The following is a 52,088-nucleotide window of genomic DNA, read 5'->3' as shown; positions in this document are numbered from 1 at the left end:
AAATATCTCCGAAGCGGTGTAATGAACAAAGGTCTGTTCGAAGCGAGCGAGGAAGGAACTCCCCAAGGAGGACCACTAAGTCCTTTGTTGAGTAATATTATGCTTAATGAGTTGGACAAGGAACTCGAACGCAGAGGGCTTCCTTTTGTTCGCTATGCCGATGACTCGATGATATTCTGCAAGTCCAAGAGGGCGGCAAGAAGAGTCAAAGAGTCCATAACCCGATTTATAGAGGGAACTCTATATCTCAAAGTCAACAAGGAAAAGACTGTAGTGTCGTATGTCCAAGGAGTTAAGTATCTCGGCTACTCCTTTTATGTAATGAAAGGCAAATGCCGCCTCACAGTACATCCGAAGTCCAAATCCAAGATGAAATCAAGACTCAAAGAACTGACGAATCGTAGCAACGGATGGGGATAAGTCAAGAGGAAACAGAAACTGAAGGAGTACATCCGTGGATGGATTGGATACTATCACCTAGCCGATATGAAACGTTTTCTTCTTGATACTGATGAGTGGTTAAGACGGAGAATACGCATGTGTATATGGAAAGCTTGGAAGACCCCCAAGACCAAGGTGGCAAACCTCATTAAATGTGGTATTGGAAAATACAAGGCATGTGAATGGGGTAACACCCGCAAAGGTTATTGGCGTATTGCTGACAGTCCTATATTGAAGGTGGCGATAAATAAGGAGAGCCTACGAAAGGCAGGATATCCTACCTTAATGGGCTCGTATCTCGAATGGTACCCAAAATAGGAACCGCCGTATGCCGAACGGCACGTACGGTGGTGTGAGAGGTCGGTAAACATGAAAATAGGAGATAAACACCTATGATTAATGTTTACCTCCTACTCGATTGGACATAGAGGCACAGAGACGCTGAGAAATAAATAGAGACGAAGTTCTGGATGTATTAATATGTAGTAGAGGCGTCACAATGTGACGTTTTTACTGGAATAGATTAAATCGTACCTCGTAAATCGAATAATAGTAAATAAATAATGGATTTATTTGGCAGACTCAGATAAAAGCATTATATTTGTCATACAAAAATGGAGCCGTACTTGCAGAATCGGGAAACTCATCAAATAATATGAAATACCGAGACTACGCTTCATCCTCCAATGGCGGGCCACGCCTTCGGGTAGCATTTATGCCGGTGGATTACAAAGGAGGTGGGCACTCAAATCCTGTCTATCGGAGTTTCGTCACGCCTCGGGTACGGCTCTTCTTTTTTAGGAAAACGAAGAATCTTGTTAGTCACTGTAAACAAACAGGCAAGGTTCTTCGTTTTTTTGTTTATATCATGCCGCTCGCTGTATGGATTGTGTGGCATTTCGCAAGAAGTATAATTGTCAATTATTAATTGTTATGTTGCTTTATTTTTCAGGAACGGGCAATTCCCGTTGGGTTGCAAACTTATTAGGAAAGTTATTGGATGAACGTGTTTATGCTCTGTTGGATATATGGGGTGACGAACTGTTATTGGATTTAGAGGAAGAGGAGGCATTAGGATTTGTTTTTCCTGTGTATGCATGGGGACCTCCCGCACTGGTAAGTGGTTTCCTTTCGAAGGTGCGCGCCAATAAAATTCCTTCTTATGTGTATTTTGTCTGTACTTGTGGCGATGATACGGGTAAGACTGCCGATATTTTCGCACGTGCCGTGCAGGAGAAAGGTTGGACCAGCCCTGCTGGTTTTTCGGTGATTATGCCTGAAACGTATGTCTGTTTGCCGGGATTTGACGTAGACCCTAAAGATAAAGAACAGAAGAAACTTCGTGAGGCAGTGGGCAGGATAGAAGATATAGCCCGCTATGTTGCCGCGCGTGCGGATAAGGTAGATTGTAAGGAAGGCAGGTTTCCATGGATCAAGTCTTATTTGATTCGTCCTTTGTTCAATCGGTTCATGACTTCTGCCAAAAGTTTTCATGTGACAGATGCTTGCATATCATGTGGAAAATGTGTTACAGCCTGCCCCTTACACAATGTTCGGTTAGAAAAAAAACATCCGGTGTGGGGACAGAATTGTGCGATGTGTCTTTCCTGTTATCACCATTGTCCCAAGCATGCCATCGAGTACGGCCGTATGACAAAACATAAAGGGCAGTTTACATTGGAAAGGTAAGTGTAAATTCACTGCCTTTGTCAGGTTCCGAAGTAACGGCTATCTGGCCCCGATGTAATACGATGATTTGTTTGCACAATGCCAGCCCGATGCCAGAACCTCCCGGTTTGGTGGTAAAGAAAGGGACGAAGATGCGTTCTGTTACTTCGGGAAGCATACCTTCTCCATTGTCGGAAATGATGAACTTCCATTTTTCATCGTCTATGTGTGCATATATGTTGATGTGTGCTGACGGGTTGTCGCAGCAAGCCTCCTGCGCATTTTTGATAAGGTTGATGAATACTTGTTCCATTTGTCCGCGGTCGGCTTTCCAAGGTGTTTCGCAATCAGGGCAATGGAATGTGATGCGCGTGTCGGCAAACAGTTGTTTCAAGTCTTCAAAGAAATCATTTACCCGGATATTGTTTTTTACCGGCGGAGCGATTTTGGTCAGTTTCCGGTAGTTTTCTACAAATTCCAGTAAGCCTTTACTTCTTCGTTGGATAATTTGCAGTCCTTGTTGCATCAGGGTGTCTGTCGAGGTGGGTGAGTATGTCTGGCAGCGTTCGTTCAAGGTGTCAGCCAGTGAGATTATGGGAGTGATGGAGTTCATGATTTCATGGGTCAATACCCGGATAAGTTTTTGCCAGGCTTCCATTTCGGTATGTTCCAGTGCTGTATGTATATTCTTCAGGCTTACCAGCCAGTAGGCTTTTCCTTTCAGTTGGATGTGAGTGGCAGATACCGAAAGCTCTGTCGGTACAACAGAATGGGGCAGTTGGACCACGGCTTGTCTGCTACGGATAGCCGAAAGTATTTCTTGGGGTAGTTTGTTACGGTTGCCCAACAGTTGCTGTGCCGGTTTATTCATCCATTCAATTCTTCCGTCCGAATGGCAGACGATGACCGCTGTATCTACCTGGTTCAACAGATTTTCGTAGTACAGATGTTTGGTCTCTTCTTCGTTCAGGTGTGTGCGGATATTCTTAAGGGCGGTCGACATATCGGTTGCCAGTTGTTGCATCGTAGGATTGTTGAACGGTGCACACATCAGTTGAGACAAGTCATTGTTTTTCATACATTCTACAATCCGTTGCATCATGCGGATTTGTCGGTTTTGTGTTCGGTAGAGACTGATGCATATACCGGTGAGCAGAACTATACAGGCTGTGGCGCAGAACCACAGGTGCTGTGTTACAGCAAATGCGCCAGCTATGGCAAATAGGGTAATGCTGCCTACGTGTACGGCTAAAGAATAAGTATAGTTTTTCATAATCCGAGTTTTTCCAGTTTCCGGTAAAGGGTGAAGCGGGTAATGCCCAACAGTTCTGCCGCACGGCTCATATTTCCGCAGCTGGTTTTCAATGCTTGTTCGATGGCTTTGCGCTCCAGCTTTTCCAGATTCAGTTCCTGTATGTTTTCGTTATCGTTTCCTGCCGTAGTATGTGGAAAGAAGAAGTCATTGGGGCGTAACAGGTTGTTCTCGCTGAGGATGACAGCCCGTTCCAGTGTATGTTGCAGTTCGCGTACATTGCCGGGCCAATTGTATTTCAATAACTTGTTCTTGGCTTCCCGGGTCAGTCCTTTGGCTTCTTTGTGGTACTTCCGGTTGTATTTGGTCAGGAAGTGTTCTGCCAGCAGCAGGATGTCTTCTCCTCTTTCCCGCAGTGGGGGAATGCGCAGCTCGATGGTATTGATGCGATACAACAGGTCTTGGCGGAAACTGCCTTCTGTTACCCTTTTGTGCAGATCGGCATTGGTGGCGCAAATCAACCGTACATCTATCTGAATGGGTTCGATGGCACCCAGCCGTGTGATGCGTTTCTTTTCGATGGCGGTCAACAGCCGTGCCTGCATGGGGAGTGACAGATTACCGATTTCGTCCAAAAAGAGTGTGCCTCCCGAAGCTATCTCCATCCGCCCGGGTTTAGATTTCCGTGCATCGGTAAATGCACCTTTTTCGTAACCGAAGAGTTCGTTTTCGAACAGTTGTTCGGGGATGCTTCCTAAGTCAATAGTGACGAATGCTGCCTCTTGCCGGGGGGAAAAGTGTTTCAGCATTCGTGCTACCAGGTCTTTGCCCGTACCGTTTTCACCCAATATCAGGATGTTGGCATCGGTATCCGAGAGCTTGAAAATGGTTTCTTTTACCTTTTGCATGGCTGGTGAATTTCCGATTAGTTCCGGCAAATCATCATTTCCTTTCAGGGCAAGCACCTGTTCTTGCAACCTGCCTACTTCTTTGCGTGACTGGCTGAGCTTGAGAGCGGAAGAAAGCGTGGCAAGCAGCTTTTCCTTTTCCCATGGCTTTGAAATGAAATCGGTGGCTCCTGCCTTGATGGCTCTTACTGCTTTGTCGGTATCGGCATAGGCTGTCATAAAGACTACCACCGCTTGCGGGTCTATGCGCAAAATCTGTTCCAGGCAGTCGAATCCTTCTTGTCCGCTGATGGCATCGCGGCGGAAGTTCATATCCAGCAAGATAACATCCGGTTGGAAAGTGGTCATGAAATGCCCGATGCGTGCTGGCTGGGTGGTTACCTTTATTTTTTCTGTATAAGGTTCCAGGAGCAGGTTCAGTGCGAACAGCACGTCTTCGTTGTCATCGATAATCAGTATTTTACCTTTGGGTTCCATAGTCTTTAGTTTGCTTCTCTGCAAAGATACGCATTTTCAGCTTGTGCTGTATGTGCGCTTTCGCACAAAATATGTGTGCTTCCGCACAGGGTTTGCCGAGGTGATGATTGGTAAATGTGTTGATAGATAGATGCTTATGTTTGTGGCATGGATTTTGATTGTTATTTTCAGAATCATTTTGTGCAGTAATATGAAACGATTGATAGGAATATTTTGCTTATTGGTTATGGGATGGACAGGAGCAGAAGCCGAGCGTTTAAGTCTGGACGATGCTATCCGGATGGCGCAGGCACATTCGCCGGAAGCGCAGGCGGCACAGCATACTTATCGTGCTGCCTATTGGAGCTACCGTTCTTTCCGTGCCAATTATTTGCCGGAAGTCAGTCTTACTTCTACACCTTACCTCAACCGGCAAATCAACCGTGTGACCCAACCTGATGGTACGGAACAGTTTCTTCGGCAAAATCAGTTGAGCACAGATGTAAGCCTGTCGGTCAGTCAGAATATATGGTTTACGGGAGGTAATTTGTTTTTGCAGACGTCGGCACAGCGTATGGATGAATTCGGTGACCATACCGAAGCATACAATACTCAGCCTGTCACGATTGGTTATCAGCAGTCGCTTTTCGGATACAATTCACTGAAGTGGGACCGTCGTATCGAACCGGTACGTTTCCGTGAAGCCAGAAAGTCGTACGCTGAAACACTGGAGCTGATAGCTTCGAGGGCTTGCGAATTGTTTTTCGACCTTGCCACGGCACAGGCCAATCTGGATATCGCCCGTGCCAATTATGCTTCGGCAGACACACTTTACCGTTATGCACGCGGACGGTATAATATAGGTAATATTACTGAAAATGAGATGTTACAGCTGGAAGTGAACAAGTTGACCGAAGAGACTAATATGATGCAGGCTAGTATTGAAGTGGAAGATGCGATGTTGACTTTTCGCTCTTTTTTAGGTATCCGGGAAGACGAGCCGATAGAAGTATTCCCGGCAGATAGCGTGACGGCTTTCGAAGTACCACTTGACCAAGCCTTGGAAAAAGCTTTTGCCCATAGTCCCGACATCGAAATGTATCAGCGGCTGAAGCTGGAAAGCCGTAGCCGGTTGGCTTCTGCCCGTGCCAACCGCGGATTGAAAGCCGACCTGTATGTGCAATTCGGGCTTTCGCAGACAGCAGATAATTTGCGGGCGTCTTATCGTAATCCACTTGACCAGCAATATGTCAGTCTGTCGGTAGTGATTCCTATTCTTGACTGGGGACGTGGCAAAGGTCAGGTACGGGTAGCGAAATCGAATATCGAGCTGGTTGATACGCAAGTAGAGCAGGGATTGACCGATTTTGAACTGAACGTGAGGAAAATGGTGAGGCAGTTCAACCTGCAGGCGCGGCAGGTACAGGTGGCGGCACGTACCGATGAAACGGCACGCAGGCGTTACGAAGTGGCTCTTCGCTTGTATCTGATGGGAAAGTCTACCATCCTCGACCTGAATGCAGCGACCACCGAAAAAGATACGGCACGCCGCAATCACATTGAGGCATTGAAAACCTATTGGACGCTTTATTATGGTTTGCGCAGCATGACGCAATACGATTTCGAACGCAATTGTCCGCTTGCGGATAATTTGCCTGAAATATAGAAAATCTGTGGTAAGAACCCGACTATCTTAACTGTTATTATTAACTAAAGAAATGGATATAAAACTGGAAAAGAAACCTTGGTACGTGCGCTACCGTTACCGCATAGCGGCTGGTATCGCTTTGATGGCAGGATTGGTTTATGTAGCGGTGCTTGCCTCCGGTCCGCGCAAGTTGCGGATAGATACCGAATCGGTGCAACTGGCGGAAGTGAAAGACGATGAGTTCTTGGAGTACGTCGATGTGGAAGGCGTGGTGCATCCCATCCTTACCCTGATGGTCAATACCCGCGAGACGGGTAATGTAGACCGTATCGTAGCGGAAGAAGGAAGTCTGCTGAGGCGCGGCGATACCATCCTGACACTGGTCAACCCCGACTTGATACGCGATATCGAAGACCAACGGGATGAATGGGAAAAGCAACGCATCTCTTACGAAGAGAAGGCGTTGGAGATGGAGCAGAAGACCTTGATACTGAAGCAACAGGCACTGGAGGCAAGTTATGAGTTGAACAAAATCAGTAAAAGCTATGCCTTGGAAGAAGAAGAGTACAAGATGGGTATCCGCAGCAAGGCGCAACTGGAGGTGTCGGCAGATGAATACCGGTATAAGACCGAGTCGACCCGCTTGAAGCTGCAAAGCCTGCAAAGCGATTCGGCGATGACGGTTATCCGCAAGGAACTGCTCCGCAACGACCGTGAGCGGGAGCGGAAGAAATGGGAGCGTTCGTTACAGCGGAGGGATAACCTTGTAGTATGTGCGCCTGCCGATGGGCAGTTGAGTTTTGTGAAGGTCACGCCCGGACAGCAGGTGAGTTCGGGTGAGAATATCGCCGAAATGAAGGTAATGGACCAGTTCAAGATACGCACGGCATTAAGCGAGTATTACATCGACCGTGTCACCACCGGTCTGCCCGCTTCGGTCACTTATCAAGGTAAACGTTATCCGCTTCGGGTAACCAAGGTGGTGCCCGAGGTGAAAGAGCGTACCTTCGATGTGGATTTGGTATTTACCGGGGAGATGCCCGACAATGTGCGCCTTGGGAAGAGCTACCGGGTGCAAATCGAGCTGGGGCAACCCGAAAAGGCAATCGTGATTCCGCGTGGCAATTTCTACCAGCAGACGGGAGGCAACTGGATATTCAAGCTGAACGCCGACCGCACCAAGGCGGTGAAGGTGCCCATCACCATCAGTAGGCAGAATCCTCGCCAATATGAAATAACTGAAGGTTTGCAGCCCGGAGATTGGGTTATTACCACAGGATATGATAACTTTGGCGATGCGGAAGAATTAATACTGAGATGATGGTTTCACCACAGATAACACAGATTAAAAAATTAATTATTCATCATGAACTATACAGATAATAATTTATCTAATCTGTGTAATCTGTGGTGAAAAAAACAAACGAAATAGCTTATGATAACACTTTATTATTTGAAAATGTCGGTACGCTTTTTGACGCGTGCCCGTTCGTACACGATAATTAATTTGCTGGGGCTGGCGTTCAGCCTGGCTTGCAGCATTATTTTGATTCGTTACATCCACCGCGAACTGACGGTGGACGCTAATTGTATTCATCCCGAGACGGTGGTGCTGCCGATGGCAGACGTTTATAGCAATTGGTGTCCCAGTGCCAGAATGTATATGGACTCGGTTTATCTTGCCGACGAACAGGTGATAGAGCGTTGTCTGGTTGTTCCCAATGAGCGTACACATATTGTATATGAGAACCGCACTTACAATGCCGATATATTGGCAGTAGATTCTATTTTTTTCCGTTTCTTCACTTATCCGGTAGTGGTGGGAACTACTACGATGCAAGGCAATCAGGGGGCTGTCCTTACCCGCAAGTTTGCAGAACAACTGTTCGGACGGGAGAATCCTCTTGGGAAAGTGCTGGTTTATGATGGCATATCTGTAGTTGTGCAAGGAGTGGTGGACAGCCCTTCCAATAAAACTGTTTGGCGATTCGATGTGTTGGTTTCCCGTGGTTTGCAGGATTGGAACCGGATGAATATCGAAATGGTCCGTGTATTGCCGGGCATTGATTTGGATGCAATAAACAAAGTGAGTGGTGTTTATCGCGATACGAAATATTCCGGTCCTATGCGTTACCGGTTTATTCCTTGGAAACAGTTTTATTTCGACCCTTCCATTATTGCGGAAAAATCATTGATGAACCACGGCGACAAGTCTTACTTGCTGATTTTATCAGGAGTGATAGTCTTGTTGTTGGCGGTAGGCATCCTGAATTTTATCAACCTCTATATGGTGATGCTGATGAAGCGTTCACGCGAATATGGCATCAAGAAGGTGTTGGGACTGGGGCGTTCTTCACTATTTGTGGAAATCTGGCTGGAAAACTTCGTGCTGGTCTTTGCCTCGCTCTTCGTGGCATGGGTGCTGATAGAGGTTACGGCGGTTCCGGTAGAGCGTTTGTTGGGCGAGCAGATTGGTTATACACCGTTCGACGGCTGGTTGTCGTTAGGCATTCTGATAGTCTTGCCTTTGCTCACTTCGGTTTATCCTTATATCAAGTATGGTTATCGTTCGCCTGTCATTTCCATGCGCAATGTGTCGGTACGTTATTCCGTTGCTTCACGTGCGGTGTTGCTGGGTGTCCAGTATGTCTTTACGGTGGTACTTGTGGTCTTGTCGGTCTATTTCAGCCGTCATTTCGATTTCCTTATCAATACGCCTCCGGGTTTCTGTACGGAAAGGATATTAGAAGCTGATTTGCAGAAAGAAAACTGGAATAATAGATATACGGACGAGCAGAGGAAAACACGTAACGAACGTATCGAAAGGATTCGGAAAGCATTGGACGAATGTCCGTATATTGATTCGTGGATATGCAGTTCGTTCGATGAAATCACTTCCGAAATTCAAGTGAACTTTTTTAACGAAAAGGATAAAAAGGTATCGGTGAAGGCATTGTTTGTTCCTGTCGCCTTTTTTGAATTTTACGGATTGAAGGTACTCGATGGCACTTTGCCGGATGAGATACATGACGTAACCCATAGCGAGATAGCATTGAACGAGGAAGCCATGAAACTATTCGGCTATGCCGATAGGGAAGAAGCGTTTATCAGGGCTGAAGCTCCTATTTGGATGTTTTTTGGAGCTGATGGCAGTGTAAAGAAGGGTGGGTTGGAACTGATGCCCGTCGTTGCGGTAATAGCCGATTGCTATTTCGGTAAGTTGACCGGTGGCGTACAGCCCATTGTTTATGTCATAAGTGGAGGATACGAACGTGGCAAGATTTCTATCGCCGTACACCCGGGCAAGGAAAGAGAGCTGCTTGCCTACCTGCGCCGCACGGTGAAGGAAATTTATGGAACTGAAGAGTTCGACCATGCCTGGCTGGCGGATGTGGTGGAAGAGCAGTATGCCCACGACCGCAAGATAGCTACGGTCTATTCGGTATTCGCCTTTATCGCCATCGTGGTGTCGTGCATGGGGCTGTTCGGTATTTCGCTTTTTGATATCCGCAGGCGATATCGAGAAATTGCCATCCGCAAGGTGAACGGTGCAACTCTGCGCGACCTTTATTGGCTGCTGGGTGGCAGATACTTGAAAGTTTTGCTGGTATCGTTTGTTGTAGCTGTTCCATTAGCTTGGGTGATACTTTACAAATATACCGAAGATTTTGTATTGAAGGCTCCGCTAAGTCCGTGGATATTCATCGTTGCCTTGCTGTTGGTTGCAGTGATTTCTTTGGGCACACTTTGGTGGCAAGTAAACAAGGCAGCCCGTATCAATCCGGCGGATGTGATGAAGGCGGAGTGATTAAATTAAGAATTAAGAATGATGATTATACATTACTTGAAAATTGCTTGGCGTAACCTGTGGAAGTATAAGACGCAGAGCGCGATTTGCATCGTGGGGCTGGCGGTAGGCTTTGTCTGCTTCGCCCTGTCCGCTTTGTGGATACATTACGAAACGACGTATGATTCGTCCTACGAAGGGGCGGACCGGATGTATCTGGTTTATAAGAAAGATATATTGAGTAAATCGGGATATAGCATTGGCCTGCCTTATCCTGTATCAACTTGGCTGAAGCGCGATATGCCGGATGTAGAGGCTACGTGTGCGTTTTCTTGGGGAGCAAAAGGAATATTGGTTGGAGAAAATGGGCGTAAGATAGAAGGAGGCGATTTGCAGGCAGACTCCTGTTTTATGAACCTGTTCGGGCTTTCGGTATTGAAAGGAAATTACGATTTCCTGTCGGTAAAAGACAAGATAGCCTTGACCGAAGAGTGCGCCATGCAATTGTTCGGTTCTACAGATGTACTGGGCAGAAAAGTAAAGCTGAATGAGCGGATGGAGCTTTCGGTATGTGCCGTTGTGGAGGGATCGGGTGAGCATACCAGTTTCCCGTTTTCGTATTGGTACAATCATATAAACCCTGTTTGGCACGACCAGTGTGCATACAACGTTTGTATGGTTGTCATAAAATTGCGTGAGGGGGTAAGTCTGGAAGCATTCCAACAGAAGTTCGACCGTTATGTAGGGCGGCTTACGGAGAAGCAAGGGAAAGCCGTCTTGGAAGGGTGCCGTTTCATCCCTTTGAGTAGGTATCATTATGCTTCGTTCAATGAAGAACGTACTATCCGCTTCAATTATCTGGTGTTGTTTGCCGGGGTAGGGTTGCTGGTCATTCTGAGTTCGTTGTTCAATTACCTGATGTTGTTCGTGAGCCGTATGCGGATGCGTGAGCGTGAAATAGAACTTCGTAAGGCGTGCGGTTCTTCCCGTATGCGATTGTTTCTGTTGTTCATGACCGAATATTTGCTGGTAATCGTATTTGCCGGATTGGTCGGAATGGTGTTAATCGAACTTCTTCTTCCTCTTTTTCGGAATGTATCGGGAGTGACTGGAGGCGTTTACGCTTCTTCGTTGGCTTATTTTATGGGGATATTGTTGGTTTCGGCTTTATGTTTGTTCCCGTTTATCCGTTACAGGGAACGGGGATATATCCGCAGGTTGGACGTATTCCGCAAGGCAAGTGTCTTTTTCCAATTGCTGGTCAGCATGCTGTTTATATGTTGTGTAAGCGTGTTGCTCAAGCAAGTCATTCATTTGCGTCATGCCGATATAGGTTGGGAACGGAAAAATCTGGCTGTGTTCGATTATATGTATCCGCAAGATGATTTTGAGCAAATAGCCAAGCGTGTAGGGCAGTTGTCATATACGCAAGTTTTATTGAAGGGTCATTTGGGATTGTTTCATGCCCAGATGCGTATGGCTTCTTCAATAGATGATTGGGAAGGGAAACAGGATTCGGATGCTTCGGTAAATATAGAATTTATCCCCGAAGGCGAAACTTTCATGCGTTTTTATGGCTTGAAATTGCAGGAAGGTGATTATCCGAAAGCGGGTGCTAATGAAATAGTACTCAATGAAAGTGCAGTGAGAGCATTGGGCATACACAAGATAGTGGGAAAGTCTGTACATATGACAAATAAATGGTGTACGGTAACAGGAATTGTGAAAGATTTTCATACAACGGCTCCTACCGTTCCGGTCAATCCGATAGCTCTTACGGGAGAAGCCCATGAAGCGGAAATCGATGGGATCCGAGTGGTTTATAGTGGAGATTGTCTGGCGGTAAGATATCACGAAGGAAAGGGAGAGGAATTGCAAGCGTATGTTGACCGGATGATGGCAGAAGACTATCCCGATGTAAGGTATCGTTTAACCGATATTGAAGAAGCATACGACCGGTATCTTCAATCGGAATATTTGTTGCTGAAATTGCTGGTCTTCGTATCTGTGGTGTGCATGGTAGTTTCCTTGTTTGGCATTTACTCGTTGGTGACACTTGCTTGCCGGCAGCGGCGGAAAGAAATAGCCGTCCGCAAGATAAACGGAGCTACGGTAAGCGATATATTGCTTATTTTTGTGAAGGAATACTTTCTGTTGTTGACATCGGCGGCTCTTGTGGCTTTCCTCATCGGCTACATACTGATGAAGCATTGGCTGGAGCAGTATGTCGAGCAGACCGAAATCAGCGTATGGCTTTTCTTCCTTATTTATATAGGTATGGCGTTGGTGGTTTGCCTGAGCATCGGCTCGCGCGTATGGGAAGCCGTGCGGCAGAATCCGGCGGAAGTAATAAAGGAAATGAATTGATTTTTAAGGTAACGAGGAAACGAGTTGACAAGATAACGAGGTTTAGAATACCAAAGCTATCTAAAAACCTTGTCAACTTGTCAACTCGTCACCTTGTCAACTGAAACTAAAAAAAATATGATACAGCATTACTTGAAAATTGCTTGGCGTAACCTGTGGAAGTATAAGACGCAGAGCGCGATTGGCATCGTGGGGCTGGCGGTATGTTTGTTGTGCTTCAGCATTTGCCTGTATGTATGTCGGCTGATGTGGGCAACCGACCAATGCTTCCCTCAGAAAGAGCGTATTGGCGAGATTGCGATGAAGGAACCCCAAGGAGCGAAAGATTTGGCTGGAGTGCCTCCGGAACTGATAGATAAGTTGCGTATCCTGAACGGGATGGAAGCAGAAGCCTTTACATACCTGGGGTATCCAGGCTATCGTTCGTTTGAGATAGAAGTGAAGCCCGACGAGATGTTGCCGTTCGACCCGATGCTATGTATGGAAGTAGATACGTGTTTCCGTCAAGTATTCGGTGTGGATGTGCTGGCGGGTTCGTGGCAAGCTGCCGTGCATACGCCCAATGCGGTCATCTTGTCGGAAACCTTGGCGCGGCGTATCTATGGAAACCGCTTGCAGGATGCCATCGGAAAGCGTTTGTGCACCACGTCGAGGTTCGCCTTTGCGGGTGCGAACAGTGGCATCGGCTATACCGTGCAGGCGGTGATGGCAGACATTCCTTCCAATAATAGTTTTACGTATATGCAGCCTCTCGCCATGCTGGTGTTGAATGATAGCGATGGGAGGCTGCAATGGAAGGGAAAGGACGTGACGGGAGGTATGGGTTATGTATTGCTGAAAGGAGGGAAAGATAGCCGGAAGAAACTGGAAGCAGACCTTCGCACCAAGGGATTGGGTTTGCAGATGTTCGGCAGGGAGTTCGATGTGCATGTCCGTCCTTTAGGTTATGCCTATTGGAAGTACGGTGGTACGATGTATATCGTGTGGATTGCCGGCATTATCGGGAGTCTGGTGCTTTTGGTGGGGTTGCTCAATTTCTTTTATTTCCAAGTGGGGACTTTTCTGGCGCGTAGCGGCGAGTACAGTCTCCGGCGCGTATTCGGGGGAGGCAGCGCACATCTGTTGGGGCAATTATTTGTTCAGGCGGCACTGACGGTGCTGATAGCTTTCCTGTTGGTCTTTGTCTTGATAGAGTTGTTGGCACCCGTATTGCACATCGACATGATGGAGTTCGAACTTAGCATTGATGGTCCGGTATTGCAATACCAGTGTGCCCAATATCTGTTGTTGGTGCTGGCAGGCAGCTTGGGCGTATGCCTGTTTACTGTGGCACGTACACGTCGGATAAATATCCAGACAGGCATCCGCGGCATAAGTATCGGACGGGGCAAGCATCGGGTGCGCAACATCATGCTTGCCATCCAGTATTTCATTTGCTGGATATTTGTCACCTTGTCTTTCGCACTCTATCTGCAGGCAGATAAAACCACATCGGCACTCTTCGGTACGTTGACCCGTCAGGAGAAAAGCAGGATATTGAGCATCCCCTTGGATTACCCGTTTATGAAGCAGGCGGAAAAGCTTGCCTTGATAGAGCGCATGAAACAATGTGCGGGGGTGGAAGATTGCCTGTTGTCAGACGTTGATTATACACAGGGTGCCTCCGGCAATGTGTTCTATATCCAGCCGGATTCCCGGCGCGATAAGGAGGAAACTCCGGTCAATATTCTTAGTGTGCCTCATAACTTTTTCCGGTTCATGCACATTCCTGTCTTGCAAGGCAAGGTCCCCAATACAGAGAATGAACTGGTAATCGATCAGGTTTTCGGGCAGGAATTGCGCACGAAGCACCGGATGGAGCCTTTGGGTGCTACACTTTATGGATATTACGACGAGGGATATAAAGTAGCAGGGATAAGCAGTCCTTTTGTGACCAATGCCTACGGAGGAACGTTTGCTGAGAAAGGGTATGTTTTCCAGCTGGTGGATTTCCGTCAGTATGTGGGGCATTGTTACCTGAAGTGCTATGCCGGAAAGGCAGATGAAGTGCGCACGCAGGTTGACGGATTGTTGCATCAAGCCTTACCCTATACGGTAGAGCCGCGTATCTCTACTTTTCAGGATGACATCGAGGCGAAACAGGGGATAGAAAATGCACTGAAAGGTATCATCTTCTTTCTCGCAGTGGTATGCGTGACCCTTACGCTTTTAGGTGTTTACGCAGCTATTACCATTGATACGGAAAGCCGCAGTAAAGAGGTCGCCATCCGCAAGGTGCATGGGGCAAGCGTGGGGCAGATTATGTGGCTTTTTGCCCGTATTTACATCGGGATAGGTGGGGCGACGGCTTTGTTGGCTTTTCCGCTGCTTTATGGATTTATGGAGTATTGGGAACAGATGTATCGCATTTTTTTCCGCTACGGAGTTTGGTTTTGGGTAACTGTGTTTCTGTTTGTGGCTGCGGTCACAGCCTTTACGGTTGTGTCTCGCATTGTGCGCATTGCCCGCATTAATCCGGCAGAAATGATAAAGAAGGAATGAAACTAGGTGACAAGGAAACTAGGTGACAAGGAAACTAGGTTTAGAGTACCAAAGCTATCTAAAAACCTTGTCACCTTGTCAACTCGTCACCTTGTCAACTGAAAATATTTAATTAAAATAATAACAGACATGAGAAAACTGTTTTTAGCCTGTATGCTTGCCGGAACATTGGCGGCACAGGCACAAGGAAGATTTACAATTGAAGGTACTTTGTCGGGGGTAGACGAAGGAACTGTGTTGGGCTTGTATAAAGACGAAGGAGGAGTAGGGACGGAAGTTGCGTCGGACACATTGCAGAACGGTCGCTTTTTCTTCGAAGGCATGACTGCAAGCAATGAAGTGGAAGAGTACGACGTGATGGCAAAAGACTATGGGAAACTGCCTCCTGTCTGGCTTAGCTTGTGGATAGGGCCGGATACGCATTTGAAAGTGAAAGGCGAGAATAAGTTGCTTAAGACGTGGCGTGTGGAAGGCGGGTCGGAATGCCAGCGGTTCCAACAGCAATTGGTTGATGCTTCCCGAAAGGAACTGGATGCTTTTCAGCAATTGACAATGGAGGGTATGGCTTTGGGTCAGGCTTTGCAAAACGCTTCGGGAGAGCAACGGGAGTCGATAGTCGCTAAGTTAAAACAGATGCAAGATGAGCAAGACAGCTTGCAACGGCGTGTAATGGCGAACAATATCCGTCTGATGAAGCAGACGGCGGTAAATAAGGTATGGATGAACAGCTTGAACGGATTAGGGATGTCGCTGAAGTATGATAAAAAGTTCTTGCATCGGGATGAGGTGAAAGCACTTTACGAAAGTTTGCCGGATGAATGGAAGAATACCGAGGAAGGGAAGTCGGTCTATACGGCACTTTATCCGCCGGTTGTGGTGAATGATGGAGAGATGGCGGTTGACGGTGATCTGTACGACCTGCAAGGCAAGGTGCATCATTTGAGTGAGTTCCGTGGGAAATATATCTTGCTCGATTTCTGGAGCAGGGGATGCGGTCCCTGCATCCAGTCGCAACCGGAATTGAAAGAAATCAGCGAGCTGCATAAAGATAGCTTGGAAGTGGTCAGTTTGAGTATAGAGACTGAAAAAGGATGGAGAGCTTCGGTAAAAGACCATCCGTTGGCATGGAATAACTGGAACGACCTGCAAGGGCGGAACGGTATTTCTGCCCGTTATGGAGTGAACGGCATTCCGCATTTCGTGCTGATAGCTCCCGACGGACACATCTTGAAGAGTTGGACAGGATATGGGCCGGGTTCGTTGAAGGAGCAGCTCCGCCGGTGTATGCGTCCGCTGCCTCAAACGGTCTACGGCACACACGAAGGCAATCCGACGGTAGACTACCCTGTGTATGGAAGTTCGAATACCGATGCCTTGCAGATTACGCAAGTGGAGCGGACTGATACCGCAACCATTGTCCGCATACATGCTTATTATATCCCCAAGTATTGGATTCAGTTGGCTAAGGAAACTCATTTGGTTGCAGATGACGGGACATCGTGTCCGGTACTCCGTTCGGAAGGTTTTCCCTTGGGTGAGCGGTTCTTTATGCCCGAAAGCGGAGAAGCAACGTTTACGCTATATTTCGCCCCACTTCCGGCAGGCACCCGTACCTTCGATTTTACGGAAGGCGATGGGGCCGATTCGTGGCAAATCAAAGGGATCAGGTTGAGAAAATAATTATAGGTAATAAGGGAAAAAGTTGACAAGGTAACAAGGAAACAAGTTGACAAGGTTTAGAATACCAAAGCTATCTAAAAACCTTGTCACTTTGTCAACAAAAAAATAGAAAGAATATGATAAAGACAAACAATTTACAAAAGGTTTTCCGCACCGACGAGGTGGAGACCTGGGCATTGAACAATGTGAGTATTGAAGTGAAAGAAGGCGAGTTTGTAGCCATTATGGGTCCTTCGGGATGCGGCAAGTCTACGTTGCTGAACATCTTGGGGTTGCTCGACAATCCTACGGGAGGTGAGTATTACTTGAACGGGAAGGAAGTGTCGAAGTACACCGAAGCGCAGCGCACGTCCATTCGCAAGGGAATCATCGGTTTTGTATTTCAGAGTTTCAACTTGATAGATGAACTGAATGTGTACGAGAACATCGAATTGCCTTTGCTTTACATGGGTGTTCCGGCTTCCGAACGTAAGCGGAAGGTGGAGGAAGCTATGGAAAGGATGGCGATAGCCCACCGTTCGAAACATTTCCCGCAACAGCTTTCAGGAGGGCAGCAGCAGCGTGTGGCGATAGCCCGTGCGGTAGTTTCCAATCCGAAGATGATACTTGCCGACGAGCCGACCGGTAACCTGGATTCGAAGAACGGAAAGGAAGTGATGAGCCTGTTGACCGACTTGAACAAGGAAGGCACCACCATCGTGATGGTGACCCACTCGCAACACGATGCCGGTTATGCCGGACGTATTATCCGTCTGTTCGACGGTCAGGTGGTGACGGAAGTGGCGTTATGATGGTATATGTTGGTTAAAAACGCAGATTAACGCAGATTTTCGCAGAATTTGAATATGGGTGAAAGTTTGTGTTAATCTGCAGGAATTTGAGTTCAATTGATTAGTTGATTCTTATGTCTTATTATCAGTTATTGCGGTTGATTATACGAGGCTGGTGGCGCAACAAGTTGTTTACTGTGGTAGCATGGGGCAGTTTGGTCATTGGCATCTTGTGCGTTTCTTTGTTGGGAGCTTTTGTATTGCATGAGTATCGTGCCGATAAAGTGATTCCTGACGGAGAACGTATCTTACGCCTGACTCAACAGGTGTCAATGGGAGAGCAGGCAGCGACTACTTTTATATATGGACCGGATGTGCCGCAAATCGTGTCCGCTTTTCCCGAAATAGAAACTTCTACCCGTGTGTCGAAACGTAGTAAAGTTTCGGTTGTATATCGGGATGAGACGTTTTCAATAGAACGGTTTATGCTGGCAGATTCAACGTTTCTTGACTTCTTTTCTTTGGAGGCGGTGCAAGGCAGTTGGCAAGAAGTACAAGTACAACCGGATGCGATTGCTTTGGAAGAAAAGACGGCGTTGCGGATATTTGGCTCATCGGATTGCTTGGGAGAATCCCTTGCCATGACTGTTGACGGAGATGTTCGTCCGATGGTTGTGAAGGTGGTGTTCCGCAATCCGGCGCAGGCTTTATTGTCTGTAGGTGCTTTGAGTCTGTCGGCGGGTTCTGATGACGGAGAAGCTTGTTTCATCAAGTTGCGTGAAGGGACGGACTTGGATAAATTCCGGCAGAAGTTTGCGGAAACTCTTCTTCCTACGGTATTGGGTAAAGGTCATTTGGATACACAAACTTTACACGAGTCTTATTTTGATACCAGTGTGCAGGACCTTGTTTTGCGGCATCGTTCGCTTGTCATTCTGGTTATTGGAGGAGTCGTGGCATTGCTTGTATTGTTAGTCGCTTGTTTCAATTACCTCAATTTAGGGCTTACCCGTTTGTTGGACCGGATGCGTATGTTGCATATTGAGGTTTTTGCCGGTGCGTCGCGGAAAGACATTTATCGCCAGTTGTTTTTAGATACGTGCCTGATGATTGGGCTGGCGTTCATTTGTTCTTTTTTGCTGATGAATGACCTGTTGCCTTTGTTCAACCGGTTGATGGATGTCGAGTTGACGATGGGGTACATACTGTCTTATCAAGTATTGCCTTGGTTGTTGTTGGGAGGTATTGTCCTTGTGGGGATTCCTGCCTTTTTCATCAGCCGGAAGTTGCAGTCGCTTACCGAAAGCGAGTATCGTTGGTTCTATCAGGGTAAGATAAGACGTTTGCTGGTGTCTTGCTTTCAGGGAGGACAGTTTGTCGTGACCTTGGTTTTATTCAGTGTGTTTTTGATTATTCATAGCCAGTTGGAACTGATAAAGAAAGACAACCTGCGGTTTGAGGGAGTAATTGATGTGTATGTAGAAAAGGATTGGGGACCTCCTGTTTCTGCGTGGATGGAAGAAGCAAGGCATTGGCAAGGAGTAAAGGAGGTGACCTTGTCCGAAACAGGGCTTTTTGAAGAATCAATGGCCATTATCGGAAAATCGGGAAATCCGGAAGACATTGTTTGGATAGATATGGTTTCGTGCCGGAAAGACTTTTTGGACTTTTATCGGCTGGAACTGATAGACTCGGAACAGACCGCTCGTTTGCTTCCTGCTACCGCCTATCCCGTTGTGGTGAACGAAACATTTGTGAAGAAGTTTGTTCCTGATGGCATCAATCCGATTGGTGAACAGGTGTCCAAATACCTTCCCGATGAACCGTTGTTCGATAACCGGACTATCGTAGGGGTAGTGCGTGATTTTAGGAAAAGGTCGTTATCCGAATCGGTTTGGCCGTTGTTTATCAGCCTGAACGATGTATCGTCTGCCGATGTGCAAACACTTTCGGTAAGGGTAGAGGAGGGCAGGAAAGCGGAAGTCTTGAAACAGTTGAGACGGAAATGGGAAGAGGTTTATCCCGACCGGACGTTTGTATATCAGGATATAGGAGGTATATTGGAAGAAGCCAATCGGGATGTCGTGATGTTGACGGATATCCTGTCTTTGTATGCGGCAATCAGTTTGTTGCTGACTTTTTCTGGTTTGTTCAGTTTGGTGCGTTATACCGTCCGTCTGCGTCAACGTGAAATAGCCTTGCGGAAGATACATGGAGCTTCTTTGGGACAAATACAATGGATATTATCTTGCTCGTATGTAGCGGGGGTGGCAATTGCCTTCCTGATAGCCGTGCCTTTGGTGTATGCTTGCATGCTACCGTGGCTGGAGCATTTTCGTTATTATGTTCCCATCTCCATTTCACATTTCGTGATGCCGCTGGCAATTACGGCTGGAATCACCTTCCTTACCGTGTGGCTAATCGGTTATAAGGTTGCGAAAATGAATCCTGCTGAAGTCATCAAGCGGGAATAACCGATTTTATGCGTATATTTGTTACATTATTCAATAAAAACAGCTTATGAAAAACAGTACATTTGTTGCATCGGCTTTATCAGCCTTGATGCTGGCGGCTTGCCAGACAGGACCTAAAGTCGTAGAGAACCCACTGATTGAGAGTGCCAACAGCATGACACTTGATATCGCGAAAGTAGAACTGACCGACACCGCTACGGTGTTGCATGTGGATGCGTATTTCCGGCCGCATTATTGGATTCGCATCGATTCGAAAACTTATCTGCGGGCAGAAGGTAAAAACTATGCTTTGACTGATGCACAAGGTATTACACCCGATTCGCTCTTCTGGATGCCTGAGTCGGGAGAGGCTTCGTTTGTGCTTTCTTTCCAGCCGTTGCCCAAACGGACAAAGTCTTTCGACTTCATCGAGTCGGATTGTGCCGACTGCTTTAAGCTGTTCGGCATAGACCTGACGGGCAAGCAAACCTATGATACACCCGAAGATATTCCTGCCGAGGCACTAGAGATAGACGGAAATGCTCCGATGCCCGAGCCTGTTTTCAAGAGTGGTGAAACTACGGTAGAGGTACGTTTGCTCCATCACCGGAAAGAACTGGGCAAGGTACTGAACATGTATGTGAACGATTTGACGGGCACGCAAGAAGAATATGCCGCACTGATAGATTCGACAACAGATGTGGCGGTTTTCAAGTTTAAGCAATACGGTCCGGCGATGGCTTTGTTGCCCATGATTGGGAACATACAGATAGCACCGGGCGAGCATGCCACGGTTTATGTCGACCAACGTGCCAGCGGGCAACGTATCGTGTCCCGGCGTAAGGGGGAAGCGGCTCAGCCGTTCAGGGCACTTTATGCCCAAGGCACGTATGCCAATCTCAATAACCTGGTTAATAGCGGGACAGATTGTCATGTATGGTCGATGAACCTTTATGACGGCAAGTTTGCGGATTATAAGATGACATCGAAAGCGTATGCGACACACGTCATCGGCACTTACAAGGCTTTGTCGGACAGTATTGCCGCCGATAGCCTTCCGCCGCTGATGAAAGAATGGATGCAAGTGTCGTTGCAGGAAGAAGCGGTTGCGGCAATGCTGGGCGGCAATTACATCCGTGAACACAATTACCGGTATACGCACGATGAGTGGAACCGAAATCCGGTAAAAGGCATTGAGCCGATGAAGCCGGAAGACCAGGCGGAAATCTGCAAGCTGTTTGATGTCAATAATCCACGGTTGCTGATGGGTTCGCGAGCTTTTAGTTATATTGATAATGTCGTATATTCGGATAAAGGCTGGATGAAAATAGCCGGCATCCGGACGGGATTGATTCCTTCCTTGCAAAAGTATGCACTTCTTGTAGGCAAGGCTAAGAATGGAGTCTTGACTCCGGCAGACTTGAAAGAGCTTGATCAAGAAGATGACGCTTTTTATGCAGAAGCGCTGGAGGCAATGCAGCAAAGTGCCGTAGCCCGGCTGGAAGCTGTAAAGGATAAGGCACACATCGAACCTATTCCCGATGTGCCCCTGAAGGACTTGTTCGATGCCATTGTATCTCCCTATAAGGGCAAGGTGGTGTTGGTGGATTTTTGGAATACGTGGTGCGGTCCCTGCCGTGCGGCTATCAAGGCTACTGAGCCGCTGAAAGATACGGAACTGAAGAATGATAATCTGGTTTGGATTTATATTGCCAATGAGACATCGCCCATTGTAAAATACAAGACCATGATTCCTGATATCAAAGGCAAGCATTTCCGCCTGAACGATAAGCAGTGGGAGTATCTCGCCAAAAAGTTCAAGATAGACGGCATTCCTTCTTACGTATTGGTGGATAAAGACGGATCGTACCGTTTACGTAACGATTTGCGCGACCACGATTTGTTGTGCAAGACATTGGCAGAGAAAAGCCAGTCTGAATAATAAATCGGTGTAAAGAGTTGTATCTGGCGGAAAATGATGTAAAGGGAGTTCCGCAAAGTACCGGTAGATACTTGTTAAGAAACGAATATATACTTCATTTGCCGATGAAGTATATATTCGTTTGCAGTTTCAGTATATATGAAACTGCTTTCGAAGATATCTTCGTTTTTCAACCCTGCTTACTGGCAGCATGCAGCATTGTCACTTATTTTCTGTGCAATCTGTGGTGAAAGCAAAATGCCGTTAGAAGGCAATGCCTTCGGGCACGATGCTTTCAATGCGGTTCTCCACTTCGTCGGGCACTTTGGAAAAGAAATCCAGTCCGGTTTCTTCTTCTACCTGGTCTACCTTGACCATATAGTTTTTCAGATTCTGGTGATGTGCTTTGTTTTCGAACAGGAAGCCCATGGCAATGGGTTTTTTCCGGTTGTAGATGAGCACGACTTTAAAGAAACGGTCGGGTACAGCCACCTGATGCTTTCCGATTCGTTTGGGTGAAGAAGTGTCGTAGATGGGACCGCAGGCGATGTATACGGTGCCGTATTTCTTTGCCCATTTGCGGCAACTCTCTTCCAGGTCGCCCCAGTCATCGCGGTTTAGTTTGCGGTTTTGCGGGCAGATGTTGCTCATGTAGAACGATTCTTTCATTGCCTGTTTGCTCCATTTCATGTCGGCTGCCGGGGCCATGTGTCCGCGGTCGTATCCGGAGTTGGTATAGTCGCTATGCTCTACGCGCGGTTCGGGCAGGTTGGGGTCGGGCAGGAACTGATTGGTGCGTCCTTCTTCTCCCGTCGTTTCCTGGCGCGTAAGTTCCCATGCCACCCAGTTGGGGGTTTTATAATGATGGTTGTAAGACACGGTATATCCGGTATGGGTGATGATGGTTTCGTCTCGCTGGCGGATGGTTTTCGGTATCTCCAGTTGTAAGGAGTATCTGCCATCTGGTGCTTTAGCCTTTGTGTTTTCTGTGACACTTGCTTTATCCGTCAGTGTTCTGATTGTTTCGGAGCTGAATATTTTTCCATCGTTCTGGTAGAGGTAAAGAGCTCCGATAATGATTGCTGCCAGCAGGATAAAGCCTTTCAGTCCTCCTCCTGCTTGTTTTTTACGTTTTTTTGCCATATTACAGAAGTTTGAAACGCATCCGGAAGATGCCGTCTTTATAGTCGTGGCTGATGATTTTGAACATACCTATTTCGGATGTGTTGGCTACGTGCAGTCCGATGCAAAGGCATTCATCGTAATCGCCCACTTTCACAATGCGTACGGTGTCCGAAGCTCCTTCGGGCAGGCGTTTCAGGTCGAATCGTTCCTTGGCTTCTTGCTGGGTGATGAATTCGGTAGTGATGGGCAGGTGCCGGGCTATGACTTCGTTTACGGTTGTTTCGATGTGGGTTATTTCTTCATCGGTCGGGGCTTGTGGCAGGGCAAAGTCGAGTTTGCTTTTCTTGCGTTCAATGTGCGCCGATACGGCTCGGCCGCATCCGAAGAGGTTGACCATGGTACGGTTTACGATGTGTTCGCACGTGTGCATGGGCGGATATTCCGTCTTGTTGTGTTCGTTCAGTTGAGGTTGTTCCATAATTCTTTTTTTGCGTGGTGTATTTTTTTGATGTATTATGACACACAGATTACCCGGATAGCATAAAAAATGTCTGTCTGCGTTATCTGTGTGTCATTAAAATGCACAAATAAATTATAATTACTTGTTCATGTTGCTGTTGGTCAATGTCTTGCCTTCGTATTCACCGGTCAGTGCATTGAGGAAAGCTTCTATTTTTTGTGCTTCTTCGGGCGATAGTTCTTGTCCTACCTGGTATTTTGCCATCATGGTAATTGCCTGGTTAAGTGTTTCTACACTTCCGTCGTGGTAATACGGATAGGTCAGTGCCACGTTGCGCAAGGTTGGTGTCTTGAAGCGGTATCGGTCTCGTTCTACCTTGGTTTGTGCCCATCGTCCGTTGTCTCCATCTGTCAGTCCCGACTTTTGGGTCAGTTCCCGGTCTTCAAAGTAGTTGGCGCGTTGTCCCATCAGTTCATAACTCAGCCCACCCATGCTGGCACCGGCATGGCATGTGGCGCAGCTATATTGCTTGAACAGGTTATAGCCTGCTATCTGTTCGTCGGTCATGGCAGACTTTTCACCTTTCAGATAGCGGTCGAAAGCCGAATTGGGTGTTACCAGCGTTTTTTCGAATTCGCTGATGGCGTCAGTGATGGTGGCTTGGCTCAGCCCTTCGGGATAAACCTTTATGAAGTCTTTTACGAACGCTTTGTCTTCGGAAAGTCGTGCTACGATTTCATCGAATGACTGGCATCCCATTTCTACGGGGTTCAAGGGAGGTCCTCCGGCTTGTTCTGCCAATGTCTCGGCACGTCCGTCCCAGAACTGTGCGAAATTGAAGCAGGCATTATATACCGTCGGGGCATTTACTCCGCCCAGCTGTCCTTTGATACCTTCCGAGTAGCGTTTGTTGTCTACTCCGGCGGTGTTCAGGCCGTGACAGGTAGCACACGAAACGGTTCCATCGGCAGAGAGCCGTGTGTCGTGATAGAGCAGTTTGCCTAAAGCTGCCTTTTGCGGATGATAAGCGATGCTGTCGGGCAGAGGGCGTACGGGTTCGTTGACAAATTCGGGTGCTGCCAGCGGGTTGTGGAAATACCTGGCACGGATGCTTTTGATAGCTGCCAGCATCCGGTCGCGCTTTTCAGGGGTGATGGACGAGCCCCAATGTACGAGGTAATACTCTTTCATCGGCATGGAACCGTCGATGATGCATTGCTCTACTTTGTTGAGGTCTACTTCATTGGGTACCGATTCGTCTTTCATGGTGCGCATGAAAGGCAGGATGTCGAATGTAGCATAACCTTCTTGCACATGCTTGTTTATCATTCCTTTGATGACAGGGAAGTGGGCATAGAAAGGCAAATCCGGTGCCATTGAATGGCAGGAGGCGCATCCGCCGTCTGTCAACACTTGAACCACTTGCTCGTTTGCCGTTAAACTGGCAGACGGAGCATTGTTTACAGCTCGGTAGATGACGGCGAGCAGGGCTATTACCGCCACCACGGTTAAAACAATGATTGAACTTTTTTTCATGTCGTTTTTTTATGTTATTGAGTTTTTATATTTATGGGTTGTTTCCTATAGGGTACTATTTTGTTATTCACGGGACACAGCTGGCAATCTGTTATGCTTTTGTCAAGTATATACGTGCATACTGTTTTGTGCCGAGGGCAGGTAGTTGACACCATACCAACACATCTGCATGCACAGGAAGCCGGTTGCCAATAACAGGACGTTCCACTTCTGGTGCCGGGGCTTGCCATAGAGACGGAGGTGAAGGTAAAGCAGATAGATGCTCCATGTGACGGCGGCCCATGTTTCTTTCGGGTCCCAACTCCAGAAATATCCCCATGCTTCTTTTGCCCATAGGGCACCGCTTAGCATGCCGAAGGTCAGGAAGACCAGCCCGATACATGTCAGACGGTCGATGGTGGGTTGATAGCGGCCGGTATGTTTTATCACACCTGCCAGGGCAAGCAGGAAGGCACAGCCGAACACGGCATAGGCAAAGATGTAGACTGTTACGTGGGGCACGAACCAGTAACTTTGCAAGGCAGGCATCAGTGAGCGGTCGTGCTGTTCGGGGTTCATCAGATTCATGATGACGAATACAAGGGTGAGTAGGGTGGAAAGGGGAAGTATCCACCTGTAGTGCCAACGTCGGTAGGTAAGCAAGCCGCATAGCATCAGGAAGAAAGAATACCACAATCGGGTTTCTCCTTGGGTACGGAGCGGCGGACGTTGCAACGAAATCCAAAAGCAAATAATGAAGGCTGCATAGATACACAGTCCGGTACTGGTCAAGGCGAAAGCTTTCTTGCTGAATTCCGTGCTACGGAATGCCGCGAAGGCACCTCCCACCCATAGCAGTGTTGCACTAAGGGCAAATCCGATAAATTCGTCCCATGTCAGCATGTTTCATCACCTCCTTTCTTTGGCAGGGCAGGTATCCCTTGTGTAAATAAGAGTACGCAACCAGCTATCAGCATCCAGATTCCTGTCCATAAAGCATACTTCCAAGGCTCTTTCACCAGTTGCAACACGCAATAATGTGGTTGTTCGTTTGCCGGTACGTGTTCGTAATCTGTCAGGTAAAGATTGTCCGTCCACGAAAGTGTGTAAGGGTGATTTACTTTCAAGGTAGCACTTTTGTCTCCTATGATTACTTGGGCATTGTAGCTTTGTGGGGTTCCATCGGGATGATAGGCTATATCGAATGTCTGCAACTGCATGGAATCTTTCAGCAAGATGCTTTTTCCGTGTCTGTCGAATGCTTGCCGGGTCGGTTGGTCTTTGGTGACCAGTATCCTCCATTCATGTGTGTCGGCACTTCCCGCCATTCCACCTCCTAATGCAAGTAGCAGTCCGATGTGGGTCAAGGCAAAGCGCAGCTTGTGTGCCCGTTTTCTGCACATGCCCCGGTAAATGACGATGAGCAGGTGGGCAAGTAAGGCAATGAGGGTGAATACCGTCCACCATGAATCGGGGGTCAGTAACGTACCGAAGCCCATCAGCAGGCATGAAACAAAGGTTATCCCCAATAACAAGAATGTGGTGGCAGGTGCTGATAAAACCAGATAGCCAGCCGACTGAGGTTTTTCTTTGTGAAGAATCCACAGGCTTGTCACCCCCAATAGCAGGAGGGCGGCATTTACAGGGAAGGCGAAGAATGCTATCTGGCATTTACCGAATGTCAGCTGGCAACCGAGTGCTACGGCGAAGTATGTACCCCAATATCGATATAACGTCGCTTTTTTCATAAATCCGTCTGGCTTTATTTGTTCCGATGCAAAAGTACATATTAATGTAATAGGTTCTTTCTTTGCCGATGATTTATTTTAACGGATATCTGCCAATATCCCATGTAGGGGCGTATGCGATATGCCCTCTACTATGTGTTATATACAAAATGCTCAATTAGTACCGCGGGAAGCATAGACAGTTTCTTAGAATCTGTCGTTTAAGGTATATTTTGAAGTATTTTTCTAGTTGAAGAAAAAATTTTTTGCCGAAAATTTGTTGTGAAAGAAAAAAAGACTTACCTTTGCACCGCAATCAGGAAAATAACGGTTGCAAGACCAAGTTGGTGCCATAGCTCAGTTGGTAGAGCAAAGGACTGAAAATCCTTGTGTCACTGGTTCGATTCCCGTTGGCACCACATGATAATTAGAGAGTTACAGGTGATGTAACTCTTTTTTTTATGCTCTTTTTGAGGCTGAGTGCCCCCCCCTTAAACAGGAAATTAAATCAAATAAAAAGCTCCCTATCATTATCCGTATTCTGAATAATGATAGGGAGTTTTTTATTGTGCGATGAAGGTTGTTGCAGATGGAAAGTTCTTAGAAGCTGTTTTGAATTTCTCCAAAAAGTTTTTCTTGGCTTGATGTATCCGTTTTCGTGTGTGCTTTGGGCGATTTTTTGGTCCTTTCCGCTCCTGTTCTTCGTCAGATAGCCCGCTATCTTCCTCATCACAGAAGCGAAAATGCCTCAAAAACTCATCCCAAATCATCGCACGATAAATTCAAAACAGCTTCTTATGACGGATCAGTCTGAAGAACCAATACTGAAGAATCTGCTTGTTTTTATATTATTCATCGCCATATATGGATTCTTTACCAAATGTTCACGCGTTTTTCCGGAGCTACGTAAAGTGGATCGTTCGGAGTGATGTTGAAAGCATCATACCAAGCCTGAATATGAGGCAGGGCACCGTTTACACGCCATTCGCCCAACGAGTGAGGATCGCTCTTGGTATATACACGAATCTGTTCGTCGCGGATGTTTCCTGCCCATAACGTAGCATAGGCAATGAAGAAACGTTGTGCAGGTGTAAAGCCGTTTTTATCTTCCAACGGGGCATCTTTTGTGGCGTTTTGGAATGCCAGGTATGCGATGTTCAAACCTCCGTGGTCGGCAAGGTTTTCACCCAAGGTGAGCTGGCCGTTTCCGTGTAATCCTGGAAGTACTTCGATGTTGTTGAAGAAGTCCACCATTACTTGTGCACGTTCTTTGAAGCGGTCGGCATCTCCTGCTGCCCACCAGTCTTTCAGATTGCCTTCCTTGTCGAACTGACGTCCCTGATCATCGAATCCGTGAGTCATTTCGTGTCCGATTACTACGCCGATAGCACCGTAGTTGGCAGCATCATCGGCTTCCATGTTAAAGAATGGTGGTTGAAGGATTGCTGCCGGGAAGCAGATTTCGTTAGTAGAGGGATTGTAGTAAGCATTGACGGTTTGCGGTGTCATCAGCCATTCATCGCGGTCGACTGGTTTTCCCAAACGGGATATCATGTCGTTGAAGCCCCAGGCAGCAGCACGGCATACGTTTGCCCAATACGAGTCTTTCTGGATTTCAAGTGCTGAATAGTCTTTCCACTTGTCGGGATAACCCACTTTCACGCGGAAAGCATCCAGTTTTTCATGGGCACGCATTTTGGTGCTGTCGCTCATCCATTCTTGTGCATCGATGCGCTGTCCCAGTGCTGTTTGCAGGTTTTTTACGAGGTTGACCATACGTTCCTTGGCTGCAGCGGGGAAATATTTTTCGACATACATTTCGCCTACCAGTTCACCCAATAAACCATCGACGCTATTAACGGCACGTTTCCAGCGTGGTTGATTGGCTTGTCGTCCGGACATCACTTTACCATAGAAGTCGAAGCGTGCAGTCACGAAATCATCGCTCAATGTGGGAGCTGCAGCGTCAAGCAGGTTGTATTCCAAGTATGAAATGCTTTTGGAGAGCGGCAGGGTATTGATGAGCTTCGCTACTTCCTGAATGGGTTCTATTTGTTCTACGTTCAGTTCGGCAGGTGCTTCGATACCCAAAGCCTTCATAAAGGCATCCCAGTCAATGCCGGAAATCTGCTTCTTGAGTTCGGCATATGTCATTTTGTGGTAATTGGCTTCGGGGTCACGCAGTTCGGTTGCACTTTTCGATACTTTGGCAATGGCAGTTTCTATTTCCATTACGTCTGCCACCTTCTGTTGTGCATCGGTTTCAGTAAATCCGGCAAGGGTGAAAAGTTTTGCAATGTATTTTTTATATTGCTCGCGGATGTTTTGGGTGATGCTGTCATTGTCGAGGTAATATTCTTTTTCGCCCAAGTTGATGCCGCCTTGTCCCATCTGGAAGATGTTCAGCACACTGTTTTTGGGATCGGCATAAACGTAGTAGCTGAAGAAAGTGCCTATACCTGCTGTACGTCGCATCTCGACTGCCATCGGGATGACCTGGCTTTTGTCAGTAAGTGCGGCTATTTTTTCAAGCATAGGTTTCACTGGTTCGCATCCTTGCTTGTTCAGTGTCACACTGTCCATTGCCATATTATAAAGGTCACCGATTTTCTGTGCGGCGGTTCCAGGTTCGTTTTGTTTGGCTGCAAGTTCTTCAATCAGCCCGCGCAGCTGCTTCTGATTGTTTTCTGCCAGTTGGTCGAATGTGCCGTAGCGTGAATATTCAGCGGTTAGCGGGTGTGCGTCATTCCATCCTCCGCAGGCATAACGGAAGAAATCGGTACCGGCGGATACGGTAGTGTCCATATTCGCCAAATCAATGCCCGAAGTGTTCGTGGCATTCTTTTGTCCGGTGCAGCCGGCCATTGCCAGTGTGGCAAAAGCGGCTACTGCTACATAATGTTTTGTTTTCATATTGCTATTTTGTTTAAAAACTTAGTTTTGTCTTTATCATTACGAGTAAAAGAATTATGGGGGTGTTTTCCCTGTCAAGTGTAGGTTGAGAATTTATTTCAGTTCTTCCAGTTCAAGTGAAATGGTTTCCCATTCAGTCTCCGCTGCGGCTATCTGCTCTTTCAGTTTCTGATGTTCCTGGTAGAGTGACATGTCGGCTGCACCTTCGGGTGTTGCCATACGGTTTTCGAGTGCCGACACCTGCTGTTCCATTTTTTCGATAGATGTTTCCAGTTCTGCTACCTGTTTTTCCAGCTTGCGTATCTTGCGTGTTTGTTCTCGTTGGGCTTCGTAAGAAAGTTTGCCTTCACTGGGAGGGTCTTTTTCTTCCTTTTTCTTTACACCTTCGGATGTAGATGCGGAGAGATGAAGTTCATTCAGATTTTCTATTTTTTTCTTCTGTAAGAAATCGTATATGCCGCCGATGTGTTCTTTCACCAGTCCTCCGCCGAATTCGTAGACTTTGGTCACCAGTCCATCGAGAAACTCACGGTCGTGCGAAACGACTATCACAGTGCCGTCGAATTCGCGTATGGCTTCTTTGAGTACATCTTTCGAGCGCATATCAAGGTGGTTGGTAGGTTCGTCGAGAATAAGCAGGTTGACCGGTTCGAGCAAGAGGCGTATCATTGCCAACCGGCTTCTTTCTCCTCCCGAAAGCACTTTTACTTTTTTGTCGGAAGCTTCGCCTCCGAACATAAATGCGCCCAGGATATCGCGTATCTTCAGGCGTATGTCTCCTTTTGCCACGCGGTCGATGGTATCGAATACGGTCAGGTTCTCGTCAAGTAGTTGTGCCTGGTTTTGGGCAAAATAGCCGATTTGCACGTTGTGTCCGATGGTGAGTTTTCCTTCATAGGGTATTTCGTCCATGATGCACTTGACGAGTGTGGATTTTCCTTCGCCGTTCTTGCCCACGAATGCTATTTTTTCACCTCGATGGATGGTAAGGTTCACATCGTGGAATACCACATGGGAACCGTACGCTTTCTTCAGGTTTTCGCATATCACGGGATAATTGCCCGAGCGGATGGCGGGTGGGAACTTGAGGTGTAAGGATGAGTTGTCTTCTTCGTCCACTTCGACAGGTACGATTTTTTCGAGTTGCTTGATGCGGCTCTGCACCTGTACAGCCTTAGTCGCCTTATAACGGAAACGTTCAATGAAGTCTTCAGTGTCTTTTATTTCTTTCTGTTGGTTTTCGTAGGCACGGAGTTGCTGTTCACGTCGTTCTTTGCGGAGGACAACGAACTGGTCGTAAGGTACCCGATAATCATAGATATGTCCGCACGATATTTCGATAGTGCGATTGGTGACATTGTTGATGAAAGCCCGGTCATGGCTGACCAGTACTACGGCTCCCGGTTCCATTTTCAAGAATCCTTCCAGCCACTGAATGCTCTCGATATCAAGATGATTGGTAGGCTCGTCAAGCAGAAGCACGTCTGGATGGCGCAAAAGCAGTTTGGCAAGCTCGATGCGCATACGCCATCCTCCGCTGAACTCACTGGTAGGACGGTCGAAATCAGAACGGGCAAAGCCCAAGCCCACCAAGGTGCGTTCCAGCTCAGCCTGGTAATTATTGCCTCCCATCATTTGAAAACGTTCGTTTTCGTGTGTAAAACGGTCTATCAGTCCGTGATAGTCTGGCGAGTCATAATCGGTACGGTCTGAAAGTTCCTGGTTCATCTGTTCCAGGTGTTTTTTCATTTCGAAGATATGTTCGAATGCCATTTCTGCTTCGGCACGTACCGTACGTGTATCGCTCAGCACCATAACCTGGGGCAGATAACCGATGGTAACTCCGCGCTGTACCGCTACTGTGCCTTCGGTGGGACGTTGCATGCCGGCAAGTATTTTCAATAAGGTAGACTTGCCTGCACCGTTCTTGCCTACCAGGGCAATGCGGTCTTTCTTGTTGATAACAAACGATACATCTTTGAACAATGGAGTTACTCCGAATTCCACTTTCAAACCTTCTATAGAAATCATATAAATGCCTAGTCCTTTAGTTCTTGAGTTTGTAAGTCCTTAAGTCTTTTCGTTTTGCAAGCTAAACTTAAAAATTCAAAAACTTAAGAACTTACAAATTCATCTACTCATTATTCAGTATAGCGTTCGATGGTCTGTTCGCGGTCGGGACCTACTGATACGATTTTGATGGGAGTACCCAACTGGTCTTCAAGGAAGGAGATGTAGGCGTTGAATTCTTCGGGGAATTCGTCTTCACTAGTCATCTTGGTCATATCGGTCTGCCAGCCGGGCATTTCTACATATACCGGCTCTACACCTTCGGTGATATCGTAGGGGAAATAGTCGATTTCTTCTCCGTTCACTTTGTATGCTACACAAGCTTTCACGATGGGGAAGGCATCGAGTACATCACTCTTCATCAGGATAAGCTGGGTGACTCCGTTGACCATAATGGCATAACGCAATGCTACGAGGTCGACCCATCCACAACGGCGTTCGCGTCCGGTCACTGCCCCATATTCATGTCCAAGGTCGCGGATAGTTTTTCCGGTTTCATCGAACAGTTCGGTAGGGAATGGTCCGGCTCCTACGCGGGTACAATAAGCTTTCATGATGCCATATACTTCGCCAATCCGGTTGGGTGCCAGTCCCAGTCCCGTGCAGGCTCCGGCGCAAATCGTATTGGAAGAAGTAACAAACGGATACGAACCGAAATCAACATCAAGCATCGTACCTTGCGCACCTTCGCACAACACACTCTTGCCTTCATTCAGGAGGCGGTTTATTTCGTGTTCGCTATCCACCAAGTGGAACTGGCGCAGGTATTCGATACCTTCCATCCATTGTTTTTCGGCTTCGGTTATATCATACGAATAGTTCAGACTTTGGAGAATTTTTTCGTGACGTGCTTTGGCAGCTGCGTATTTCTCGTCAAATCCATGCAGGATGTCGCCTACACGCAGACCGTTGCGGCTCACCTTGTCGGTATATGTCGGTCCGATACCTTTTCCGGTGGTGCCTACTTTCGATGCTCCCTTGGCAGCTTCATAAGCTGCATCCAGCACCCGGTGGGTAGGTAAGATGAGGTGTGCTTTTTTCGAAATGTGCAGGCGTTCTTTCAGCGGATGTCCGCTTGCTTCAAGTGCTTCTGCCTCGCTCTTGAATAAAGCTGGGTCCAGTACCACGCCATTACCGATGATATTGACTTTATCGCCTTGGAATATCCCTGACGGAATAGAACGGAGTACATATTTTTGACCTTCAAATTCCAGTGTATGACCGGCATTAGGTCCTCCTTGGAAACGAGCAACAACATCATAACGCGGGGTCAGTACATCTACGACCTTCCCTTTACCTTCATCGCCCCATTGCAAACCTAACAATACATCTACTTTCATATAATCTAATTTTTAAGTTTTTGAAATTTTTCTTCTTTTCGCTACCATACACTTGTTGCATAGCCCGTATATATATAAGGAGTAGTGAGAGGCATGAAAACCTTTCAGTTTGGTATCTACGATGGCTTGTTTCAAGGTTTCATCTTCGAACTCGGAAACCTTGCCGCACGAAGTGCAGATCATGTGATGGTGAGTCTCGTTGTTGTACGAACGTTCATACTGCGATGTATTGCCGAACTGGTGCTTGATGACCAGTCCTGCATCAATCAGTAAGATAATCGTATTGTATAGCGTGGCACGGCTGACACGGAAACGTTCTTTTTCTGCCATATATGAATATAGCATCTCGATGTCGAAATGTCCTTTGATGGTATAAATCGTGTCGAGAATGGCATATCGTTCGGGTGTCTTGCGATGCCCGTTCTTCTGCAAATAATCAGTCAGAATCTGTTTTACCTTTTCTTTTATATTTTCTTCCATCCGCTCAGTCTCTTTCTGGGTCAAAGGTAATCTTTTTTACGTAATTTAGAAAGGCTACAAAGAAAAATTTCTATAAGAAACTGTCTTGAATTTATCATGTGCTGATTTGGGATGAGTTTTTAAGGTATTTCCGCTTCTGTAACTGGCGTTTTCTTTACCGGCTTTAACTTCTGCAAGTCCCGTATCATTCTTCTTTGTTTTTCTGTAGAGTGAACACGAATTCCAGTCCTCCACTCGGATTGTTCTTGGCGAAAATGGTTCCTCCGTGGAAGAGTACGGCGTTTTTTACGATGGCAAGTCCCAGTCCAGTGCCTCCAAGCTTGCGCGAGCGTCCCTTGTCTATCCGGTAGAAACGTTCGAAGATGCGGTTCAGGTGTTCTTCGGGTACGCCTACTCCTGTATCGGAAAAGCTGAAATAGTAGTATTTTTCGTCTTCGCGGAAACAGTTGATGCGGATGGTCACACCGGTTCCTGCGTATGCAATGGCGTTGTCCATCAGGTTACGGAAGATGGAATAGAGGAGCGAACTGTTTCCGTTGATGATAAGTCCGTAGGGCACTTTGTTGATGACCGTGATGTGTTTTTCTTCCAATGCCAGTGCCAGCTCGTTCAGCATATTCTTCAGCATCAGGCTCAGGTTTACCTGTTCGCGTTCTACCAGATTCGGGGCTTCATCCATGCGTGTCAGCACCGAGATGTCACGCAGCAGGACGGTGAGTCGGTTGCTTTGCGCATAGCTTCGTTCGAGGAATGCCTGCATTGTTGCCGGAGGCAGGTTGGGGGTGTTTAGTATTGTTTCCAGGTATCCCTGTATGCTGCTGACTGGTGTCTTCAGTTCATGGGCGATGTTTTGGGTGAGTTGCCGCTTCAGGCGTGCCTGTTGTTCTTCCTGTGAGATGTCGTTGATGGATATTTCGAATGAGTGGTCTTGGAAAATGATGCATTCTACCGAAAAAGAACGTCCGTTCTTGTCCACATGAAGCGATAGTTTTTTCTCTTCTTTGCTGAAGTTTCCGTCGTTGCGGTTCAAAAAGTCGGTAATGGGATGCAGTTCGGCAATGTTGAACACTTCTTCGGTCGAGGTCAGGTTGTGGTCGGAGATCGTGTTGGCATATTGGGTAAAAAGGTTGTTTACCAGTATTTCTTTTCGCTCGCGGGTGAAGACCCCCAATCCTTCATGTGAGGTTTGCAGGTGCGATATCAGTTTCTCGCGTTCGATATACAGAGCTTCTTTGGCACGGTGCAGGCGCTGGTATATCTTGATGATGTGTTGGGAGATTTCGCCCAGTTCGTTTTTGGGGAACGATTCAGAAATGTCGATCGGTTCGTTGCGGTCGGCACGTAGGGCGAATTGTTGCAGTCGGGTGATGGACATCCCCAACTTTCGGGTGTAGCGGTAGAACAGGATGACCAGCATCAGGCTGATGGTCAGTGTAAACCATACGAATTCCGAGTCGGCTTTGAGGTGCTTGCTTAGGCTTACGTTGTAGGGCAGTGCTGAGCGGATGATGAGTTGTTGTGAAGGATAATAGTGTGCCGAATAGAAATATTCTTGCCCTTCGATGCTGGCAGAGATGCGGTTGATGTCATAGCCGCTTCCATACATCAGTGCGTCTTGCACCTCTTTACGGGTACGGTGGTTCTCAAACTTGCTTACATCGGGTTGGATGTTGTCGTATATCACTTTACCTTGGGTGGTAATGATGGTTACACGGATATCGGGAATGATATGGGTAACAACGTATTGTTGCAATGAATCGGTATCGAGGGACTTGCACGAGGTGATGAAGTCATACATCCGGTTATTGTAATTCTGTAATTGCATGTTCAGCAAATCGCTCTTGTATGCTTTTTCACGCTGGTATTGAAAAACGAGGAAGCACGTCGCGAAGATGACGAACAGCAGGATGACCGACAGGAAAAGCCGTTTACTGAACGGTAACAGACGGTATATCAGTTTAGTCATAAGCTTTTTTTTAGGTACTAGTTGACTAGGTACTAGGTAGCTAGGCTCTAGATACATCGGCAGAATTGTTTAAACCTAGTACCTGATTCCTAGTGTCTGAAAATAATTTATTCGCATTCGAAGCAATAGCCGTATCCCAGACGGGTAACGATATGTTTGCCGTATTCGCCGATTTTCTTGCGCAGGCGGGTGATGTTAACGTCTATCGTGCGGTCGAGCACGTACACCTCATCGTTCCACACCTTCGAGAGGATGTCCTCGCGAGAGAACACACGTCCTGAGTTTTGGAGCAGCAGCAGTAGGATTTCGAACTCTTTCTTGGTGAGTGAAACTTCTTCGCCGTTGATTGTCACCTTTTTCTGTGGCACATTGATGACCAGTCCCTTGTATTGCAGTTCTTCACTGTCTTTCAGCTGGAGGTTGGCGGTGCGGCGCAATACGGCTTTCACGCGCATGATGACTTCGCGTAGCGAGAATGGCTTCGAGATATAGTCGTCAGCACCTAGGTTGAAGCCCGTGATGGTATCGTTTTCCGTGTCTTTGGCGGTAATGAAAATGATGGGGATGTTGGCGGTGTCTTTGTCTGCCTTCAGCATGCGCGCCATCTTGAATCCGGAAATTTCGCCCATCATCACGTCCAGCAGCAACAGGTTGTATTGCGTAAGGTCCAGTTTCAGGGCCTCTTCTGCCGAGTTGGCAGTATCGACTTTGTAACCCTCCATTTCGAGGTTGAACTTCAGGATTTCGCACAAATCGTCTTCATCGTCTACTACAAGGATTCGGTATTCGTTCATGGTTTTATTCTGTTTTATGTTATGTATGTTTGAAACGCGGATTAGCGCAGATTCACGCGGCTTGTTTTTTAATAGGCAATAGATGCTCTTCTATGTGTTGTCTCTGCGCCAATCTGCGCTAATCTGCGTTTCAAAAAATATATCCGGACGCAAAGATGAGGCTTTCTTGTTTCGGTATTGTGAAATAGGTATTACAATCCGGTTACAAAGTAGGGCGGGTAAACTCTCCGGCAATGGGACGGCTCAGCTCGTTGCGCACCTGTTGCGGGGTAAGCCCGTGCCCTAACAGGAACATCAGTTTGGTGAGCACACTTTCTACAGTCGAGTCGTATCCGCTGATGACGCCCGCGTCCAGCAGGTGCAGGCCGGTTTCGTAGCGTGCCATTTCCACCATGCCTGTAGGGCATTGCGAGATGTTGACGATAATGATGCCGCGCTCCGTAGCTTCTTTCAGCAGGCGGATGAACCAGGGCTTTTGCGGGGCATTGCCCGAGCCGTAGGTCTTCAGCACCACAGCCTTCAGTCCCGGGGTGCGTAAGACGCCCTGTACGATGTTTTCCTGTATGCCGGGGAAGATGGTGAGGATGATGACATTGGTGTCGAACACGAAGTGGGGGTGCATCGGCACATCGGGATGCGCTTTGCGGATGCGGTCGTATTCATACTTGATGTGGATGCCTGCCGTAGCGAGCGGGGGATAGTTGTACGAGCGGAAAGCGTTGAAGTTCTCGGCGTTGATTTTCGTCGTGCGGTTTCCGCGCAGCAGCAGGTTTTCGAAGAAGATGCACACTTCGGGCACCACTGCCGTACCGTCGGGATGCTTTGCTGCGGCAATCTCGATAGAGGTTATCAGGTTTTCTTTTCCGTCGGTGCGCAGCACGCCGATGGGCAGCTGGCTTCCTGTCAGGATGACCGGTTTGCTCAGGTTTTCCAGCATGAAGCTTAGTGCAGATGCCGTATATGCCATGGTGTCCGTTCCGTGCAGGATGACGAATCCGTCGAAGTTATCGTAATTGTATTGGATAATCTTGACCAGTTTTGCCCACAGTGCCGGTTCCATGTCCGATGAGTCGATGGGTGGGGTGAACTGGTACGAAGATATCCGGTAGTTGAACCGCCGCAGTTCGGGCACGTTTTCCTGAAGCTGGTCGAAGTTAAAGGCTTCCAAAGCCCCTGTTTCGGGGTTTTCTATCATACCGATGGTTCCGCCGGTATATATAAGGAGTACGGATGGATAGTCGGACTTAATCATAATTCGTGTCTGTTTTGTGCATGCAAAGGTACGAAATAGCGTGCGAAATCCGAAATGTTTTCTATGGTAAATAACAAAATGTTTGCCTTTGAGTGAGGAATTGAAAGCCCAGATGGGTATTATTGTGGCTAATTGATAGCTTATATCTCAGTCAGCTAAATTTGTAAATCAGTGTAGACAAGAAATGAATTTGTAATTCCGGATAGAATCATAGCAAGGCGCATCCGGTTGCGGAAGCCTGCGGATAGAGGTGCGTCGGCAACGCATATAGGTCCATCCGCTGTAAGATTATTAATCTTCAGGCTGCAAGATTATTAATCTTACAAGCGGAAGATTATTAATCTTACACCAGACGAGGTTGTCCCGTGTCTTGGGCAAAATGCGGATATTCATTAAAAATATTTCTTTGCCTGCACACTCCACGTGCAGACAAAATCAGGATGAACCATATAACAGACCTGATAACTTGCCGGCGGAAAAGATTTGTATGCACCAGCAACAAAATCCCCTTGCTGCTGAAGATGAAAAGGCATGACACGCAAGTGTTCCCTGAAATCGACTTCTTCTTCTCCCATCAGCTTGTAGAGCGTTTCCTTTGCCGACCAGTGCAAGAGCATATAATATAAGGTGGAGGTACGTGAATCTCCGGCAAACCCTTTTACCGCTTCCGTCTCTCCGTCCAGCTCTTCGGCACACATGAAACGGCCGGCAATCCTCAATACCCGGTCTGCCACCTGCTCGATATCCACTCCTACTTCGGCAGACGGATGCAGTGCTACAGCCACATACCCCCTGGTGTGAGAAATCGAAAGCCGATAGCTCTGGTCTGTAAGGAAAGGTTTGCCCGAAGGAAAATGCCCGACCTGTTTCTCTTCACCGCACAATGCCTTAAGCAATACACGCACCGCAAGATACTCGGTACGGCGTGACTCTGCACGCAGTGCGGACAGTTCAGCATCGTAAGGCAATGAGTCACCCAACATCGCACGCAACTCTCCGCCGGTTTCTTCCACCTTCCAGATGGCAAACACAGCGCCATCGCTTTTCCAACTCTTAAACAGCGACATTCTTCCGGGTTACTTTTACTTTCACAATACGATGGGCATCCATCTGAAGCACTTCGAACACAAAATCCTTGCAACGGATAATCTCATGCAGTGCCGGGAACTCTCCTTTCAGTTCGAGCACCAGTCCTGCCAAAGTATCGGCATCGCCAGCCAGCTCTTCGAAATCATCCGGGTCGACATCCAATATCTTATAGAAATCGGACAGCAACGTTTTCCCCTCAAAAACATACACGTTATCCGAAACCTTTACATAGCTGCGTTCTTCTTCGTCATATTCATCATTGATTTCCCCAACGATTTCCTCGATAATGTCTTCCATCGTGACCAGCCCCGATGTACCTCCAAATTCGTCCACCACAATCGCTATATGGATCTTGTTTGCCTGAAAATCACGCAACAGGTCATCAATCATCTTGGTCTCGGGCACGAAATAGGCAGGCCGTATCAAGTTCTGCCACTTGAAAGTGTCGTCTTTTTCCAAGTAGGGCAACAAATCCTTAATATACAGAATGCCCTTTATATTATCGCGCGATTCTTCATAAACAGGGATACGGGAGTATGCATTGTCCACCACACACTTGATGACTTCTGAAAACGGGGTGCCGATTTCCAAATCTACCATATCCAGCCGCGAAGTCATTACCTCTTTTGCCGTTTCCTCTCCGAAACGGATGATGCCTTCCAGCATATTGCTTTCTTCCGAAATCTCACGTTTGTCGGTCAGCTCCAAGGCTTGCGAAAGTTCGTCCACAGAAAGGCCGGTCTTTTTATGCTTCTGCGCCATCCTGTTCACAAAAAAGGCAGAACGTACCAGAATGTCTGAAAAGGGACGGAAAATCCTACGCAGGAAGACAATGAGAGGCGCTACTTTCCGGCAGAACCCCAACGAATCTTGTGCCGAATAGATGCGAGGCATAATCTCGCCGAACAATAACAGCAGGAATGTCAAGACGATGACACAAAAGACCAGCCGCAGCCCCTCAGCCTCTTCCCCACGCATCACATCGGAAAAGAAGAAAGCCCCCAGCACGACAATCGTCACATTGACGAAATGATTGGATATCAGAATCGTTGCAAGCAGACGTTCCGAGTCGTCCAGCAACTTACGGATACGCTTGTCGGCCGCCGATTTTTCTTCATCCACTTCTTCCCTGTCGTTTTCAGACAAGGAGAAGAAAGCTATCTCCGAAGCCGAGACAAGACCGGACACACACAATAACAACACAGCCAGCACAGCAGCTGCCAACGCTCCTACGGAAGGAGATGCAAACGTTAAGCCGCTACACCACTCTTCAATGATAGATAAACACGAGTCAGGATCCAAAACAAAAAATTTTAGTTAAACATCAGGTTTATATGCCATCGGTCAGAAAGGCAAATCATCAGAAGTGCCAGCCTGCTGCGCCGAAACATTCGCCTGCTGTGCCGCAGCAGGCTGGGAAGGAGCGGTTGCCGGCTGGGGAGAACGCGGAGTCAGCATCTCCATATTATCGGCAAAGATTTCCACCACATAACGCTTGATGCCGTTCTGGTCGTCATACGAGCGCGAGCGTATCTTTCCTTCAATATAAAGTTTGTCCCCCTTGTGTACATATTTCTCGGCAGTCTCCGCCAGTCCGCGCCACAACACGATGTTATGCCACTCCGTACGTTCGGGCACCTGCGTGCCGTTTGCCAATGTATAGGCTCTGTCTGTAGTGGCCAAAGGGAAAGCGGCTACCGCCACCCCATTATCCAAATAGCGTACATCCGGGTCTTTCCCGACATTTCCAATCAATTGCACTTTATTCAATGACATATCTAAATCGTTTACTGATTATTTGGTTTCAAAATTACAGAAAAAAAACGAGATATCAAACGCGGAACCGCAAATTTGTGCAAATCGCCGACCGGGACGCATTGGAACGCCCCCTGCGGCATCCCCCCCGGGGCGATGCGCACGACATAACAGTCGGCATAAATCACCCGATGTGACAAGACATGCTTCACCTGCTTTGCCACCAACCGCACAGACAAGATTTCGCATTCCGCAAAAAGCTGCCTGTATGCCGGCAGCACGCATACCTCTTCCTCTTCCATCGCCCGTCCGGTTTCTATCAACGGGAACTCATACAGGTTGTGCCAGATATCCCCCGCCTCCCGCTTGTGCAAGAAGGTATCCCCGCCGGCATCTATATAAAAATAAAGGAAATACCGGTTGCTCACTTTGGTTTTGTGCTGCTTGCGCGGAAGCACATCCACCAATCCTTTCTGCAATGCCACACAGCTGTCTGCCAACGGACAGAACATGCACGAAGGGGATGAGGGCACGCACTGCAAGGCTCCAAAGTCCATTATTGCCTGGTTGTACAGGGCAGGAACCGACTTTTCGAGCAACTCTCCAGCCAAGGCTGCATAAAGTTTCTTGCCTTGCGTGGTGTCAATCGGTTCTTCGACCCCCAGCCAACGTGAAAGCACCCTGTACACATTGCCGTCGACCACGGCACAAGGCATACCGTAGGCAAACGAGCAAATGGCGGCGGCGGTATAATCGCCCACTCCTTTCAATTTACGTACCTCTTCGTAAGTATCCGGGAAAGTCCCTCGCGCAGCTATCGAACGTGCCGCCTCGTGCAGGTTCCTTGCCCGTGAATAATAGCCCAACCCCTGCCAATACTTCATCACTTCGTCTTCACCGGCTTCCGCCAAGGCAAACACGTCTGGGAACCGCCGGATAAAACGGCAGTAATAACCGTATCCCTGTACCACACGTGTCTGCTGGAGTATAATTTCAGATATCCATATTTTATAAGGGTCTTTCGTGTCCCTCCACGGCAAATCCCGCTTGTTCTCCTCATACCAATGTATCAAGGTTTCACCGAACCGATTCATAACTTTTCCATTGCTTTTGATTAAAAACACTAAAAACATCTGCAAAATTACAGGTTTTAAGGATGCTTGAAACAGTTTTTTAAAATTTTGTTCGAAAGAAATTTTTCCATAAGCGAGAAAAGCTATATATTTGCAATCCAAAAAATTAAGATAACGTATAACAATAATTATTAGCGAAATGACTAAAGCAGAGATTGTAAACGAAATTGCCAAAAGCACCGGCATTGACAAGCAAACGGTACTCACTACGCTGGAAGCATTTATGGATTCAGTAAAGACGTCATTATCAAATGATGAAAACGTATACCTCCGTGGATTCGGCAGTTTCATCGTGAAGAAAAGAGCGCAGAAGACTGCCCGGAACATTTCAAAAAATACGACCATCATCATTCCGGAACACAACATTCCGGCATTTAAGCCAGCAAAGACGTTTACTCTTTCAGTAAAGAAATAATTAACATTAGTATTAACCCTATAAAATTTTGAAGCTATGCCAAGCGGAAAGAAAAGAAAAAGACATAAAATGTCAACTCACAAACGTAAAAAAAGACTGAGAAAGAACAGACACAAAAGCAAAAAATAATTGTTAGTCTGTCCGACTTCAATAAAGAACAAACTTGCAAAGCTCCTTCATAGTCTTTCAGGTTTGTTCTTTGTGTATTGAGAATCTTTTGTTTCAAAAAAAAGTATTAACCCGTAAACTAAGTATAACAAGTGACAAGCGAATTAGTAGTAGATGTACAGCCGAAGGAAATCTCCATAGCTCTGCTGGAAGACAAGAACCTGGTAGAGTTCCAGAAAGAAGAAAGAAACCTTTCCTTTTCCGTCGGCAATATGTACGTGGGCAAAGTCAGAAAGCTGATGCCCGGACTGAACGCCTGCTTCATAGATGTCGGTTTCGAAAAAGACGCTTTCCTTCATTACTTAGACCTCGGACCTCAATTTCTTTCTTACCAGAAGTATCTGAAACAAGTTATCAGCGACCGAAAGAAGCTTTATCCCATATCGAAGGCATCCATGCTGCCCGATATTGAAAAGGACGGAAGCATCTCGAACGTCCTGCAACAAGGACAAGAGGTTATCGTACAAATTGTCAAAGAACCCATTTCCACCAAAGGACCGAGACTGACCTGCGAATTGTCGTTCGCCGGCAGATACCTGGTACTGATCCCGTTCAATGATAAAGTGTCGGTATCGCAAAAAATCAAGTCGAGCGAAGAACGCGCACGCCTGAAACAATTGCTGCAAAGCATCAAGCCGAAAAACTTCGGCGTCATCGTACGCACGGTGGCAGAAGGGAAGCGCGTGGCTGAACTGGACGCCGAACTGAAAGTATTGCTGAAACACTGGGAAGAGACCATCACAAAAGTACAAAAGGCAACCAAAATGCCTACACTGGTCTACGAAGAGACAAGCCGCACGGTAGCCATGCTGCGCGACCTGTTCAACCCTTCGTACGAAAACATCTACGTGAACGACGAGACCGTTTACAATGAAGTAAAGAATTATGTAGCCCTGATAGCCCCCGAACGTGTGGGTATTGTCAAGCTATACAAAGGCCAGCTTCCCATTTTTGATAACTTTGCCATCACCAAACAAATCAAGTCATCGTTCGGCAAAACCGTTTCTTATAAAAGCGGGGCTTATCTGATTATCGAACATACCGAAGCGCTGCACGTAGTGGACGTGAACAGCGGTAACCGTTCGAAATCTGCCAACGGACAAGAAGCCAATGCCCTCGATGTGAACTTGGGCGCAGCCGATGAGTTGGCGCGCCAACTCCGATTAAGAGATATGGGAGGAATCATCGTTGTCGACTTTATCGACATGAATCTTGCCGAGAACCGTCAGAAACTGTACGAGCGTATGTGCCAGAACATGCAAAAAGACCGTGCCAAGCATAACATTCTGCCCCTCAGCAAATTCGGTCTGATGCAGATAACGCGCCAGCGCGTGCGTCCGGCAATGGATGTGGCTACTGATGAAGACTGCCCCACCTGCTTCGGCAAAGGAAAGATAAAGCCTTCCATCCTGTTTACAGATACACTGGAAAGCAAAATTGACTACTTGGTCAATAAGTTGAAGGTCAAGAAATTTACATTGCACATCCACCCCTACGTGGCTGCTTACATCAACCAAGGCATCATGTCGCTCAAGCGGAAGTGGCAGATGAAATACGGCTTCGGAATCAAGATTGTCCCGAACCAAAGCCTTGCCTTCCTGCAATATAAATTTTATGACGCGCACAACGAAGAAATAGACATGAAAGAGGAGTTCGAAATCAAATAGACAAGCAAACAAAGAACCTCCAAAAAACAATTATCCCCTTGCCTGCTCCTTAACAACATAAGGAAGACAAGGGGATAATCCGTAAGATACACTTCCCGTTATTTCCGTTTCATTTTCTGCATCATGCCTGCCATCTTGCTGCCCGTTACCATCTTCATCATCTTGCGGGTCTGGTCGAACTGCTTCAAGAGGCGGTTCACTTCCTGAATGCTTGTTCCGCTACCTTTGGCAATACGGTTCCGGCGGCTTCCGTTCAGGATTTCAGGATGTGTGCGCTCTTGGGGAGTCATCGAATAAATAATTGCCTCAATGCTCTTAAAGGCATTGTCATCAATATCGATATCCTTAATCGCCTTTCCTACGCCCGGAATCATCGAAGCCAGTTCTTTCAGGTTACCCATCTTCTTGATTTGCTGGATCTGTCCCAAAAAGTCGTTAAAGTCGAACTGGTTCTTCTGGATTTTCTTCTGCAAACGCTTGGCTTCTTCCTCATCGTATTGCTCTTGTGCACGCTCTACCAACGAAACGATGTCGCCCATACCCAGAATACGGTCTGCCATACGTGCCGGATGGAAAAGGTCGACGGCATCCAGTTTCTCGCCCGTACCAACAAACAGGATAGGCTTGTTTACCACCGTACGGATGGAAAGGGCGGCACCGCCACGCGTATCACCATCCAATTTGGTAAGTACCACACCGGTGAAGTCGAGACGTTCGTTAAATTCACGGGCTGTGTTCACCGCATCTTGTCCGGTCATCGCATCCACCACAAAAAGGGTAGCATCCGGAGTGATGGCATTTTTGATAGCGGCAATCTCGTTCATCATCTGTTCGTCTATCGCCAACCGGCCGGCTGTATCGACAATAACCAGGTCATACCCTTTCGCCTTGGCTTCCTGAATGGCATTCAAGGCTATCTGTACCGGATCTTTGCTGTCCGGTTCGCTATAGACCGGTACTTCCACTTGCCCGCCCAGCACTTTCAACTGGTCGATGGCAGCCGGACGGTAAACATCACATGCTACCAGCAAGGGCTTACGGTTCTTCTTCGACTTGAACATCCGTGCCAGCTTGCCCGAAAAGGTTGTCTTACCCGAACCTTGCAGACCCGACATCAGGATAACAGCAGGACGGCCTTTCAACTCCAGTTCCACCGTATCGCCTCCCATCAGCTTCGCCAGCTCGTCGTGAACAATCTTCACCATCAACTGGCTGGGCTTCACGGCCGTCAGGACGTTCTGCCCCAGTGCTTTCTCTTTTACCGTATCGGTAAAGTTCTTTGCCACCTTATAGTTTACATCGGCATCCAGCAACGCACGACGTACATCTTTCAGGGTCTCCGCCACATTGATTTCGGTGATTTTGCCTTCACCTTTCAATATCTTGAACGACCGCTCCAGTCTTTCACTTAAATTATCGAACATAATTCTATTTACTATTTAGCGATTTACTATTTAATTTTTATGCCACAGAGGCACAGAGATGTACGCCGTCTCTGCACCCAATAAAAAAGCAGCGTGCAAAAATAGTAAAAAACTTGCAGGCTTCAAATCTTTTTGTTCTGCCATTTCGCTTTTTTCAGATAAATCACACTGAAAACCAACATCAGGGTATAGTAAATCACTTCGGTAGTGAAACAAATCTCCACCGGAGCCTGCACCACCATGCCGATGATGATGATGTAGAGGGCATAAAACACCTGTATGCCAATTTCGAGCACCAATGCCGCCTGTGTATTACCTGTTCCCGAAATACCGTTGAAATACACATTGGAAAGTGCCGCAATCAGCATCGCCACGCACACTACATAAAGTGCCAGTTCCGATTCATGAAGCAATGCCTCCTCGCCTGTATATACCGAAAGGATGGCATGAGGAAATGCCACGCACAACACTACACAAACCACCATGATGAGGAACGACATCCGGGCGATGCGGTTCAGCAGATACATCACCTTCGACACACCTCCCGAACCGATAAGGTTGCTCACCAACGAGTTCGCCGTAGTAGAAAGTGCCTGCACCGGAATAAGCAAAACGACGTAGACACTACGCACAATATTGGCTATCGCCAGCTGGCGCTCGCCCAACCGCTCCAGTGCCATAAAAAATACGAACCAGATAGCCATCGAGAGGAAATACTGCACCATCGTGAAACAGGAAATATGCAAGATACGCACCACCATGTTCCAGTCGAACTGCCCGAAGCGGTGCAGCCCGTACTTATGAAGGTCTATCTTCGCATAGGTATATACAAGGTAAAACACCAGCGAAGACGCCTCGGCTATCACCGAAGCCAGTGCCGCCCCGCGCACACCCATTTCGGGGAAACCCCACTCACCGAACACCAATACATAGTCGAGTATTACATTGACCGCAGCCATGACCACAGCACTCATCGTAAGCACTTTCGTCTTAGTAATGCCTATATAAAGGGCACGGAACATCACGTTGACAAATGCAAACAGGACCCCCCAGATGCGCCACGTAAAAAACTCGTAAGTAGCATGGTAGATATTGTCTGATGTAATGAGCAGGCGTATCAGAGGCTCGGCAAACAGATACATTGCCGCCAGCAGCACTACCGCCATCCCGAAACTAAAGGCAGAGCCCTGCCACATAATCGGCCCCACGGAATGGTAGTTCCCCTCACCATTACGCCGCGCTATAAGAATCTGCGAACCCACACTGAAACCGAAAGCCACCGTATAAATGCAGATATACAGCAGTCCACCCATAGCCGAAGCTCCCAGTGCCACTTCGCTCACATGTCCCAAAAAGGCAGTATCGGTCACGTTGATGACATTCTGTGCCAGCAATCCCAAGAAAATGGGATAAGTTACATTCCATATTTCTTTGTTCGTGTACATAACAGATTGTTTGATGATATAATTCTTGAAACAAGCGCACAAAGATACGGATTTTATACATACAAACCTAATCCTACTCTTTTCCCCAGGCCTGGAAACTGTCTCTGCTATACTATAGGTATAGATATATTTACTATTTTTCGATTTACGAAGTACGATTTTATAGTAAAACAAAATTGGTTTGCGAAAAATTCTTGATGTATTGTCATAATCGAATGGAGTTTCCATTGGAAATGGGCACTCAGCATGACAAATGATTTTTCGCAATTCATTTCTGATTGACTATAATATCAAAATAGTAAATAATAAATTGTCAAATCGTAAATTAATAAATCTGTGGTGATAAATCGCACAAGCCGTTTTTTATATCTCCAACCCATGTAGTGCCAGGTGCACATATTTTTTTTGCATGTCGGCAGGTTTGCATACGACACCATCTATCATCAGCAGGTCAATGTCGAGTGGAATAACCCCTGTCTGCTTACTGGCAGGAGTGCGCCCACAAGCTTTTTCTATGTTCTTGAAAAAGCTCCTCAAACTATCTGGATCCCAAGTGGTTTCAAACAGTGCCGCCCGGTTGAGATAAGGAACATGATGTATGCTCCCTTCGGGTGCGGTCTGTATGGTTTTCCCCCATCGGATACAAGGAAAATAATGTCTTAATACTTTCTCGGCTATATTCATATGCATTTCCGCATGGTAATTCGACCCGATACACAAGACACATTGATGCATTTTTTCCATAAATAGTTCTTTTAATCTTTCCAACCTGCCAGAAACTGCCCGGAATCCGTCCAAGAATAACGGTATAGCGTCCATAAATACATGAAACCGGCATTGCCTGAAAAACAGTGCAAGTTATAAAAAAGATCATAAACCCGCAAAAAGGGAGCCGAAAACATTCACTTCAGAACGGAACAGGATGATAAATACCATTCTGCAACCAGCCTGAATGACGCGCCAAACACAGACAACTTACTTTACCATACGAACCCGCCTTTTTTTAAAACAAAATAACAAAGAGGCAGAAAATAATCGGGCGAAATACATGTCGGATAGTTTTTTTTCTTAACTTTGCGGTGCAACTGAAATGCAAACACTTTAAACAAAAAATATTGAGACTATGATGACTATTGACAAATTCAACTTTGCCGGAAAGAAGGCAATCGTCCGCGTGGACTTCAATGTACCTTTGGACGAAAATGGTAAGATTACCGATGACACTCGTATCCGTGGCGCTCTGCCTACCTTGAAGAAAATCTTGGCTGACGGCGGCGCTTTGATTATCATGTCGCACATGGGCAAGCCCAAAGGCAAAGTAAACGCCAAATATTCGTTGAGCCAGATTGTTGATGCTGTATCAGCAGCTCTGGGCACTCCGGTTCAGTTCGCTCCCGACTGCGCCAAAGCACAGGATGCAGCCGCAGCCTTGAAACCGGGCGAAGTATTGTTGCTGGAAAACCTCCGCTTCTATCCCGAAGAAGAAGGCAAACCCGTAGGCATCGAAAAAGAAGACCCTGCTTACGAAGCCGCTAAGAAAGAAATGAAGGCACGCCAGAAAGATTTCGCCAAGACATTGGCTTCGTATGCAGACTGCTACGTGATGGACGCATTCGGTACGGCTCACCGCAAACACGCTTCTACAGCCGTTATCGCCGACTATTTCGATGCAGACCACAAGATGCTGGGCTACCTGATGGAAAAAGAAGTGAAAGCCGTTGATAACGTATTGAAAGACATCAAACGCCCGTTCACCGCTATCATGGGTGGTTCGAAAGTTTCTACCAAAATCGGTATCATCGAAAACCTGATGGATAAGGTAGACAACCTGATTCTGTGCGGCGGTATGACATTTACTTTCGCTAAGGCTCAAGGCGGTAAAATCGGCAAGTCTATCTGCGAAGATGACAAGCTCGACCTGGCTCTCGACATCATCAAGAAAGCAAAAGAAAAAGGTGTAAACCTGGTATTGGGTACCGACTGTATCGCAGCTGATGACTTCAAGAACGATGCCAACACACAAGTTTGCCCGGCTAACGACATACCGGAAGGCTGGGAAGGACTGGATGCAGGTCCTGCAAGCCGCGAAGCATTCAAGGCTGCTATCGTAAATGCCAAGACTATCCTGTGGAACGGTCCTGCCGGCGTATTCGAATTCGATAACTTCACAGGCGGTTCGAAAGCCATTGCAGAAGCCATTGCAGAAGCTACCAAGAACGGTGCCTTCTCACTGATTGGTGGTGGCGACTCTGTAGCCTGCATCAACAAGTTCGGCATGGCAGACCAGGTATCTTACATCTCTACCGGTGGCGGTGCATTGCTGGAAGCCATCGAAGGCAAAGTATTGCCGGGTGTAGCTGCTATCTGTGGCGAAGAATAAGAATAACATTATTTTTCAATAGAAACCCGAAAGCGTATGTATACGCATACGTTTTCGGGTTTCAACGTAGATAAACCTCATCAAGCGATATATGGCAGGCATCTACCTACACATTCCCTTCTGCAAACGCCGGTGCATTTATTGCGATTTCTTCTCAACCACTCAGGGAGGACAAACAGACCGTTATATCCAGACGCTATGTAAAGAACTGGAACAAAGGAAAGAGTACCTCGAAGGAGAAGATATCGAAACCATCTATTTAGGCGGAGGCACCCCTTCGCAATTGCAGGAAAAACACTTCGAACAGATATTCTCTACCTTATATATATATTATCCTGTCCGCCCGGATGCCGAAATCACCCTCGAAGCCAACCCCGATGATTTAAACAAGGAATATGTAACCATGCTCCGGCACTTTCCCTTCAACCGCCTGAGCATGGGAATACAAACCTTCAACGATACGACCTTACGGCTGCTGCACCGCCGCCATACGGCACAACAAGCCATTGATGCTTTCGAGCGATGCCGGCAAGCAGGCTTCGCCAATATCAGCATCGACCTGATGTACGGACTGCCCGGTGAGACACTCGCTTCCTGGCAAGCCGACCTGAAGCAAGCCGTCACCCTGCATCCCGAACACATCTCTGCCTACCACCTGATTTACGAAGAAGGAACACCCCTCTGGAAACTCCGCGAACAGCATCGGGTAAACGAAATAGACGAAGACTTGAGCGTAAACCTATTCACCGAACTGATTCATACACTGAAAAACGCCGGATACGAACATTATGAGATATCCAACTTCTGCCTGCCCGACAAATATTCACGCCATAACTCCAGCTATTGGACAGGCAAAACATACCTAGGATGCGGAGCTTCTGCCCATTCATATAACGGTACGTCACGCCAATGGAACATCGCATCGCTTGAAAAATACATAACAGGCATCGAGCACCGTAAGCCTGATTACGAAATAGAAGAACTCGACCTCTACACCCGCTACAACGATTTTATCATTACCAGCCTGCGCACCATGTGGGGCATGTCCCTGACCAGGCTCAAGACCGGTTTCGGAGAAAAACTATACGATTATTGTATCCACCTTGCCACACCCCATTTACAACAACATACTTTACAACAGACCGGCGATTTCCTGAAGCTTACCGAACAAGGTATTTTCATATCCGACAGCATCATGAGCGACCTGCTTTGGGTGGACGATTGAAACAAGATTGAACAAGATTACCCCCCCCCTCTGGAAGAAATTTTCGTAAAAGAGGTTGCATAGTTTCACTTTTTTACCTATTTTTGGCAAAACGTTTAAAAATGTAAGTCATTATGAGCAATAAACAGAAAAGATTCATCTTACCCGAAGACGAAATACCACGCTTCTGGTACAACATTCAGGCAGATATGATAAACAAACCGCTGCCTCCCTTAAACCCTGCTACCAAAGAACCGCTCAAACCCGAAGACCTTTACCCTATCTTCGCCAAAGAACTTTGCCAGCAGGAATTGAACCAAACAGATACATGGATCGAGATACCCGAGGAAGTGCGCGACATGTACAAATACTACCGGAGCACCCCGCTGGTACGTGCATACGGACTGGAAAAAGCATTAGACACCCCTGCCCACATTTATTTCAAGAATGAAAGTGTCAGCCCAATCGGCTCGCACAAGCTGAATTCGGCACTGGCACAAGCCTATTATTGCAAAAAAGAAGGCGTAAGCAATATCACAACCGAAACAGGAGCCGGACAATGGGGAGCAGCCCTGTCGTATGCAGCCAACGTATTCGGACTGGAAGCTGCCGTATATCAAGTAAAAATCAGCTACGAGCAGAAACCATACCGGCGCAGCATCATGCAGACTTTCGGCGCACAGGTCACTCCTTCACCTTCCATGTCAACCCGCGCAGGAAAAGACATCCTGACCAAATACCCTAACCACCAAGGTTCACTGGGTACAGCTATTTCTGAAGCAGTAGAACTGGCACGCACGACACCTAACTGCAAATACACTTTAGGCTCTGTATTAAGCCATGTCACCCTCCATCAGACCATCATCGGACTGGAGGCCGAAAAGCAAATGGAAATGGCAGGCGAATATCCCGATGCCATCATCGCCTGCTTCGGCGGAGGTTCCAACTTCGGCGGCATCGCTTTCCCGTTCATGCGGCACACCATCCTGGAAGGAAAGAAAACCCGATACATTGCAGCCGAACCGGCATCATGCCCCAAACTGACACGAGGCAAATTCGAATACGACTATGGAGACGAAGCCGGATATACCCCGCTGCTTCCGATGTACACATTGGGACACAATTTTACCCCTGCCAACATCCATGCCGGAGGCTTGCGTTATCACGGAGCTGGTGTCATCGTATCGCAGCTGATAAAAGACAACCTCATGGAAGCCGTCGACATCCAACAATTGGATTCGTTCAAAGCCGGCTGCCTTTTCGCCAAAGTAGAAGGCATCATCCCGGCACCGGAATCATGCCACGCCATCGCTGCCACCATTAATGAAGCATTGAAATGCAAAGAAAGCGGCGAAGAGAAAGTGCTTCTTTTCAACCTCTCCGGACACGGTTTGATCGACATGAGCGCTTACGACCAATACCTGGCAGGCAATCTCACCAATTATAGCCTGAGCGATGAGGAAATAAACAAGAGCCTGGCAGAAGTGAATGAACTGAATAAATAATGCGGAATATAGGAATGTGCTAATGCGGGAATAAACCTCCAATGCATTAGCACATTTTTATCCGCGCATATAAATGAATGCCTTCAACCAACTGAAACCATGATGCGCTAACCGAAGATATATTACCTTGCCGTTTCAGTTATCTCCTCAAGCCATAGCAGTTATCTGATATTGCCCATGAAGCATATCTTCGTTCTGCAAACATAGGTACTTAATGGAAAAAACCCACCGTCAAGTTAGAAGTGCAACTCCGCCACCGCCTTCCTCCGTCCTTGGAGCGTAGCGGAAAGGGCGGAGGAAGGCGGTGGAAGCCCGGAATCAGGGTCATCCGGCAATACAAAATAAAAAAGGGAGACCTCTGTCTCCCAC

Annotated in this window: 37 protein-coding genes, 1 tRNA gene and 1 pseudogene; 17 read left to right on the top strand and 22 right to left on the bottom strand. The window is 47.2% G+C overall.

Going from position 1 to position 52,088, the window contains the following annotated elements:
• Window positions 1-759, top strand: a pseudogene (locus B5G04_RS18235) (reverse transcriptase domain-containing protein); the annotation flags it as partial.
• A 615-nt stretch (window positions 760-1,374) separates the two neighbouring features.
• Window positions 1,375-2,130, top strand: coding sequence for an EFR1 family ferrodoxin (locus tag B5G04_RS18230; protein WP_022038743.1), 756 nt, complete (start codon window positions 1,375-1,377; stop codon window positions 2,128-2,130).
• On the opposite strand, the gene B5G04_RS18225 is transcribed toward B5G04_RS18230, so the two are convergent.
• Together B5G04_RS18225 and B5G04_RS18220 are read right to left on the bottom strand one after the other, a co-directional pair.
• Window positions 2,114-3,382 carry a PAS domain-containing sensor histidine kinase gene (locus B5G04_RS18225; protein WP_087251605.1) on the bottom strand — a complete coding sequence of 423 codons (1,269 nt, stop codon included), beginning with the start codon at window positions 3,380-3,382 and terminating at the stop codon, window positions 2,114-2,116. The two genes, B5G04_RS18230 and B5G04_RS18225, sit on opposite strands and share 17 nt — an antisense overlap.
• A complete protein-coding gene (locus B5G04_RS18220; RefSeq protein ID WP_087398270.1) occupies window positions 3,379-4,746 on the bottom strand; it encodes a sigma-54 dependent transcriptional regulator in 1,368 nt (455 codons plus the stop codon). Before B5G04_RS18220 ends, B5G04_RS18225 begins: the two co-directional genes overlap by 4 nt.
• A 226-nt stretch (window positions 4,747-4,972) precedes the next feature.
• On the opposite strand from B5G04_RS18220, the gene B5G04_RS18215 reads away from it, so the two are divergent.
• The 9 genes from B5G04_RS18215 to B5G04_RS18175 all read left to right on the top strand — a co-directional run bounded on the left by B5G04_RS18215 (window position 4,973) and on the right by B5G04_RS18175 (window position 21,913).
• Window positions 4,973-6,391, top strand: coding sequence for a TolC family protein (locus B5G04_RS18215; RefSeq protein ID WP_239414152.1), 1,419 nt, complete (start codon window positions 4,973-4,975; stop codon window positions 6,389-6,391).
• A 52-nt stretch (window positions 6,392-6,443) separates the two neighbouring features.
• Window positions 6,444-7,694 carry an HlyD family efflux transporter periplasmic adaptor subunit gene (locus B5G04_RS18210; protein ID WP_087398269.1) on the top strand — a complete coding sequence of 417 codons (1,251 nt, stop codon included), beginning with the start codon at window positions 6,444-6,446 and terminating at the stop codon, window positions 7,692-7,694.
• A 114-nt stretch (window positions 7,695-7,808) separates the two neighbouring features.
• Complete coding sequence (locus tag B5G04_RS18205) at window positions 7,809-10,181, top strand: ABC transporter permease (protein WP_087398268.1); 2,373 nt, start codon at window positions 7,809-7,811, stop codon at window positions 10,179-10,181.
• An 18-nt stretch (window positions 10,182-10,199) separates the two neighbouring features.
• Window positions 10,200-12,527, top strand: a complete 2,328-nt coding sequence (locus B5G04_RS18200) for an ABC transporter permease (protein ID WP_087398267.1) — start codon at window positions 10,200-10,202, stop codon at window positions 12,525-12,527.
• Between the two features lie 117 nt (window positions 12,528-12,644).
• Entirely contained in the window at window positions 12,645-15,068 is a 2,424-nt protein-coding gene (locus B5G04_RS18195; protein WP_087398266.1) for an ABC transporter permease, read from the top strand.
• A gap of 129 nt (window positions 15,069-15,197) precedes the next feature.
• Window positions 15,198-16,748 carry a TlpA disulfide reductase family protein gene (locus tag B5G04_RS18190; protein WP_087398265.1) on the top strand — a complete coding sequence of 517 codons (1,551 nt, stop codon included), beginning with the start codon at window positions 15,198-15,200 and terminating at the stop codon, window positions 16,746-16,748.
• Window positions 16,749-16,864: 116 nt separating this feature from the next.
• On the top strand, window positions 16,865-17,539 hold the full coding sequence (locus B5G04_RS18185) for an ABC transporter ATP-binding protein (protein ID WP_087210077.1): 675 nt from the start codon (window positions 16,865-16,867) through the stop codon (window positions 17,537-17,539).
• Window positions 17,540-17,652: 113 nt separating this feature from the next.
• Window positions 17,653-19,992: an FtsX-like permease family protein gene (locus tag B5G04_RS18180; RefSeq protein ID WP_087398264.1), complete on the top strand. Its 2,340-nt coding sequence runs from the start codon at window positions 17,653-17,655 to the stop codon at window positions 19,990-19,992.
• 46 nt (window positions 19,993-20,038) lie between these two features.
• Window positions 20,039-21,913, top strand: a complete 1,875-nt coding sequence (locus B5G04_RS18175) for a TlpA disulfide reductase family protein (protein WP_087398263.1) — start codon at window positions 20,039-20,041, stop codon at window positions 21,911-21,913.
• Between the two features lie 243 nt (window positions 21,914-22,156).
• On the opposite strand, the gene B5G04_RS18170 is transcribed toward B5G04_RS18175, so the two are convergent.
• From B5G04_RS18170 to B5G04_RS18150, 5 genes are all read right to left on the bottom strand, one after another.
• The gene (locus B5G04_RS18170) at window positions 22,157-23,035 is read right to left on the bottom strand and encodes a DNA/RNA non-specific endonuclease (RefSeq protein ID WP_087398262.1); all 879 of its coding nucleotides are present in this window, start codon (window positions 23,033-23,035) and stop codon (window positions 22,157-22,159) included.
• Between the two features lies 1 nt (window position 23,036).
• Window positions 23,037-23,495 (bottom strand): threonyl/alanyl tRNA synthetase SAD, encoded by a 459-nt coding sequence (locus B5G04_RS18165; RefSeq protein ID WP_022038756.1) that lies wholly within the window; start codon window positions 23,493-23,495, stop codon window positions 23,037-23,039.
• Window positions 23,496-23,615: 120 nt separating this feature from the next.
• Window positions 23,616-25,013 (bottom strand): cytochrome c peroxidase, encoded by a 1,398-nt coding sequence (locus tag B5G04_RS18160; RefSeq protein ID WP_022038757.1) that lies wholly within the window; start codon window positions 25,011-25,013, stop codon window positions 23,616-23,618.
• 102 nt (window positions 25,014-25,115) lie between these two features.
• The gene (gene ccsA, locus B5G04_RS18155; protein WP_087398261.1) at window positions 25,116-25,895 is read right to left on the bottom strand and encodes a cytochrome c biogenesis protein CcsA; all 780 of its coding nucleotides are present in this window, start codon (window positions 25,893-25,895) and stop codon (window positions 25,116-25,118) included.
• A complete protein-coding gene (locus B5G04_RS18150) occupies window positions 25,889-26,740 on the bottom strand; it encodes a cytochrome c biogenesis protein ResB (protein WP_022038759.1) in 852 nt (283 codons plus the stop codon). Before B5G04_RS18150 ends, ccsA begins: the two co-directional genes overlap by 7 nt.
• 325 nt (window positions 26,741-27,065) lie before the next feature.
• On the opposite strand from B5G04_RS18150, the gene B5G04_RS18145 reads away from it, so the two are divergent.
• Window positions 27,066-27,138: transfer RNA gene (locus tag B5G04_RS18145), tRNA-Phe, on the top strand.
• A 144-nt stretch (window positions 27,139-27,282) separates the two neighbouring features.
• Here B5G04_RS18145 and B5G04_RS18140 read toward each other — a convergent pair.
• The 12 genes from B5G04_RS18140 to mutY all read right to left on the bottom strand — a co-directional run bounded on the left by B5G04_RS18140 (window position 27,283) and on the right by mutY (window position 41,472).
• Entirely contained in the window at window positions 27,283-27,489 is a 207-nt protein-coding gene (locus tag B5G04_RS18140; RefSeq protein WP_158100138.1) for a hypothetical protein, read from the bottom strand.
• A gap of 103 nt (window positions 27,490-27,592) precedes the next feature.
• On the bottom strand, window positions 27,593-29,632 hold the full coding sequence (locus B5G04_RS18135; RefSeq protein ID WP_022038761.1) for a M13 family metallopeptidase: 2,040 nt from the start codon (window positions 29,630-29,632) through the stop codon (window positions 27,593-27,595).
• A gap of 93 nt (window positions 29,633-29,725) precedes the next feature.
• Window positions 29,726-31,663 (bottom strand): ABC-F family ATP-binding cassette domain-containing protein, encoded by a 1,938-nt coding sequence (locus B5G04_RS18130; protein WP_022038762.1) that lies wholly within the window; start codon window positions 31,661-31,663, stop codon window positions 29,726-29,728.
• Window positions 31,664-31,773: 110 nt separating this feature from the next.
• Window positions 31,774-33,042, bottom strand: a complete 1,269-nt coding sequence (locus tag B5G04_RS18125; protein ID WP_022038763.1) for an adenylosuccinate synthase — start codon at window positions 33,040-33,042, stop codon at window positions 31,774-31,776.
• Between the two features lie 12 nt (window positions 33,043-33,054).
• Window positions 33,055-33,522, bottom strand: coding sequence for a transcriptional repressor (locus tag B5G04_RS18120; protein WP_087208271.1), 468 nt, complete (start codon window positions 33,520-33,522; stop codon window positions 33,055-33,057).
• A 184-nt stretch (window positions 33,523-33,706) separates the two neighbouring features.
• The gene (locus B5G04_RS18115) at window positions 33,707-35,488 is read right to left on the bottom strand and encodes an ATP-binding protein (RefSeq protein WP_087398259.1); all 1,782 of its coding nucleotides are present in this window, start codon (window positions 35,486-35,488) and stop codon (window positions 33,707-33,709) included.
• 107 nt (window positions 35,489-35,595) lie between these two features.
• Entirely contained in the window at window positions 35,596-36,282 is a 687-nt protein-coding gene (locus B5G04_RS18110) for a response regulator transcription factor (protein ID WP_022038766.1), read from the bottom strand.
• 202 nt (window positions 36,283-36,484) lie between these two features.
• Window positions 36,485-37,534: a type I asparaginase gene (locus B5G04_RS18105; protein WP_087208267.1), complete on the bottom strand. Its 1,050-nt coding sequence runs from the start codon at window positions 37,532-37,534 to the stop codon at window positions 36,485-36,487.
• Window positions 37,535-37,926: 392 nt separating this feature from the next.
• Complete coding sequence (locus B5G04_RS18100; protein ID WP_022038768.1) at window positions 37,927-38,601, bottom strand: 4'-phosphopantetheinyl transferase superfamily protein; 675 nt, start codon at window positions 38,599-38,601, stop codon at window positions 37,927-37,929.
• The gene (gldE, locus tag B5G04_RS18095; RefSeq protein WP_087398258.1) at window positions 38,588-39,925 is read right to left on the bottom strand and encodes a gliding motility-associated protein GldE; all 1,338 of its coding nucleotides are present in this window, start codon (window positions 39,923-39,925) and stop codon (window positions 38,588-38,590) included. Before gldE ends, B5G04_RS18100 begins: the two co-directional genes overlap by 14 nt.
• 42 nt (window positions 39,926-39,967) lie before the next feature.
• Window positions 39,968-40,399 carry a single-stranded DNA-binding protein gene (locus tag B5G04_RS18090; RefSeq protein WP_022038770.1) on the bottom strand — a complete coding sequence of 144 codons (432 nt, stop codon included), beginning with the start codon at window positions 40,397-40,399 and terminating at the stop codon, window positions 39,968-39,970.
• Between the two features lie 11 nt (window positions 40,400-40,410).
• The gene (mutY, locus tag B5G04_RS18085) at window positions 40,411-41,472 is read right to left on the bottom strand and encodes an A/G-specific adenine glycosylase (RefSeq protein ID WP_087398271.1); all 1,062 of its coding nucleotides are present in this window, start codon (window positions 41,470-41,472) and stop codon (window positions 40,411-40,413) included.
• Window positions 41,473-41,650: 178 nt separating this feature from the next.
• Here mutY and B5G04_RS18080 point away from each other — a divergent pair, with 178 nt between their 5' ends.
• Together B5G04_RS18080 and B5G04_RS18075 are read left to right on the top strand one after the other, a co-directional pair.
• Window positions 41,651-41,926: an HU family DNA-binding protein gene (locus tag B5G04_RS18080; protein ID WP_022038772.1), complete on the top strand. Its 276-nt coding sequence runs from the start codon at window positions 41,651-41,653 to the stop codon at window positions 41,924-41,926.
• 260 nt (window positions 41,927-42,186) lie between these two features.
• Complete coding sequence (locus tag B5G04_RS18075) at window positions 42,187-43,761, top strand: Rne/Rng family ribonuclease (RefSeq protein WP_022038773.1); 1,575 nt, start codon at window positions 42,187-42,189, stop codon at window positions 43,759-43,761.
• A 98-nt stretch (window positions 43,762-43,859) separates the two neighbouring features.
• Here the strand turns inward: B5G04_RS18075 and ffh are convergent, their stop codons facing one another.
• The 3 genes from ffh to B5G04_RS18060 all read right to left on the bottom strand — a co-directional run bounded on the left by ffh (window position 43,860) and on the right by B5G04_RS18060 (window position 47,374).
• A complete protein-coding gene (gene ffh, locus B5G04_RS18070; RefSeq protein WP_087208262.1) occupies window positions 43,860-45,185 on the bottom strand; it encodes a signal recognition particle protein in 1,326 nt (441 codons plus the stop codon).
• Window positions 45,186-45,307: 122 nt separating this feature from the next.
• Entirely contained in the window at window positions 45,308-46,630 is a 1,323-nt protein-coding gene (locus B5G04_RS18065) for an MATE family efflux transporter (RefSeq protein ID WP_087398257.1), read from the bottom strand.
• A gap of 363 nt (window positions 46,631-46,993) precedes the next feature.
• Window positions 46,994-47,374 (bottom strand): 2-amino-4-hydroxy-6-hydroxymethyldihydropteridine diphosphokinase, encoded by a 381-nt coding sequence (locus B5G04_RS18060; RefSeq protein ID WP_087398256.1) that lies wholly within the window; start codon window positions 47,372-47,374, stop codon window positions 46,994-46,996.
• Window positions 47,375-47,753: 379 nt separating this feature from the next.
• Between B5G04_RS18060 and B5G04_RS18055 the strand changes: the two genes are divergently transcribed.
• From B5G04_RS18055 to B5G04_RS18045, 3 genes are all read left to right on the top strand, one after another.
• Complete coding sequence (locus tag B5G04_RS18055) at window positions 47,754-49,010, top strand: phosphoglycerate kinase (protein ID WP_087398255.1); 1,257 nt, start codon at window positions 47,754-47,756, stop codon at window positions 49,008-49,010.
• Between the two features lie 91 nt (window positions 49,011-49,101).
• Window positions 49,102-50,235, top strand: coding sequence for a radical SAM family heme chaperone HemW (gene hemW, locus B5G04_RS18050; RefSeq protein WP_087398254.1), 1,134 nt, complete (start codon window positions 49,102-49,104; stop codon window positions 50,233-50,235).
• Window positions 50,236-50,348: 113 nt separating this feature from the next.
• Window positions 50,349-51,719, top strand: coding sequence for a TrpB-like pyridoxal phosphate-dependent enzyme (locus B5G04_RS18045; RefSeq protein ID WP_022038780.1), 1,371 nt, complete (start codon window positions 50,349-50,351; stop codon window positions 51,717-51,719).
• The last annotated feature ends 369 nt before the right edge of the window (window positions 51,720-52,088 follow it).

The organism is Bacteroides sp. An51A (assembly GCF_002161565.1).
Classification (GTDB): Bacteria; Bacteroidota; Bacteroidia; order Bacteroidales; family Bacteroidaceae; genus Phocaeicola; species Phocaeicola intestinalis.
The sequence above is the reverse complement of the archived record's forward strand: the minus strand, read 5'-3'. Positions and strand labels throughout refer to the sequence as shown.

Excerpts from the sequence above, each read along its gene's own strand:
- B5G04_RS18230 (WP_022038743.1), top strand. The coding sequence starts at position 1,375 with ATGTTGCTTTATTTTTCAGGAACGGGCAATTCCCGTTGGGTTGCAAAC.
- B5G04_RS18225 (WP_087251605.1), bottom strand. The coding sequence starts at position 3,382 with ATGAAAAACTATACTTATTCTTTAGCCGTACACGTAGGCAGCATTACC.
- B5G04_RS18220 (WP_087398270.1), bottom strand. The coding sequence starts at position 4,746 with ATGGAACCCAAAGGTAAAATACTGATTATCGATGACAACGAAGACGTG.
- B5G04_RS18215 (WP_239414152.1), top strand. The coding sequence starts at position 4,973 with ATGGGATGGACAGGAGCAGAAGCCGAGCGTTTAAGTCTGGACGATGCT.
- B5G04_RS18210 (WP_087398269.1), top strand. The coding sequence starts at position 6,444 with ATGGATATAAAACTGGAAAAGAAACCTTGGTACGTGCGCTACCGTTAC.
- B5G04_RS18205 (WP_087398268.1), top strand. The coding sequence starts at position 7,809 with ATGATAACACTTTATTATTTGAAAATGTCGGTACGCTTTTTGACGCGT.
- B5G04_RS18200 (WP_087398267.1), top strand. The coding sequence starts at position 10,200 with ATGATGATTATACATTACTTGAAAATTGCTTGGCGTAACCTGTGGAAG.
- B5G04_RS18195 (WP_087398266.1), top strand. The coding sequence starts at position 12,645 with ATGATACAGCATTACTTGAAAATTGCTTGGCGTAACCTGTGGAAGTAT.
- B5G04_RS18190 (WP_087398265.1), top strand. The coding sequence starts at position 15,198 with ATGAGAAAACTGTTTTTAGCCTGTATGCTTGCCGGAACATTGGCGGCA.
- B5G04_RS18185 (WP_087210077.1), top strand. The coding sequence starts at position 16,865 with ATGATAAAGACAAACAATTTACAAAAGGTTTTCCGCACCGACGAGGTG.
- B5G04_RS18180 (WP_087398264.1), top strand. The coding sequence starts at position 17,653 with ATGTCTTATTATCAGTTATTGCGGTTGATTATACGAGGCTGGTGGCGC.
- B5G04_RS18175 (WP_087398263.1), top strand. The coding sequence starts at position 20,039 with ATGAAAAACAGTACATTTGTTGCATCGGCTTTATCAGCCTTGATGCTG.
- B5G04_RS18170 (WP_087398262.1), bottom strand. The coding sequence starts at position 23,035 with ATGGCAAAAAAACGTAAAAAACAAGCAGGAGGAGGACTGAAAGGCTTT.
- B5G04_RS18165 (WP_022038756.1), bottom strand. The coding sequence starts at position 23,495 with ATGGAACAACCTCAACTGAACGAACACAACAAGACGGAATATCCGCCC.
- B5G04_RS18160 (WP_022038757.1), bottom strand. The coding sequence starts at position 25,013 with ATGAAAAAAAGTTCAATCATTGTTTTAACCGTGGTGGCGGTAATAGCC.
- ccsA (WP_087398261.1), bottom strand. The coding sequence starts at position 25,895 with ATGCTGACATGGGACGAATTTATCGGATTTGCCCTTAGTGCAACACTG.
- B5G04_RS18150 (WP_022038759.1), bottom strand. The coding sequence starts at position 26,740 with ATGAAAAAAGCGACGTTATATCGATATTGGGGTACATACTTCGCCGTA.
- B5G04_RS18140 (WP_158100138.1), bottom strand. The coding sequence starts at position 27,489 with ATGATTTGGGATGAGTTTTTGAGGCATTTTCGCTTCTGTGATGAGGAA.
- B5G04_RS18135 (WP_022038761.1), bottom strand. The coding sequence starts at position 29,632 with ATGAAAACAAAACATTATGTAGCAGTAGCCGCTTTTGCCACACTGGCA.
- B5G04_RS18130 (WP_022038762.1), bottom strand. The coding sequence starts at position 31,663 with ATGATTTCTATAGAAGGTTTGAAAGTGGAATTCGGAGTAACTCCATTG.
- B5G04_RS18125 (WP_022038763.1), bottom strand. The coding sequence starts at position 33,042 with ATGAAAGTAGATGTATTGTTAGGTTTGCAATGGGGCGATGAAGGTAAA.
- B5G04_RS18120 (WP_087208271.1), bottom strand. The coding sequence starts at position 33,522 with ATGGAAGAAAATATAAAAGAAAAGGTAAAACAGATTCTGACTGATTAT.
- B5G04_RS18115 (WP_087398259.1), bottom strand. The coding sequence starts at position 35,488 with ATGACTAAACTGATATACCGTCTGTTACCGTTCAGTAAACGGCTTTTC.
- B5G04_RS18110 (WP_022038766.1), bottom strand. The coding sequence starts at position 36,282 with ATGAACGAATACCGAATCCTTGTAGTAGACGATGAAGACGATTTGTGC.
- B5G04_RS18105 (WP_087208267.1), bottom strand. The coding sequence starts at position 37,534 with ATGATTAAGTCCGACTATCCATCCGTACTCCTTATATATACCGGCGGA.
- B5G04_RS18100 (WP_022038768.1), bottom strand. The coding sequence starts at position 38,601 with ATGTCGCTGTTTAAGAGTTGGAAAAGCGATGGCGCTGTGTTTGCCATC.
- B5G04_RS18090 (WP_022038770.1), bottom strand. The coding sequence starts at position 40,399 with ATGTCATTGAATAAAGTGCAATTGATTGGAAATGTCGGGAAAGACCCG.
- mutY (WP_087398271.1), bottom strand. The coding sequence starts at position 41,472 with ATGAATCGGTTCGGTGAAACCTTGATACATTGGTATGAGGAGAACAAG.
- B5G04_RS18080 (WP_022038772.1), top strand. The coding sequence starts at position 41,651 with ATGACTAAAGCAGAGATTGTAAACGAAATTGCCAAAAGCACCGGCATT.
- ffh (WP_087208262.1), bottom strand. The coding sequence starts at position 45,185 with ATGTTCGATAATTTAAGTGAAAGACTGGAGCGGTCGTTCAAGATATTG.
- B5G04_RS18065 (WP_087398257.1), bottom strand. The coding sequence starts at position 46,630 with ATGTACACGAACAAAGAAATATGGAATGTAACTTATCCCATTTTCTTG.
- B5G04_RS18060 (WP_087398256.1), bottom strand. The coding sequence starts at position 47,374 with ATGGAAAAAATGCATCAATGTGTCTTGTGTATCGGGTCGAATTACCAT.
- B5G04_RS18055 (WP_087398255.1), top strand. The coding sequence starts at position 47,754 with ATGATGACTATTGACAAATTCAACTTTGCCGGAAAGAAGGCAATCGTC.
- hemW (WP_087398254.1), top strand. The coding sequence starts at position 49,102 with ATGGCAGGCATCTACCTACACATTCCCTTCTGCAAACGCCGGTGCATT.
- B5G04_RS18045 (WP_022038780.1), top strand. The coding sequence starts at position 50,349 with ATGAGCAATAAACAGAAAAGATTCATCTTACCCGAAGACGAAATACCA.